The sequence below is a fragment of the Cryobacterium sp. Hh38 genome (assembly GCF_004403235.1).
Taxonomy (GTDB): domain Bacteria; phylum Actinomycetota; class Actinomycetes; order Actinomycetales; family Microbacteriaceae; genus Cryobacterium; species Cryobacterium levicorallinum.
In genome coordinates this window covers 169,738-226,803 of record NZ_SOHD01000017.1, presented here as the reverse complement: position 1 = coordinate 226,803, position 57,066 = coordinate 169,738, and the positions used below count along the sequence as shown (strand labels likewise).

The window sequence follows — 57,066 nt, the reverse complement described above, 5'->3', positions numbered from 1 at the left end:
CAACTCGGTGGCGAGCGTGGACACGCTCGTCGGCCGCAGCAGCAGCGTCGCTGGTAATTCTTTCATGGCCGAGATGGCCACAAGCAGTGCACCGATCGCGATGCCGGGCAGGGCGAGGCGCGCGGTGACCCGCCACCAGGCCTGAAACGGTGACAGGCCGAGCATGCGGGAGACGTCGCTGAGGCTCGTCGGCACCGCCGCGATACCGCTGCGCACGCTGCCAATCGCCCGCGGCATGAACAGAACGACGTAGGCAAAGACGAGCACGACGGAGGTTTGGTAGAACATCGGAACCGCGGCGAGCGCGAAGAATACGAGCGAGAGACCCACGACGATGCCTGGCAGGGCGTGGCCGAGAAACCCAACGGCCTCGATCACGGCGACCAGGCGACCGGAGTAGCGGGCCGCGAGCGCCGCGATCGGCAGCGCCACGAGCACGGCGACCACGGCGGCAGCGAGGGCGATCCCGAGGGTCGAACCGACGGCCTCGAGCAGCCGGGGAACGTCGATGGCGCGCAGGGTTTCGGCCTCGATCAGCCGGCTGAGCAGCCCGACCACGGGAACCACGACCCCGGCCAGCGGCGCGGCAACGAGCACTGCCACGTAAAAGGGCCCATTGCGGCCGGGCGCGCGGGAAGGCATGGTGCTGCGGCCGGGAACGCTGGCGACCTGACGGCGGCTGCGGCGTTCGCCGGCCACGACCACGAGGGCGAGCACCACGAGCACGAGGGCGAGCAGCGCGGCCTGGTTGCGGTCGAAGCTTGCGCCGTAGGCGGCGTTGATTCCCCAGGTCAGCGTCTGCAAACGCAGCATCGAGACGAGCCCGAAATCGCTCAGTGAGTAGAGGCAGACCAACAGCGCGCCGGCAATCGCGGCCGGGCGAATCTGCGGCCAGGTCGCCGCCGCAAAGGCCCGCAGCGGACCGCGACCCAGGGTGCGGGCCACCAATTCCAGATCAGCGGATGCCCCGCGCAGCGCCGCCGCGACCGGCAGCGTCACGTAGGGGGTGCAGACCATGGTCATGACGAACCAGCTGGCCCAGAAGCCGTTAAGGTGCGGAAACCACACCAGCCAGCCGTAGGCGGCGAGGTAGCTCGGCACCGCGAGCGGCAGCGCCGAGACCAGCAGGAGCGTGCGCTGGAACGGCAAGCGAATGCGAGTGAGGATCCAGGCGCAGATCGTGCCGAGCACGAGAGCGGACAGGGTGACGGCGGCGGCGAGCAGCGCGGTGTTGATCGTGAGCTGCAGCACTCGCGGGCGCACGAGGGTATCGAGAAGTTCGGTCAGACCGGCCTCGGTCGTGCGCACCACCAGGTAGACCAGCGGGATGGCGGCCGTTGCGGCGCAGAGCGCAGCGACGGCCAGCAGCCAGGGCGGGGCACCGAAGCGGTACCGGGCTGGCGCGCGGGTCGCGGCCGTTTCCGGCGGCGGGATCAGTAGTTCGGTCATGCGCGCGGCCCGGGTGATCGGGCGGCTCGGGGAGCGGCCACCGGTGGGGTCGGGCGCAGCTCTCCGCAGCGGCTGGCGCTCCGAGACCGGGCAGGCGCCGGGGCATCCGCTTTGGTAAAGGGTAGGGCGCGGCTGCCGACCTGAGCCCGCAACCGCGCCTTCACTGCTTTAATATTAGATCAGGCCGTGCTTGCCCAGCAGGGTCTGGGTGTCTTCGAGGGTGTCGAGGTCGGCGAGGTCGAGGTCGGGGTTGACCAGCGAGTCGAGCGCCGGCAGGCCAGCCGGGGCGTCGATGCCAGCGATCAACGGGTACTCGAATGTCTCATCCACGAAGTACTGCTGCGCCTTCGCGCCGACCAGGTAGTCGATGAATTCGAGCGCGTCGGCGTCTTCGGCTGCTCCGGCGAGCAGGCCGGCCCCGGCCACGTTCACGATGGATCCAGCGTCTCCAGCTTCGGGGTAAGAGAGCTGAGCACGCATGTTTTCTTCGCCGGTCTCGGCGGCCATGGCAAACCAGTAGTAGTGATTGAGCAGTCCGGCCTCGATCACACCGTCATTGACGGCGGCGAGAATGGCGCGGTTGTTGTCGAAGATGACCGGGCTGTTCGCGGCGATGGCGGCGACCCACTCATCGGCGGCTTCTTCGCCGTTCAGCACACGGTAGGCGGTGACGAAGGCCTGGAAGCTCGCATTGGTCGGCGCGATTCCGAATTTTCCGGCCCACGCCGGGTCGGTGAAGGCGTCAACGGATGTTGGCACCTCGGCCGCGCTCATCGCCTCGCTGTCGTAGGCGATCACGCGGGCCCGGCCGGTGACGCCGACCCAGGTGTCGTCGGTCGAGGTGAATCCGACCGGGACCGCGTCGGTCGTCTCGGCGGGAAGCGTGGCAAACAGGTCGGCGTTGGCGAGAGCACCGAGCGCTCCGGCGTCCTGCGCGAGGAAGACCTGGGCGGGCGTGGCGTCGCCCTCCTCGAGCAGCAACGCGCCGAGCTCGGCGGTGTTGCCGTAACGAACCTCGACGCTGATGCCGCTGGTCTCTTCGAACTGGTCGATGAGCGGCTGGATGAGCGCTTCGTCGCGACCGGAGTAGAGAGTGAAGGCTCCGTCGCTCGTGGCCTCTGCTGTCGTTGGCTCGGCGGCTTGGGTGCACCCGGCGAGGGCAAGAACGGTGGCGCCGGCAACGAGGGCGGCGAGGGAGAGCGGGATGCGCATGTGACTCCAAGGACAGGGGTTTGATTGGCTAAGGTAAGGCTACGCTAACCCGCTGAGCGACGCCAATCGGCGGTGTCTTCCGGCGTCATGCGCCGGTGTCAGGCAGGTCTTGAGCGAGAACCACCGCGAGCGAGGTCACCCTGAGCATTCAGTGCCATCTCCACCCTCTGTGGGAACTTCTCGTTGTAGCGTTAAGGTTCCCACCCACCCGCTGTCGAGGCCTCCCGCCCGCCACTTGAGGAGCCCGATGACCAACTCCCCCGTGATTACCACCGCCACACGCTCGGGCCTGATCGGCTGGCGCAACGCCGTATTCGCAGCGTTCTTCGTCTCCGGACTGGGCCTGGCCAGCTGGATGGCGCGGGTTCCCGCCGTCCGCGACGGCCTGGGCCTCGATACCGCGCAGGTCGGCATCCTCATCTTCGGTCTCTCGGCCGGTTCGGTCGTCGGACTGCTGATCGCAGCCGGCCTGCTCGCCCGCCTCGGCGCACGCCGCGCCATGCTGGTCAGCATCTCGCTGTCGGCGACCGGACTCGTGTTCATGGGCGTCGGCGTCAGCCTCGCGCCCTCGGCCCCGTTCGTGTTCGCTGCCCTCGCCGTGTTCGGCGTGGGCATGGGATCCCTCGACGTCATGATGAACGTCGAGGGCGCGGCCGCCGAGCGGGCCATCGGCCGCACTCTGATGCCACTCATGCACGCCTGCTTCAGCCTCGGCACGGTGGTCGGCGCGCTCGGCGGCGCCGCGGCATCCGCTTGGCAGGTTTCGGTGTTCTGGCATCTGCTGGTCATGGCCGCACTCGTTCTGGGCACCGTTCTCGTGGCCGTGCGGTTCCTGCCGGCCGCCATCGAAATCGATACTGAAGCGGATGCCCCGCGCCTCGCCTGGCGCGCGCGCCTGCAGGGCAGCCTCGCCGTCTGGCGTGATCGCAAACTGCTGCTGATCGGGCTGATCGTGCTCGGCATGACATTCGCCGAGGGCTCGGCGAACGACTGGCTGGCCCTCGCCTCGGTCGATGGACACGGCCTCAGCAACACCGACGGCGCCATCGTATTCGGGGTATTCGTGGCCGCGATGACCGTGGGCCGCGTGATCGGTGGCCCCCTGCTCGACCGGTTCGGCCGGGTGCTCGTGCTGCGGGCCTGCGCCGGAATCGGCATCGCGGGGCTCGTACTGTTCATCCTCGCGCCGAACACCCCGCTCGTTTTTGTCGGTACAATCCTCTGGGGTATCGGCGCCTCGCTCGGTTTTCCGGTGGGCATGTCGGCGGCCGCGGACGACACCAAGAACGCTGCGGCGCGGGTGAGCGCCGTCGCCATCATCGGCTACGGTGCTTTTCTGGTCGGACCGCCCGTGCTCGGACTGCTCGGCGAAGCCTGGGGAATCCTCAACGCGCTGTACCTGGTTTTGGTGCTGATGGTGCTGGCCGGGCTGGCCGCCCCGGCGGCACGGCCCCACGCCGCGTGAGTCACGTCACAGAAGGCTACGTCGGCTGGTGTGGTTCCTCGCCACATCGAAGCACCCGCCGCTAGCGCCAAGGGGGGACAGACCCATAGGGTGAAGTGCTGTCTACGGAACCAGGCTGGCTTGCACACTCAGAGACGAGAAGACGATGGGCCCGACCCCGACTCACCTGCCGACCCCTCGTAATGCCCCTCGATCGCAGACCGATGAACCCGGCGATGAAGTAGCCCTGTTCCTGGCTACGGGGCCGGCCGGTGATACGGGGCTCGGACCTCTGCTGGAACGGATCCTGCTGCGCGCCGCCCAGTTGCTGGGATGCGCCATGGGATCGATCTGCACTATTGATGAGACCGCTCAGGTCTACCGCAAAGAGGTCGACCTCGGCGACGAATGCCGGGCTGGCCAAGTCTTCTCACTGGATGAAGGCGTCACCGGAGCAGTCGTGCGAGCCGGTGGATCCGTTGTGTTCAGTGAGTACTCCAAAGTGCCGGGCGGTCATCTCGGCCGGGACGACGCCCGCTACCAGCGCCCAGTCATCGGCGTGCCGATCAGGCTTCCTTCCGGGGTCATCGGCGCCTGCGTGGTCTTTGCCAATACCTCCGAGCGCCTCTTCACCAGCCAGGACGCCCGGATACTCGAACGTTTCGCCGCTCAGGCGGCCGCCGCCATCGCCGACTTCCGTCTGCACACCGTGGCCATCGAGGTCAACATCAATCTGGCCGAGTTCCACACGTCCGAGCGTGCAGCGCTGGCCCACAGATTCGGGCTGCCGGGCGGCGACGATCCGTGCAGACCGACGCACGTATCGATCGGGCGCCTCACCGAGACACACCCCCCTCGGGTGCTCGTCATGCACGAACGACCGGTGATCCGCGCCGGCTTGGTGCACCTGCTCACGCAGGAGGGGACGGGCATCCAGGTGATCGCCGAGTGCGGCGACGCTGCCGGCGCCCTCGCTGCGGCACGGTATCTGCAGCCCGACGTCGTGGTCACTGACATCGATCTGGTCGACCTGCCAGGCACCGACCTGCCAGACACCGACCTGATCGAGGCGCTGGCTCGCACCAGTCCGGGCACGGCCGTCGTGCTCCTGGTCGGAGACCCACACGACGAACGAATCCGGCGCGCGGCCCACTCTGGCGCCCGCGGGTTCCTGAACCGATCCGCCGAGGGGCATTCGCTCGTGCGAGCGGTCGACTCGGCCGTTGCCGGCGATGCTGTTCTGTCGCGCTCCCTACTGGAAATGTGGGGCGAACCGGCCGATCCCGCCCTCCTCACGTCCCGCGAGCGGGAGGTGCGCCGGCTGGTGGAGGGAGGACTCCGGGACAAGCAGATCGGTACGGAACTTGGCATCTCGGTAAAAACCGTCGAAAAACACGTCGGCACGATCCTCAGGAAGACGGGAGCAGCCAACCGCACAATGCTGGCCGGGCTGGCCCATCCGCATCATTCCTGAACGGATGCCGACGACGACCAGGGATTTCCCCCAAAGCGAATGGGGGGACTCCCCGATAGCGCGCGATGCGCGTGCCGGTTTAACGTGGGACGAAGCCAAAGGAGGCCGTCGTGCCAGTTGTTTCCCTGAAGGAAATCGTCGACCGGGCGTTCGATGCCCGCTACGGCGTGCCTGCTGTCAACGTGTTCAACGACCTCACCATGCAGGGGGTGCTGGTTGCCGCAGTCGAAGTTCGCTCGCCGATCATCGTGCAGACGTCGGTCAAGACCGTGCGCTCGATCGGCGCGAAGGTGCTGTTCGCTATGTGGCAATCCATGACCGCCGACATCGACGTGCCCGTCGCCCTGCACCTCGACCACTGCCCCGACCGTGACGTGATCAGCGAGTGCCTGGCCATCGGCTGGAACTCGGTGCTCTTCGACGCGTCCCAGCTGCCCGTGGCCGAGAACCAGCGCCAAACCATTGAGGTGGTCAAGGAGGCCCGAGGCTACGGAGCCCATGTCGAGGGTGAGATTGAATCCATCACCGGCGTCGAAGACGGTGTCGGCTCCGATCAGACCGCGGCGCGGCAGACCCTTGACGTATCCCTCGCGTTCATTGAAGCGACCGGCGTCGATGTCTTCGCTCCGTCCATCGGCAACGCCCACGGCGTCTACAAATCGAAACCCGTTTTGGACTTCGACCGGGTCAGCGATCTGGTGGCGGCGCATCCAATACCCATCGCCCTGCACGGCGGCACCGGAATGACGGACGCCCAATTCCACGACCTGATCCAGCGCGGCTGTTCCAAGGTGAACATCTCTACCGCCCTCAAGGTGACCTATCTGCAATCCACCCTGGCCAACCTGCGGTTCGCCGAAGAGGCCGACAAATGGGACCCGCCGACGCTTTTTCGCGCTGTGAGTGGCGATGTCGTCGACCTCACAACGGGCCTGGCCCGCACGTTCGGCTCGGCCGGCCAGGCCTGGTAAGCGATGCCGGCACTGATCTTCGACTGCGACGGCGTACTCGCCGACACCGAACGCCACGGACACCTGCCCGCCTTCAACGCCAGCTTCGCGGAGTTCGGACTGCCCGTGCACTGGAGCGAGGAGGATTACGCCGAGAAGTTGCTGATCGGCGGTGGCAAGGAACGCCTTACGAGCCTGCTCACGCCGGACTTCGTTCAGGCGGCCCATCTTCCCGCCGATCCGGCCCGGCAACAAGAAACCGTCGCCACCTGGCATCGGCGCAAGACCCAGATTTACACCGACCTGATCGCTGTCGGAGCGCTGCCCGCCCGCCCGGGGATCGCCCGGATCGTCGCCGAGGCGGCTGCTGCCGGCTGGATGCTCGCGGTCGCCTCAACCTCGGCCGAACCCTCCGTGCGGGCAGTGCTGACCCACGCGGTGGGCGAGTCCCTGGCCGCGCAGTTCCAAGTATTCGCGGGAGACATCGTGGCCGCCAAGAAACCTGCGCCGGACATCTACGCCTATGCCTTGGAGCACCTCGGCGTGAGCACCGACGAGGCGATCGTCATCGAGGACAGCAACAACGGCCTGCGCGCCGCCCGCGCTGCCGGGTTGCGCACCCTCGTCACAGTGAGCAGTTACACCGTCGATGAGAACTTTGACGGTGCTGCCCTCGTCGTCACCTCGCTCGGCGACCCGGATGGCGAACTCGCAACCGTGCTGGGCTCTCCTGCCGGCGTGGTGCCGAACGGTTTCGTGACGCTGGGCGACCTTTCGATGCTGCTGCGCGCCCCCAACCAGGAGGAAGAATCATGACCAGTTCCCTGAACGCGACTGAATTCGTGGTGCGCTCCATCGCCGAGGAGGCCCTCGTCAACGAGAAATACTTCGGCGAACTTGACTCAGTTGTCGGTGACGGGGACTTCGGCTACTCTCTGGCCCGCGGTTTCGAGGTTGTGCTCTCCGGCTGGGACGGCGTTGACCGCACGGACCCCGGGGTATTCCTGAGCAAGATCGCGATTGTCATCACCAGCACCATCGGGGGAACGTCGGGGCCGCTCTGGGGAACGGCATTCCTGCGCGCCGGCACCGCGCTCAAGGGCCGAAACGAGATCAGCCCGGCGGACACCATCACCGCGCTGCGCGCGGCCATCGAAGGGATCAAGTACCGCGGTAAGTCCGATGTCGGTGACAAAACCCTGCTCGATGCTTTTGTGCCCGCCGTCGACACGCTCGAGGCCGCATTTGCGGCCGGCGACGACGCCAAGACTGCTCTGGGCAAGATGGCGGTCTCCGCTCGGGAGGCCGCACAAGCCACGAGCCTGCTCCAGGCCCGGCGCGGGCGCGCGAGCTACACCGGCGAGCGCAGCGTGGGATCGCCCGACGCTGGCGCGATCGCCATTGCTGTGCTGGTCGAGCGCCTCGCCCGAACCTGGGCCAACTAGCCCACCGATAACCATCCGATCCCGACAACGACGTGGAGACATCATGAAGAAGTTCATCAACGACCCCCAGCAGTTCGTTCCCGAGATGCTCGAGGGCATCGCGCTCGCGAACCCCGACACCCTGCGCTACGTTCCCGAGTATCACCTCATCCATCGAGCGGATGCCCCCAACCACGACAAGGTCACCATCATTCAGGGCTCCGGCTCCGGTCATGAGCCAGCCCACGTGATGACGGTCGGTAAGGGGATGCTGGACGGCGCGTGCCCTGGAGACGTCTTTGCCGCCCCGCCGATCGACTTCATTATCGAGTCCACCAAGCTCCTCGCCTCCGACAAGGGGGTGCTGCTCCTGGTCAACAACTACACCGGAGACCGGATGGCGTTCGAGATGGCCGAGGAGGCATCCAGCGCCGACGGCATCCAGGTGCGCACGCTGTTCATCGACGATGACGTGTCGGTGCAGGACTCCACCTACACCGTCGGCCGCCGCGGCGTGGCCGGCAACTTCTTCGTGATGAAGGCCGTTGGAGCCGCGGCGGAGTCCGGTGCCGACCTCGACGAGCTGGTGCGCATCGGCGAAAAGGTCAATTCCGTCACCCGCACCATGGGTGTCGCGCTGACGGCCTGCACTCCTCCCGCCCGGGGGGAACCCCTGTTTGCCCTCGGCGACGACGAGATCGAGATCGGCGTCGGCATCCACGGCGAACCGGGGCGACGCCGGGCCAAATGGATGCCCGCCGACGAGATCGTGGACGAGCTGCTCAGCGCGATCGTTCCCGACCTGCCATTCGTCAGCGGGGACCGGGTCGCCGTGATGGTGAACGGCCTCGGCGGCACGCCGATCAGTGAGCTGTACATTCTCTACGGGATCATCCACAAGCGGCTCACCGCGCTGGGCATGACCGTGGGACGTAACTATGTCGGCGAGTACTGCACCTCGCTCGACATGGCCGGTGCCTCGATCACGCTGGTGCGACTCGACGACGAGATAACGGCACTACTCGCCGCCCCGGCCGAGATCGCAATGCGAGTTTTCTGAGCCGCCCGACCCGTGAGCGCGGTCGCCGAGGCCCGTGAGCGCGGTCGCCGAGGCCCGTGCCGATGAGAGGCCGAAGGCGACCAGGATAAACTCGTTCAGTGCGCCTTGTAATTGCGAAATGCTCCGTTGACTATGCCGGGCGTCTTAGCGCGCACCTGCCGCTGGCCACCCGTCTGCTGATGATCAAGTCCGATGGCAGCGTGCTCGTGCACTCCGACGGCGGCTCCTACAAACCGCTGAACTGGATGAGCCCACCCTGCTCGATCGCCATCTCCGAGCCCGACGGCGATCAAGCGGATGCCGGAATCACCGCCCTCTGGACGGTCACCCACGGCAAGACCGCCGACCAGCTCGTGGTCAGCGTGTACGAGGTGCAGCACGACTCGGCGCACGAGCTCGGCATCGACCCCGGCCTGATCAAGGACGGCGCGGAGTCGCACCTGCAGAAGCTGTTGGCCGAGCACATTCATCTGCTCGGCGAGGGTTTCACCTTCGTGCGCCGCGAGTACATGACCGCCATCGGGCCGGTCGATATCCTCGCGCAGGATGCCGCCGGCCGATCTGTCGCGGTAGAACTCAAACGAAATGGCGATATCGACGGGGTGGAGCAGCTCACGCGCTACCTCGAACTCATGAATCGCGACCCGCATTTGGCGCCGGTCAGTGGGGTTTTTGCGGCGCAGACGATCAAACCGCAGGCCCGCAAGTTGGCGGAGGATCGCGGCATCCGCTGTCTGCTCCTCGACTACGACGCCATGCGCGGCCTCGACGACACGGCCTCGAAACTCTTTTAGGGCAGCGGGCGCCCGCGGGCCGCAAGGTACAACGCGAACCACTCGTCGCGGGTCATCGCCGCTGCCTGCGCGGCTGCATCCCCGCAGGCCCGAATGCGCGCCGGATCGCTCGATCCGAGGACGGGATCGATGTGCGCGGGGTGTCGCATCAGCCAGCCGAGAACGATGGCCTCGCGGGTCGTGTTCTTCGCCTCGGCCAGCGTCTGCACCAAAGCGGATGCCGCCTCCTCGGCCGCCGCGCCCGGCGCCCCGGAATACCGGCCCTGCGCGAGCGCGCCCCAGGCCTGCAGCCGCACCCCATTACTCGCGCAGTACTCCAGCGTGCCGTGCGGAAAGGTGTTGTCGGCGCCGTCCGGGTGGTTAACCAGCACCGTGCTGTCGACCCAGTCGCGCTTGAGCAGGCTCATCTCAAGCTGGTTCACCACGATCGGCAGGTCGATCTCGCGCTGGAGGAACGCGATCTGCGCTCCCGACATGTTCGAGACGCCGAGCGCGCGAATTTTTCCGGCGGCGTGCAGGTCGGTCACCGCCGCAGCGACAACGGCGGGTTCGAGCAACGGATCGGGCCGGTGCAGCAGCAACGTGTCGACGTAGTCAACGCCCAGGCGCGCGAGGCTGTCGTCGACGCGCGCCACGATCGCCCCGAGGTCGTAGGGAGCGTGCTCTGCATCCAAGCGGATGCCGCACTTCGTCTGAATCTCGATGCGCTCGCGCAGTCCCGGCGAGCGTTTCAGAACCTCACCGAACACCTGCTCCGCCTTGCCAAAGCGGTAAATGTCGGCGTGGTCGAACACCGTTATGCCGATGGACAGCGCGGCCTCGACCGCGGCGACGGCCTGATCGATCGCGGCCGGGGTGACCGGCCCGGGCGTCCAGTCGCCGCCGAGTCCCATGCAGCCGTAGATCAGGCGGGCGGGCGGAGACAGCGTCATACGGATTCCTTTGTGAGGGGGAACGAAAAGGCTAGCGCCTCACTAACCGTACGAATGCTGAGAAAATGGGTAAATGGGACACTTTTTCGGCTGACCGCCTAGGCTATGCCGAATGAACGCAACATTGACGCGCACCTGGAGCGCCATTCTCTTCGACCTTGACGGAACCATCACGGATTCCGCCCCGGCTATCACCAGCTCTCTGGCCCGCACGTTTACGCTGCTCGGCCGCCCGGTGCCCTCCGCTGCCCAACTGCTCGCCTACGTCGGCCCACCCATGTTCGACGCCTTTCAGGAATACGCCGGCATGACCCCCGCCGAAGCCGTCGAAGCCATCGCCGTCTACCGCGCCGAGTACCACGGCGCCGCCGCGCTCGACACGGCTGTCTTTCCCGGCGTCGCCGGCCTGCTCGAACGTATCCACGCGGCCGGAATTCCGCTCGCCCTGGCCACCAGCAAGCCCGAGCTCAGTGCGATCGCCATTCTCACGCACTTCGACCTCGCCAAGTACTTCACGGCCACCGTCGGTGCCTCCGCCGACGACACCCGCAGCAACAAGGCCGACATCGTCGCAGAGGCGCTCGCCCGCCTGGCCGCGACCGGCGTAGACACCGGCGGCGCCGTCCTGGTCGGCGACCGCAGCTACGACGCCATCGGCGCGCAGGCGAATGGCATTCCGGCGATTCTGGTGGAGTGGGGCTACGGCTCGCCGGCCGAGGCCGAGGCGGCGACCGCGGTCGTGCACTCGACCGACCAGCTCCGCAAGCTGCTGCTCGGCTGAGGCCATCGCGAACCAGGCGGAACCCCCACGCGGTTCACCTCGCATTTGCCTCGTGTTCACCGGGAGGTAAACGGCTGGTGACCGGGGAATGACAGCGTGTTGAAGAACCCGAGCGGCGAATACTCTCGGGTTCTTCTATTCTCGCCGCGTCACAACCAGTTAGGCTCCATCTTTTGCGATCCAAAGCTAGCCACAGGTCCATTCCCGCCCTTGCCCTCGTCAGCATTCTGGCCTTGAGCGGATGCGCCGCAACCAGTACCGCGAGTGACCAGCCTCTCGCCGCGACCGGCGCGGACTCGTGCCCCGACACGCTTCGATTCAGCGACACGGGCGTGGAAGGACTCGAAACTCTCGTCGTCGAATTCGAGGGATTCCGTACGGCATTTGAAGAAGCCACCGGCAAGAACGTTGAGTTTTACCCAATCTCCAGCCGCACCGCAGCGTCGACCGCGCTGGAATTCGACGAGATCGACCTGCTCCTGACTGGTCCCGCCGAATATGTCGTTCTGAAGCAGGAAGCGGACGCCATCCCGGTTGTCGGTATCACCCGCCCCGGCTACCGCTCCATGATCGTGACCCGCGCCGATTCCACCGTGACGGAGCTTGCCGACCTCGAAAATTCCACGGTCATCACCAAGGAGGTCGGTTCCACCTCCGGTCACCTGGGCCCGCTGGAAATGCTCTCCAACGCCGGCCTCGTCGCTGGCGATAACGTCGACGTCGTTCCGCTCGGCGCGACCCGCATCGCGGCATTCGGCGCCGGTGAGGGCGATGCGCTCGGCACCGGCCTGAGCGACTTCGCGGAGATCGAAGAGGAACTGGGGGCCGGATCGATCAAAATGCTGGCCGAGGGACCCGACCTGCCCAACGATCTGTTCGTGGCCCGCAGCGCTCTCGGCAGCGGATGCGCGACCTGGCTTCAAGAGACCCTGACCGAAAACCAGCAGGTGCTTCTCGACGCCATCACCGCGACCGGCGAGAGTGACAAGTACCTCGAATCCGAATTCCAGGTCGCCACGGATGCCGACTACGACCCGACGCGCGCGGCCTTCGAAGCGGCTGGATTCGCCGATTTCGCCGAGCTCCCCGAGTGAGCCGGCAGCACAGCCCATGCAGCACCTCTGTCCCCCACGCCACACCCATGATCAGCGTGCGCGATCTAAGTCATCGCTATCCCGATGGAACAGAAGCCCTCGACGGCATCAACCTGACCGTTGACCAGGGTGAGGCCATCGTGCTGCTGGGGCACAACGCATCCGGTAAGTCGACCTTGCTCAAGGCACTGACTCGTCTGATTGAGCCCACGGCCGGCGCTATTTCCCTCGATGGAACGGCGGTGACCGGAGCCACGGCGAGAGAACTGCGCGACGTGCGTCGGCGGGTCGGCACGGTCTTTCAATCGATTAACCTCGTGGACCAGGTCAGCGTGTTGTCGAACGTCGGACACGGTTCTCTCGGGCGCACCGACAACCCACGAAATTGGTTCGCCTGGACCTCGTCCAGCACTGTGCGAGACGAGGCCATGGTCTGTCTGGAACGCGTGGGCCTGGCCCCCTTCGCCTCGCGCCGCGCTGACCAGCTGTCCGGTGGGCAGCGCCAGCGCGTCGCGATCGCCAGGATGCTGATGCAACGCCCAACGATCGTGCTCGCGGATGAACCCGTGGCCGCCCTCGACCCCCGGGCCGGGCGGGAAGTGATGGACGTGCTCTGGCAGGTCGTGGCAGAAAAGAGTCTGACGCTCGTCTGTACCCTGCACCAGCTGGAACTCGCCGAGGCGTATGGCGACCGCGTGGTCGCACTGCAACGCGGCCGATTGCTGCTCGATGGGCACATGCGTGATCTGTCTCGGACCGATTTGGCCGGGCTGTATTCCGAGGACTCAGAGCAGGCTGATTCCGCCGAGAACTCGCAGCACGACGAAGCAGGAGTGAATCGATGATCATGACCACCCGGCCGACGCGCGTCACCAGCGCGCCACCCAGCCGGTTTCGGCGCCCCCACGGCGGAGCATTTCTGGCCGTGCTGGTGCTCGCGGGACTCGCCATTCACGGGGTGTCCCGCCTCGATCTGAGCCCCGAACGGCTACTCATGGCCCCAGCGCGCACGTGGGATTTTCTCTCGCGCGGATTTCCACCGGCGACTGATCGCGTGCCAAACCTCGCGGAGGCCATGCTCGAAACCATCGAGATGGCCATCATCGGTACGGCCCTCGGCGTGCTCCTCAGCCTGCCGATCGCTCTGCTCGCTGCGCGAAACACCACACCACACAGCATGATTCACGTGGCCGCGAAATCACTGCTCACGGTCATGCGCAGCGTGCCCGACTTGGTCTGGGCCATGGTTTTCGTCGTGTCGGTCGGTCTCGGACCGATCGCCGGAATCCTGACGATCATGGTCGATACGATCGGTTTCGCGGGCCGCTTCTTCGCGGAACGCATCGAAGAGCTCGACCGCGGTCCGATCGACGCGTTGCGCTCTACCGGAGCCAACCGCATCAGCGTCATGGCCTGTGCGGTCATCCCGACCGCGTTTCCGTCGTTCACGGGCACCAGCCTGTACTGCCTCGAAAAATCCATTCGTGGCGCGGCGGTACTCGGCCTGGTCGGAGCCGGTGGCATCGGCGTCGAGCTGAACGTGGCATTCCAACTGCGCCAGTTCGACACCGCGATGACGATCATCATCATGATTCTCATCGTCGTCCTCTTGGCCGAGCGACTCAGCAGCGTGGCACGCAAGCGGATGCTCGACGGCAGCTCCGCAGTCGCGCCGCACTAGCCGCGGCGCGGCATCCGCTGGTCGGTCCAGGCCCGCCGAGGTATGGCATCCTCTTGTCTGACATTTCGGGACCGGAGCCTGGATGACCCGGTCGTTGTTGTTGGACGCGGTCGCTGACCGCTATGTTCTGGACCATGACCTTCGAAGCCGAGCAGTTCTACCTATTTGGGATCATTCCCTGGGACGGAACGTTCGTCGCTGCCTGCATCGCCGGCCTCGCTTCGCTGCGCAAGCTCGCGAAAGAAGACGAAGCAAAAGAAGATGATAGGGACCTGGCACAGCTGGTGGTCGCTCGCTTGCCAGCCACCTGGAAGGGGTAAATGATGAAGGATGAAATCTCAGACGCGGAACTCTACAGTTATGCCCGTGAAGTGCGCGCCGAAATACTCACTGATCTCAGTCGGCCGGAAGAGGCCGACGCCGTGTTGGCCGAAAAGGGCCTGCCAGGTCCCATCGGCAAATAGTCGGTCCCGGCTACGAGTCGAAGCCTAGGCCCACGGCATCGAGCCCCTTAAGCAGCACGTTGCGGCGGCCCCGATTGTGGTCGGCACGATTGAGTGCCCAGCGCGTGGCCTGAATTCCAGCGGATGCGAGCGGCTCCGGTGGGAACGAAAGCGGACGGCCCCGCACCATGGCCAGTTCAGTGCGCTCCGTACTGCGGCCGGCCAGCTGGTCTAGCATGACCTGGGCGGCGAAATGCGTGGCACCAACACCGAGGCCGGTGAAGCCGGCCGCATAACTGATGCGCCCGCCGCGAGCCTGCCCGAAGAAGGCGCAGAACTGCGTGGACGTGTCGATCGCACCGGCCCATTTGTGGCTGAAGCGCACGCCGGCCAGCTGCGGAAACGTCGTGAAGAAGTGGCTGCTGAGCTTCTCGAAGGTCTCCGGTCGGTTCTCGTAGCCGCTGCGCACCTTTCGCCCGTAGTGGTACACGGCGTCGTAGCCGCCAAACAGAATGCGGTTGTCGGCGCTCAGTCGGTAGTAGTGAAACTGGTTGGCGAGGTCGCTCAGGCCCTGCCGATTCTGCCAGCCGATCGCGGCGAGCTGGCTCGCATCGAGCGGTTCGGTCATTAGCACGTAGTCGTAGACTGGAACGGTCGCGAGTTTGTTGCGTTTGAGCAGCGAGGGAAAGACATTGGTGGCGAGCGCGACCTTCTGCGCGGTCACGGTGCCGCCCGCGGTCACTACCCGGGCGCCCTGGGCCGGCAGACGTCGGGCCGTGTCCACGCTCTGCACGAGCGAGTGCTCGAAGATCTCCACTCCAAGGTCGGTCGCCACGCGCGCCAGTTCGGCGGCGAGCTTGCCCGGATGCACGAGGGCGGTGCTGCGCCGGTGCCAGACGCCGGCGAGATAGGTCGGTGACGCGACCTCGGCCCGCACTGCGGACTCGTCGAGAAACACCACGTTTTCGCCGATCGTCTCTTCGCGCAGCCACTCAATCTGATGCTCTTCGATGGCGAGGTCGATGGATCCGGTGCGTTCAAAATCGCAGTCGATGCCGAGGTCTGCCACCGCTCGTTCGATCTCGTCGAGATTCTCGTTGCCCAGTTCGGTCAGTCGGTCGATCTCTTTCGGCCAGCGGCTGCGCCCGTTGTCGTCACCGTGGGTCAGGCTCGCCTCGCAGAAGCCGCCATTGCGACCGGATGCCGCCCAGCCGACCGTGCGCGCCTCCAACAAAAGCACCCTCGCATCAGGGTTTTGCTGCTTGGCCAGCACCGCACTCCACAGTCCGAGGTAGCCGCCGCCAACGATCGCGAGATTGCAGCGCAGGTCGCCGGTGAGCGCTGGATAGCCGGTACGCGGCTCGAGCTCCTCGAGCCAAAACGAGCCCTGGCGTGTTCCCGTGAGCGAGGCTTTAACAACGGATGCCGCTGGCCGGGCCCGGTCGAAAATGGTGCTATTCATGCGTGGCTGCTGGTCATGGGTGGCGTCCTCTCGCGGCGACGATGCCGCCAACTAGTCTGGGCGCCACCAGCCTAGCCGCGCCCACCGACAGGCCGGGGCGCGGAATGTGCGCCCATGCGTGCAGGAGTGCCCCATCGACCAGGCCCGGGCCCGGTCGGATTTCTCGTCACCCGGGCAGGGACATCCGCTTAACGCGATAGTGCCGCTAACGCAAAAGTGCCGCCCCGCAGACGCGGGACGGCACCAGATTAAGCGCTTGGGCTAGATAATCGCGGCGCGAAGGGCGGCAGCAGCTGCGGCCGGGTCTTCGGCGCCGTAGATTGCTCCGCCGGCAACGGCGACCGTTGCTCCGGCGCGCTGCACCGAAGAGATGGTCGACAGGTTCACGCCGCCGGCAAGGGAGAACGGAACCTTGGCGGTCTCGCCCTGGTTGAGCAGTGTGGCGAGCGAGAAGCCGGGCTCGGCCTGCTCGTCGAGTCCAGCGTGCATCTCGACGAACTGGGCACCGAGCGCCGTGACCTCGCGGGCGCGGGTGACCTTGTCGGCAACGCCGATGAGGTCAACGACGATGCCCTTGCCGTGCTTGGTCGCGGCGGCGACGGCTCCGATAATGGTGCTGTCCCCGGCCGTGCCGAGCACGGTGACGAGGTCTGCACCGGCGGCGAAGGCGATGTCGGCTTCGAGCTCGCCGGCATCCATCGTCTTGAGGTCGGCGAAGACGATCTTGTCGGGGTGCGCGTTCTTGATCGCGGTGACGGCGCGCAGGCCCTCTGCCTTGATCAGCGGGGTGCCGAGCTCGATGATGTCGACGTGCGGTGCAACCTGAGCAGCCAGCGTGAGCGCCGCTTCGGTGGTCAGTACGTCCATAGCTACCTGAAGCTTCATGGGATTCTGCTTTCTATTAGTGTTTAAGAGTGGAAAGTTCTTGGAAAGGGTGCGCGCTCTATTCGAGGTTGGCGTGACGCGGCCAGAGCTGTTCGGCCGTGGAACCGCTCGCCTTCCAGAGCGTGTGAAACAGGGCGTCGCCGACGAACAACACCGACTGCTCGAACAGGCCGCCCGAATACTGGGCCGACACCTGCCCGGCGTGGTCCTGCTTGGCAGCCGCGGGAATGACCACGGTCACCGCGGCGAGCCGCCCGAGCGGCGACTCGGGCGCCGTGGTCAGCGCGAGAATGCTCGCCCCCACGCCGTGAGCCGTCTCGGCGGCACGCACAATGGCGCCCGTCGTTCCGGATCCGCTCGCCACCAGCAGCACGTCACCCGACACAATCGCCGGGCTGGTCACCTCGCCCACCACGTGCACGTCGAGGCCGAGGTGCATGAGTCGCATCGCGGTCATCTTCAGTGCCAGCCCGGAGCGGCCAGCACCGAGCACAAATACCCGGGGTGCCGCGGCGAGCAGGGTTGCCGCCTCATCCAGTACTGAAGCGGATGCCGATTGCAGCGCCTCGACGACGCGGCCGTTCTCGGCGAAAATGAGGCCGAGGGCATCCGCTGCCAGTGGGGTGGTTGTCGTTTCGGTCATGATTCCATGTTCCACTCCTTCGAGTGGGAATGCTGCCCGCCAAACGAGCGGTTTTCCTACCCAAACGGATGGCTCTGGGTGGGCTCCGAGGATGGCCCGGGTAGGCTGGGGGCATGACTTCCGCTCCATCTAACCCCGGCGTGCGCGCCACCGCCACTGAGGCCGCTGCGCGCAGCACGGCCGCCGCCCTCCGGTCTGATGCTGCTACCGGAGCAGCCGAACCGGCCGCGTCATCCGCCACGACCGCAAAACGCTCGACGCTCCCCGCAAACTCCCCGGTTCAAACAGCGCGCAGCGCAGCCGCCGAACGTTCCAAACTCATCGCCGACCTCACCGACGCACACGCCACCACGCTGGAATCCCTGCTTGCTGTGCTGCGCTCCGGCAGCACGAGTGACACCGCCGCCCGACAGAAGGCCACCGAACTCGCCGCCGCCGCGATGGTCGCCCTGCGCGCGGTGAGCGACCTCGATCGCAGTCTCACCGAGGAACCCGTCGCCCGCGCCTTCGAACGTCTCAGGAACGACCTGCGCCCGCTCGTGCGCTTCGGCGACCTCGACGTGCAGTTCATCGAGCCGCCGGTGAACGGTCGGGCATTGCCCGGCGAGGTCGCCCACGAAGCCCGCGCCATCGTTCGCGGCGCCGTACTCGCCCTCGTCGAACAGGCCGGGGTCGCGCGGGTGCGCGTGCAGTGGGACTGCGACGGAAGTAACCTGCTCATCCGCATTCGGGACGACGGTCCGGGCAACCTCGATGCCGAGGTTCCGAGCGTGCGTCAGCTCGCCGCCCGCGTCGTCGCGCTCAGCGGCACACTCAACGTGGAGGCCACCGCCGGCTGGGGCTCCGAGATGGCCGTGTCGCTGCCGCTCGACGCGCCCACGGCATCCGTCACCACCGCCGCGGCCTGGGGCCTCAGCCCACGCGAACGCGGCGTGCTCGAACTCGTCGCCTCTGGGGCGCGCAACAAGGCCATCGCACAGGCCCTGACCATCAGCGAGAACACAGTGAAGTTTCACGTGGCCAACCTGCTGCGCAAGGTCGGTGCCTCGACCCGCGTCGAGCTGGCCGCCCTCGCTCGCTAAGCGGATGCCCAGCGCCAGCTATGCCTGGCACCCGCAGACTCGGGCGCCAGTTCCCGGTCATAGCGCCAGCGATGCCCGGAGCGATGGCCCCCAACGGGCGCGGTGACCGCGACCCCGGTAGGACCCGAGCGCGCAACCAGCGCTAGGGTGAAGGAGTCAGAAGACACACCAACCACGGGAGCGCGCACCAGCGAGCTGAGAGGACGGCCAGGGCCGTCGACCGTTGAACCTGTCCGGGTAATGCCGGCGTAGGAAGTTCGAAACCAATGCGCACAATTGATGAAACAACCATGTCAAAAACGGTCACGACCGGCCCGATCCAGGGCAGCAGCAAACGCTACGAACCGGTAAAGGACTGGCCCGGACTCGAAGTTCCCGTTCGCCGGGTGAACCTCAGCAACGGCGAACACTTCGACCTGTACGACACGTCCGGCCCGTACACCGACGAGACGGCCACCATCGATCTCGAGACGGGGCTGCCGCAGACTCGGGCCGGGTGGGAGCATCCGCTGCCCATCGATGGCGCTGCCACCCAGCTGGTCTGGGCCCGCGCCGGCATTGTCACGCCGGAGATGGCCTACATCGCCGCGCGCGAGGGCGTCTCGGTCGAGCTTGTCCGCGACGAGGTGGCGCGCGGCCGGGCCGTCATTCCGGCCAACCACAAGCATCCGGAGAGCGAGCCGATGATCATCGGCAAGGCCTTCACCGTGAAGATCAACGCGAACATCGGCAACTCGGCGGTGACCTCGTCGATCGCCGAAGAGGTCGAGAAGATGGTCTGGGCGGCCCGCTGGGGCGCCGACACCCTGATGGATCTCTCCACCGGCAAGGACATTCACCTCACTCGGGAGTGGATCATGCGCAACTCGCCCATTCCGGTGGGCACCGTTCCGCTCTACCAGGCCGTTGAAAAGGTCAACGGCGACCCGTCGCTACTCACCTGGGAGATCTACCGCGACACCGTGATCGAGCAGTGCGAGCAGGGCGTCGACTACATGACCGTGCACGCCGGCGTGCTGCTGCGCTACGTGCCGCTGACCGCCAACCGGGTGACCGGAATCGTCTCGCGCGGCGGCTCGATCATGGCCGCCTGGTGCCTCGCGCACCACCAGGAGAGTTTTCTCTACACCCACTTCGTGGAGCTGTGCGAGATTCTGCGCCGCTACGACGTGACCTTCTCGCTCGGCGACGGCCTGCGCCCCGGCTCGATCGCCGACGCGAACGACGAGGCCCAGTTCGCGGAGCTGCGCACCCTCGGTGAGCTGACGAAGGTCGCGAAGTCCTACGGAGTGCAGGTGATGATCGAGGGCCCCGGCCACGTTCCGATGCACAAGATCGTTGAAAACGTGGCGCTCGAGGAGGAACTCTGCGAGGAGGCCCCGTTCTACACGCTCGGCCCGCTCGCCACCGACATCGCTCCGGCCTACGACCACATCACGAGCGCGATCGGCGCGGCCATCATCGCCCAGGCCGGCACCGCCATGCTCTGCTACGTCACGCCCAAGGAACACCTCGGCCTGCCCAACCGCGACGACGTGAAAACCGGCGTGATCACCTACAAGATCGCCGCGCACTCCGCCGACCTGGGCAAACAGCATCCGCGCGCCCAGGAACGCGACGACGCCCTCAGTCGGGCCCGGTTCGAATTTCGTTGGACCGACCAGTTCGCGCTCTCGCTCGACCCGGACACCGCGCAGAGCTTTCACGACGAGACGCTGCCGGCCGGCCCAGCCAAGGCCGCCCACTTCTGCAGCATGTGCGGTCCCAAGTTCTGTTCCATGCGTATTTCAGCGGATGTTCGGGTGTACGCCGAAGAGAACGGCCTCACCAGTCTCGAGGCCATCGAGGCGGGAATGGCCGAGAAGTCGGCCGAGTTCACCCGTCTGGGCAGCTCGGTCTATCTACCGCCGCGGGTGCTCTGATGACGGTCATTTTCGACAAGCGGATGCCCACCGGGCACTCCCACGGTCGCCGCTTCCGGGGTCGCCGGTGCCCGGATCGCTGGCGCCGCGAGCAGTTGTGAACGACCGGTCGCGAAGGACCTTCGCTACTCCAGCCCGTTCGCCCGCGCGACCCAGCCAGCCAGGCCAGGCTCGGCTTGGGCGTGCGAACGAACGTCTCGTGGTCGACCTCGATGAGCCCTAATGTCGGCCGGAATCCGCTCGCGCACTCGTAGTTGTCGAGGGCGCTCCAGTGCTCGTAGCCGAGCACCTCGATCCCGTCCTTGACGAACGCGCCCACGCCAGCCCATCCGCGACAAACCAGACCGGAGCAGGGTTTTCCCATGGTCCCGCGGTCAGAATTCCGCACATGACTCCCGCGAATGTAACGCTGCGTCTGGTGCGTCCCGACGACGGGGAGAAGCATCCGGGCACCACACGGCACAGGCGTCCCTCGCCTCGCACCCTGTTCCAACGCCGCCGCAAAATTCTGATCCCATTGGCCATCGCCTGGCTCGTGATGGCTGCCCTGGCTGGCGTGCTGCTGCTCACCGGTACGAAGCCGAGCACCCCGTTCGGCGATACGGCCGCCGTGCCCGGCGGACTCGCCCGCATCAGCGCGATCATCCCGCTCGAAACCGATGGCTGGGTGCCGGCGACCGCCGCCGATCTGCTCTCCAGCCCGGTGCAGCCCGGGGCCCACCGCGTGCGCATTCTGCTCGAACTGACCGAAACGGATGCCTCCGGCCTCGCCTTTCGCGCCGCCGACTACTCCCTGTCCGGACTCGGCGCGCGGTCCACCGCGCTCTGGGTCGACCCGGCGGAGCAGAGCGGAGCATCCGTTCAAGCCACCCTCGTTTTCGAAATCCCCAATCAGGTCATTGCCCTCGTCCTGGACGGGCCTCAGGGGGCCAGCCTGTCCCTCGGAACCGGGCATCATACCAACTCCTGAAATGATCCCCGAAATTGGGGGTAATTTCCTAGTCCACCCGCGGCTTACCCCGGCTTGGGCAAACAGGCATCATTGTCGCATTCCAACAGTGGAGGTCGTTATGACAATGGAATCGGAAACCCGAGTGCAGCCAGCCAGCGCGCCCGTCGCACACCTCAGCGTTCAACTCTTCGGCAACCTGACCATTCGATGCGGCCCCGTTGTTCTGCACGCCCACCAACTCGGCGGACCGAAACCACGCCAGATCCTGGAGATTCTTCTCGTACACGTTGGCCTCCCGGTGTCGAAAGACCACCTGATCGAATTGCTCTGGGGAGCAAACCCTCCAGCCGAAGCCCTGCCCACCCTGGAAAGTTATGTCAGCGTGCTGCGCCGCCACCTGCAGCCCGGTGCGGGAAAGTTCGGGCCGTTGCAGACGACGACCGGCGGCTATGTGTTGGACCGCGACCTGGTCGATGTCGACCTTGAACAGTTCGACGATCTGCTGCAACGAGCCCAGAAAACCAATCCCGAGCTGGCTTACCCCTTCTTACTTCGCGCCCTCGACCTCGCCCAAGCCCCACTGCTCTGCGATGAACTGGTCGCAGCGTGGGCATCGGAGGCGCGGGACCTGCACGAGTCCCGGCTGACCGTCGCCCGCGTTCTGGCGTCCGAAACCGCCGCTGCTCTGCACCGGATCGACGATTCCGTCGATCTCGCCAACCTCGCGATTGCCAATGACCCGCTCAATGAACGAGCCTGGACGGCCCTCATCCTCGGGCTGGAGGCTGCCGGGTGCCACGCCCAGGGCCTGCAGGCCTATGACCGGTGCCGCCATGCCATGCAGAGCGAACTGGGCTGCGCACCCGGCCAGATTCTGCGCTCAGCCCAGCTGCGTCTGCTGCACGCGACGGCCACCGAAGACGGCGACCTTGCCGACGTGCTCTCGGCTTTTCTCGTGCTGCACGAACACCTGGGAGTGCCAGCACCCGATTCTCACCCCCGCACGAGCACACTTCCGCGACCAGAGCCGGTCCCGGATTCCCTCCGAGAGGCCACTGATGTCATCACGTCATTCCTGCGCCGCGCCGTCGCTCGCGCCTGATTCCCGGGTAGTATCACATGGGGGACAAAAACAGCAGGACTCGACGGAATTTCAGGTTCTGCAGATGCTGGTTTCGTCTATCGAGCTAACACAGCTCGGGACTGGGCAGAGAGGTCTCCGCAGATGACCACGCAAATGTCCCCCCTCGAACCTTACTTCCAGGGAACGGCCGTTCAACCGCCGCCGCCCGCCCAGATTCGCATTCTCATCGTCGACGATCACACGACCTTCGCTGAACTGCTCACCGATTCCCTCAACCGCGAGCCTGACCTGTGCAGCGTCGGATCAGCCAACGACGTCGCAAGCGGTATCGCCGCGTGTCTGGAGCTGCGCCCCGACGTCGTCGTCATGGACTATCACCTACCCGACGGCAGTGGGCTCGTCGCGGCCGCGGCCATCCTGGCGCGCGCCCCGCAGACCCGCATCGTCATCCTCACCGGCGACCCGGCCCTCGAGGCCCTCGAACAGGCCGCGGCGATCGGCGTCTGCGCCTTCCTGCCCAAGGACGGTTCGCTCGCCACGGTGCTCGATACCCTCCGGCACGCTCGGATTGGCGGATTCATCGTGCATCCGTCGCTCGTGAGCCTGCTCAGCGCCCGACGCCGACAGCACAACGATGAGATTCCGTTTCCCGAGCTGACCAAGCGCGAGCTCGCCGTGCTCCGCCTCATGGGAGAGGGTTCCGACGTTCGGGCCAACTCCAAGACCCTCGGCATCTCGGAGAACACCTGCCGGGGTTACGTCAAGTCCATCCTCGGCAAGCTCGGCGCACACTCACAACTGGAGGCCGTCGTGATCGCCACTCGACTGGGCTTGGTTCCCGCCCAGCATGTCTAACTCGGCGGCGAAGCCCAGCCGCCTCGACCGAACCCGGTCGGACGAACGTTCCGAGGTGCGGTCGGCGGTGGGTCGGTTCATCACCGTCGGCGTCATCGCCATGATGATCATCGCCGTGCCGGCCGCACTCTGGGTTCGCGCTGAATCCATGAGCAACGCCATGGACAACGCCATCCAACAGGCTCAACGCCTCGCCGACTATTCCATCGGACCGCTCATTACCGACGACCTCCTCGCGGGGTTGCCCGGATCGACCCGTCGGCTGGACGACCGCCTGGCTCCCCGCATCTCCGACGGATCGATTGTGCGCATCAAGGTCTGGGATTCCGGAGGGCGAATCGTGTACTCCGACTTCCCGGCATTGGTCGGCCAGGTCTTCGACCTGCCGAGCTTTGCCCCTGAACTCCTGGCCGGAGGCAAGGGGCATGCAAACCTCGGCGTGCAGGACGGCGCCGAGAACGCGCACGAATCCCAGGCCGGCGAATTGGTCGAGGTGCACGTGCGCACCACGGCGGCCAACGGTCAGGTCGTAATTTTGGAGGCGTACTTCAATGACGACGGGGTCCGTGACGAGCAAAACGCACTCGTGGTCGGGCTGATTCCCACCTTCCTGCTGTCCCTTGGAGCCCTTCAAATGGCCCAGCTCGTGCCGGCGATCCAGCTGGCCCGGCGCATCCAGGGTCACCAGTCAACGAAACGCCGCCTCCTGCAGCACGCGATCGACGCCTCCGACCTGGAACGCCAGCGCATTGCCCGTGATCTGCACGACGAAGTCATTCAAGATCTGGCCGGCCTGTCCTACGCCCTCGAAGCCGAGGAAATGCATTCCACCCCCGAGAATCGGGCGCTCTTCGGCCAGGCCAAGGCCATCCTGCAAAAAAACGTGCGCACCCTGCGCGCTATGACGACCGAGCTCTACCCACCCGATCTGGCCGAACTCGGACTGCTGGCCGCCCTCACCCGGCTGGCCGCCCCGCTGCTCGAGCACGACATCGAGGTCAAACTGCATATTCCCCCCGACTGCGATCTCGACCGGGACCGCTCGGCGATGTTCTATCGGGTGGCCCGCGAGGTGCTCGCCAACACCGTGAAGCATGCCAAGGCCGGCACCGTCGAGCTGACGCTCATGCAAGATACCGATCGCACCATCCTGCTCATCCATGACAACGGCTGCGGCTTCGACATGGCCGCGGACGCACCCGAGAATCACATGGGTCTGCGCATCATGCGCGACACCATCGAGGTCGCCGGCGGCACCCTCGAAGTGCGCTCCTGGGTGGGCGGTGGTACCTCCGTCATGGCTACTCTGGATCGGGTCGTTCCGGTTCGAACGCGCTAGCCCGAAGTCCGCGCCGCCGCTGCACCAGACTCCAACCGGCGAGCAGCACCGTCACGCCCAGCACCACCGCGAGTCCGATCCAGTAGGCCAGCCACGGTCCCAACGGTGTCGAGTCAACCTCGGCCCCGGCCACCGGCGCATCGCTCACCACCTCATGCGAGGTTCCGCCAGCCAAGACCACCGGCTGTGGGATCGGTTCGGCGGCGATGTCAACGCCCGCCCCGCCGGGAGTGCCGGCCAGGACAGCCACCCGCCGGGGTGTGGTGCCGGCCGGGCGTGCCATCGCGCTGCGCACGGAGTCCACCATTTCGTCGCCCAACAGTGTCCCGAGGTAGCTCACGCCCAAGGTGTCGGCGCCAGCCGTGGTCTCGTAGTTTCCCAGAGCATCAGAGAGGATGCCTTCACGCGCAATAGCATCGGCCAACGCCCCCGGGTCGGTCGCGTCCACCTCGAAGACGAGATCGTGCACCAGAACGGTCAGCACGAAGTACTGCGCGGGTTGGGTGGCCGTCGATGCATCGATAAGGCCGCGCGCGTCGTCTTCGGTCGACCCCGCCGGCAGCAGCAGGGTCAGCTGGGGCACGGCCTGCTCCAGCACCCCGGCCGGCAACACATCGGGGGAAATCTCGGCGAGCCTGAGGTTGGCACCGTCGGCATGCTGGTCCACGCCGGCGCGCAACGTGGGCAGATCGGCATCCGCTTTCGTATGTATCGCGAGTACGACCCGGCGTTGCACCAGTGGTCCGTCGTAGTTGACCAGGGGTCGGCCATTGCCAATTTCGCTGCGTGAAGCGGATGCCGCGGCTGGCCTAGTCGAGGTGCTGGTCGTGCCAGGCGGGGCCGAGGCCGAGGCCGAGGCCCAAGCCGTGCAGCCACTCAGCACTCCAGCCGCCAGTAAACCAGCGTTGAGCAGAGCGAGCAGCCGCACCGCCGAGGTCGGACGGGTCGCGTGAACCATCAGGTGCCGGCTGGCAGCCCCGGCAGGTACACCGGCGGGTAGGCATTCATCGGCATCGTGTCCCAATAGGCGGGATCGGAGGAGATCGGGTCGTTCACCCGGGAGTCTCCCACCGCGAATTGCGCCATCATGTCATGGTCCTCGTGCACCAGGTTGTGGCAGTGAATCATGTAGCGGCCGCCGGCCTCCGGCCCGGTGTCGAACTGCATGAGCGCCGTGATCGACTCGTTCTCGCCGACGTAGAAGACGTCCTTCGGCCCGTTTTCCCAGACGAACGGCTTGCCGCCGTTGGTGTTTCGGCCGACGATCTTGGCATCGATCAGGTGAATGTGCACCGGGTGGAACCAACCGCCGGAGCCGTTGGTGATGGTCCACTGCTCGACATCGTAAGGCTGCGGGTTCGCGAACAACTGGGTGAAGCGGGAGGCCACGACGTCGTCCCAGGTCGTGCCATTGATCTTCCAGACGCCATTCACCTTCTCCACCTTGAGGCTGCGTTTGACTTTGGCCATGGCAGGGGTGAGGCTCATCGTGGCGATCCCGCCCTGGTGCGGGTTGACAGAGCCGCCGTCATCGAGCGTTGCCGGAATCGACGTGATGCCGCCCAGGTTCGACCCGGAATCAGCACCGACCTCGAACTGCATGATCTTGTTGGTGTTGACGAAGTTGACGTTGTTCTTGTTGCTCAGATTCAGCAGGCCGATCTTTTGCCCGACCCGATACTTGCGAAAGTCGATCAGGATCTCGTACCGCTCTGCCGTGCCGTGGCGCCAGGAGGCGACGGGCTGAACGATGGGCACCATCCCGCCATCAGTCGCGACGATGTAGACCGGGTCGCCGGTCGACAAGGTTGGGCGATAGGACCGCGAAATGGAGGCGACCAGCACGCGAAAGCGGTAGATGCGTGGCTTGACCTTCATGGTCGGCCACGGCACCCCGTTGACCAGGATGATGTCGCCGTAGAGGCCGCTGTGCAGCCGGTCGTTGTATCCAAGCGATCCGTCGGCGTTGAACATGGCGTCGGAGATCATCAGCGGTACGTCGAACTCCCCCTGGGGGAGTTGCGCACTCTCATAGCTGTCGGTCAGGGGGTAGAACGCGGCCAGTCCCGAATAGACGTTCTGGGCGGTGAGGTGCTGATTATGGTCGTGGTACCACAAAGTGCGGGCATTCTGCCAGTTCGGATATCGGTAGGTCTTGACGTTGCCGGGCGCCGTCGAGTCGTTCGCATAGCCGTCGTACTGTGGCAGCGACGCCGAGCCGTGCAGGTGGGTCACGGTGCGGAAGGCGCTGGGATGTAGCAGGCCTTTGGCCGGCAGTGCGTTGCGAATGCGCACCTCGCACCGGGTGCCCTGCCTAGCCCGAATGGTCGGCCCTGGGAAGATGCCGTTGTAGCCGGCGATCGTGGTCGACAGGCCCGGCACAAACTGCGCCTGGCCAAGTTTTTGGGTGAGTGCGTACCGGGCGAATGGGCGGTCGGGGTCACCCTCGTCGAAACCGGTTTGGTACGGGGCCAGCACCGGCGGGCGGCGAAAGACGCCGGCGTAGGGCACCGGCATATTCGCGGGGGCGAGCTGGCTTTGAGTGGGCAGCGGCACGATCGGAACGTCATTGTCATTCCCTTCCATGCTGGCCAGACCAAGCGCACCGAAGGCGCCGAGCTGGAGAACTTCCCTGCGTGATGTCATTTCTCTCCTCAAGGCTTTGTGCTGTTCAGCTGTAGTGGTGGGACCGGCCGGCGACTGGATTCAGTCGCCGGCCGGGTGAAGCGGATCAGGTCGTTCTTAGAGCACGGTGCCGGTCGTGAAGGTCCACGTACCCGTCACCAGGGGGTTTCCGATCAGATCTCGAACGCTCGTGGTACCACCGGTGATGGTCACCCGGTATTGAACATTGGAGGTCAGGGTCACCGAGGGGTTGATCGTCAACACGTTGGTGGTGGCGTTGAACGCCGCCGCCGATGTGACAACCGCGCCGGTGGAGACCCGGGTGATCTGAACCGTGGTCGCGCTGACTCCGGTGATGTCTTCGCTGAAGGTCGCGAGCACGTTGGCGTTCCGGCGCACCCCGGTGGCTCCCGAAGCGGGAGTTCTCGTGGTGATCGTCGGAGCCGGGCCGGTGATGAACGACCAGGTACTTGTCGCCATCGTGTTGCCGGCCGCGTCCCGAATGCCCGACAGAGTAGCCGTGTAGCTGCGGTCGGCGAGCAAAGTCGCACTCGGGTTCAACGTCGCGACCCGAGTCGTGGCATTGTACGAAACCAGCGCCGGAACCACCGTGGTACCGAGCCGCAGCACGAACGTCGTTCCGCTGACCCCAGCGACAGGTTCACTGAACGTTGCCGTCAGATTGCCGGTCTGGCTGACCGAGCGAGCACCGGAGGCCGGCGTGCGTGCGATCACCGTGGGGAGCACGAACTCCGTGCGCGGTGTGACCGCGACCGAACGAGCGGAAGCCGCTCCGGTGCCGACCGCGTTCATCGCGGCGACATCGAAGGTGTACCCGGTTCCGTTGGTCAGCGACCCGATCACCGTGCTGGTGACGTTGGCCACCGTCGCGGTGGCAACAGCCGTTGCTCCCGTTCCGACGAAGGTGCGCACCCGGTAGCCCGTGATCGGTGCCTGGTTGGCCACCGGTGCCGGGGCGGCCCAGTTCACTGTCGCCGATGCGTTACCGGCAACCGGGGTTCCGATCACGGGAGCTCCAGCTACCACCTGCACCACCGGGGCGGTCGGGGTGACTACCACTGACCGGGCCGAGGCCGCTCCGGTGCCGACCGCGTTGATCGCGGCGACGTCGAAGGTGTACCCGGTTCCGTTGGTCAGAGCGGTAATCGTGACGGTAGAGACGTCAGCGACCAGCGAGGTTCGGAACACCGTGGCGCTCGTTCCTTCGTAGGTGCGAACCAGGTAGCCCGTGATTGTCGCTTGGTTGGCCACCGGCGTCGGGGCCGTCCAGTTCACGGCCACCTGGGCGTTACCGGCGACCGGGGTTCCGATCGTCGGAGCATCGGCGACCACCTGCACCACCGGTGCCGACGGAGTCACCGCGTTGGACGGTGCCGAGAATGCGCTCGTCCCCTCCGCATTGGTCGCCGATACCTGGAAGGTGTAGCTGGAGCCGTTGTTCAGCCCGGTGACAACCAGGTTGAACGCGGTTCCGGCTGCGGTGCGGAGTGCACCGAATTGGCCTCCGAACGCGTCGAGCACCTTCACCGAGAAGCTGGTGGCGATGCCGGTCGGCGACGCGGTCCAGTCCACGGTTGCCTGCCCGTTGCCGGCAATGGCAGCACCGATGGTCGGGGTTCCCGGAGCCACGGTGTCGCTGAACTGCAGGCGTTCGATGTTGCGCAGGGTGTCTGTACCGTCGGTACCGCGGTTGTCGTGCACCGTTGTGGTCGATCCGGCAGACCCGAGCGTGCCGTCGCCGCCGGTGGTGGTGACTTCGTAATCGCTGGTCAGTCCTGAGAGCTGCGCCGTGTCGGTTCCGCCAGATCCGTACAGGATCTCGCGGACAGCCACGATGTTGCCCGGGTTGACCGCGCCGGCGAAGACAGCTTCCTGCAGCGTCGGCCCGGTGAGCCCACCGGCGCCGTCGGAGAGGTACTGGCTGGTCATTGCACTCTGGTTCGTGCCGTTGATGCTGGCACTGCCGATCTCCGTCGCCGGATCGTTCGGGTTGGTCCGAACGCTCAGTCGAAGGCTGAGGTACGCGTCACCGTCGATGATGTCGTCGGCTCCTCGTCCCTCGATCAGGTCGCTTCCGCCGCCGCCGAGGAGCACGTTGCCGGCGCCCCAGACGTTCGGGCCGGTCAGGATCGGGCAGTCACCCTGTGCCGACAGTGCGACAACGGATGCCAGCGTGGTCGTGAATTCCGGAATCAGCGCGTCGAAGCCCGCAATGCGGTCAACTCCGGCCTGGTCCAGAACGTCACAGCCGATGAAGCCGCCGCCACCCACAGCACCGGGAACAATGTCGTCACCACGCAGGATGTCATTCAGCTTCCAGCCGGAAAGTGCCTCGACTTCATTGAACTTGTCGCGCACACCGACCTGCAGAATGTCGAGGGGCGCGATCGGCAGGGCCAGATCGGCGTCCTGCGCCTGCGGGTCACCCTGGCCGGTCGACCAGTCGTAGCCGGACCCGCCAGCGTTCTTTTCGATTCCCGGACCGGCAACGCCAATGTCGTCGCCACCCTCCATGTCGTAGTCGTCATCGCCGCCCTGGCCGATCATGAAGTCGTGACCGGGCTTCTGTGAGTCGTCCAGGAAGAACAGATTGCTACTGTCTCCGATCATGAGGTCGGGTTGGTTGCCGCCCTCTTCCCAGTCGTCGCCACCGTCACCGAAGGCCGCGTCGAGGCTTTCACCGAGAATGATGAAGTCGTCGTCGGCGCCGCCGAAGGTTTCGTTGGCATTGGCTCCACCGTTGGTGAAGTCCTTGCCCTCGCCACCCATGATGATGTCGAGTCCGGGACCGGCGTCGATCGCGTCGTTACCGGGGCCACCCTTGGGCACGTCGTCTCCGGCAAGGTCGGTGATGATGTCGTCACCTTCACCGCCGAGAGCCACGTCGGCTCCGCCACCACCCTCGATGACGTCGTTGCCGAGGCCACCCCAAAAGGTGTCGTTGTCGTTGCCGCCGAATACCCGATCCACTTGGGCGGTGCCGTTGTAGACCGCCTGGCCGTTGATGCCGGTCGGGTCGACCGTGTTGCGGGCACGGTACTTGATCGTGCCGTCGGGCATGCGAATCAGCAGCGCTGTCTCGTCACACTCGGACTGCGGGTCGTTGGCGACGGTGTTGCCCGAAGCCGCGAAGCCTGCGACGGTTCCAGCCAGGTTCTTCAGCTCGAACTTGCAGTCGGCCGTGGCGAAGGGGTCCGCTTTGAGCGAATGCGCGTTCGTGTTGCGCATCATCAATTCAGCAAACGAGTTGCCCTCCAGCTGGGTGCGCAGGTTCATGCCGGGCGTGCGGGCCAGGTAGTACAGCCGATCACCGTTTTGCAGGTCGGTCATCTGGTTCTCGAACACGTAGTTGAACGTCGTGCCGAGCAGGCCACCGAACGGCGTGGTCATCTCCGCGAGTCCGCCGACCCAGAGGTCGACCTCGTCGAGACCGGTGATCGAGTGCGTGCCCGAGTTGGCCCACGCTCCCGTGCTGTTCATGAAGTCCATGGCCCCGTCCGGAGAAACTTCCAAGGCGAGGGCATCGGGGCTCACGATCAGTCGCGCGGCGTCGCGCTTGCCGTCGAGCGTGGTCGCGCCCGTGATGGTGGGGAACTGACCATAGGCGGCCACGAAGTTGATCAGCGATTCCGGGTGCTTGAGGTTCTCTCCGAAGTCGATCCAGTTCGTGTAGGGCTTGAGCGCCCCGTCGTTGGTCCTGTTGAACAGGTCGCGGCGGAACACGTTCAACCGCGGCACGCCCTCAGAACGCGCACGGGTCATGTTGATCGCTGCCAGGTCGAGCGGTAGTCCCAGCAGGTTGTTGCGCAGGGTATCGGTGACGAATTCGTCGAGCTCGTTACCAACCTGGTCACTCATGCCCATGATGATGCTGCCGGCGGCTTGCTCCGAGGTTAATTGTCCCTCCGGTCCGCCGTCGGTATACGCAGGCGGGTTGAGGAACCCGTCGAGCAGAGAGATGTTGTTCTGGCTGCCCAGAACGTCATCACCAGTACCGAACAGGCCGTCAACGCCGGGCTTGTCCTCGTTGAGACGCGAAATCGTCTCGGTCAGCATGGAGTGACCGAAGCGGTACACGGCGTGGGCGAACTCCGCCTTGACCGCCGGGTTGATCTCGGTCTGGGTGAACGCGAACGGTTCGAACGGGTTGATACCAGGCTGCACCTTGCGCGCGAATTCCTCGAACACGAGGTGCTGGTACTCCATCTCGTTGACGAAACGGGCCGCCTGGAACAGGCGTTCACCGTTCCAGCCGGCGGCTCCGCTGGCCAGCTTCCACTCGGCCAGGGCCGCAACGCCCTTGGCAGAAGTGTCGTTGGTCAGGGTGTTCTCGATAGCGTCCACCAGGCGGTCGTGCTCCGAGTGGAAGACCTGGTGAATGGCGGTCAGGCCGATGTTCTCGTTGACGCGACCGTCTCCGGCGATGAAGTGCGCGTTGAGCATTTCATCGTCGTAGGTTCCGGCCGGCTGGCTGGCGAAGTCAGCGGATGCAGTCGAGTTACCGTCCGGGGTCAGTCCGGCTTTCGGCTCCGCGTTGTGCGCGATGTCGGTGAGGAACGGGGTGTTGAAGTACAGCACGTTGCTCGGAACGGCCACGGGGTTCGCCGGGTCACCCTCGACCAGGCCGGTCGCGGTGGCATACTGCGGCATTCCGCGCAGCGGTCCCGGGATGAACTTGCCGTAGGCATCCACTGCCAACATCGGAATGTTGGTGACGTTCTGGTCGACGAGCAGGAGTCCGAGCACGTTCGCGGCCTGGGCCTTGGCGGTCGCCCAGGTGGCCATACCGCCAGCTGTGGGTCCGGCCGGTCCGCCGAGCAGCTTGCCGGTGGCAACCGGTCGATTTCCCTCGGTGACGTACTCGCGCAGAAATACCTGGTGCGAGGCGTGCGAGGAGTAGGTCTGGCTCTGGTCGATCCAAGGCGAGTTAGTGTTGAGGGCATCCCGAATGTCGTCGGCGCTCTCATCGGCCGGGGTGGACGGGTTATCGCCCGCGACGCCGTCGGCTCCGGGCTGGTTCTGGCCGCGGGTCAGCACCATGAAGCGCAGGTTCGGGTCGAGGTCGTCAGCGTTGCCGAACACGTGGTCCGGCCCGGCGACCAGCGGGTCATCGGCCTGCAAGGGCACGAAGACGGTGCCGCCGCCCTTGACCGTCTGGTCAATGCCATGGTCGAAGAACTGGCCGAACAGGGTGAACAGGGAGTTGTATGGCGGCGAGAGGCCGACGTCGGTCGTCACATTCGGCATGAACAGCGTCTCGTGGGAGGGGATACAGCCGGCGGGAACGCCGAACGGCACGTCCGGGCTCGGGTCGGTCGTGCAGGCCACAACGCCCTCATTGCCCTGGGTCCGCACCGGGTTTCCGGCGGCAGCGATGGCGGCCGGGTTGGTCGAGGTCTGATCGACGATCAAATTGCTGACCGTGCGCGGCTCCGAGTCGAAGACGAGGCCCTTTTTCTGGGCGTAGGAGGTCGGGTTCGGCGGTCCGAAGCCGGAGGGAGTGACATCCGCTGCGGAGAAGACCGGCGTCGCCAGGCGCGGGAAGACCTGGTCGGCGGCGCCGAACTGATCCTGGCCGGGCTGCAGGTTGTTGCAGGAACCGTCGACGGTACGCAGGCCGAGCGAGAGCAACGGGCTGGCGATTTGGTTGGGGCCCGTTCCGACCAGGGCGCCACAGGGGCCGGTGGTCGAAGTGGTGTTGGCCACGTGGGCTTCAGCAATCTTGATCTGCTTGAGAATGTAGGCGAGGTCAGAGGCCGTCACGGCGAATCCCTGGCCGACCGGGGCGACGGCGGCCTGGGCCGGGAGGGCGGCCGACAGGCCGAGTCCGGTGTAGAGCACGGCAGCCATGCCGGCGGCGAGTATGCGCATGGGCTTGCCGAGAACCCGCTTGGGTCTTGCACTGTCCTGGAAAGGTGGATTACCTCGCATTCCGCTGGAATTGCAGTTGCTGCGAACGATTCCCTTACCTTCGAACCTGCTCATGACGTACCTATCTCTTCAGGATGAGCGAACGCTGCAAGAGTGCTGTGCGGGCCTTATGGAAACCTTGTGCATACGCCGGTATGTCCATCCACCGTCTCCCGCGTTCCGGGCCCGGGCCCCGACCGTCTTCTCGCGGCGGCGCGACGGCCGCCCACCGTTCCGTGCTAATTTCGCCAGACCATGTCTGATCCGTCTGCACCAGCCGCACTCACCGCCCTCGCCCCGGTTTCCGGCTCCCGGCAAGCGGATGCCCGCAGCCGCGTCGCCGTCGCCGACATCGCCGTCGGCCTGTTCCACACCCAGGGATACGAGGCCACCAGCGCGGCCCAGATCGCCGCCGCCGCCGGGGTGTCCCGCAGCACCTTTTTTCGACAGTTCCGGTCGAAGGACGACGTGATCTTCGCCGATCATGATGAGCTGCTCGAGCAGATCGGCGAGTATTTCACCCGCGAGCACGATGACCCGTGGCTGGCCGTGTGCGACGCTGCCGCGCTTGTTTTCGAGCGATTTCGGGAGCGCCTCGAGGTCGTGCGGGTGCGCGACCGGGTGGTGCGCCAGACATCCGTTCTGCGCGACCGGGAAACGGTCATGGTGTCGCGCTATGAGAAGACCTTTTCGGCCTATCTGCGGCGACGGCTGCCGCAGGTCGATCCGGTGCTGGCCATTCAATTCGCTGCGGCAGTGACGGCCACGCACAATTATGAGCTGCGCCGCATGATTCGCGCTGCCGGAACAGAACGGATGCTGGATTCGGCAGGACTGGCCGCCCACCTGCAGGCGGTACGCACTCGCTTTGCCCCCGGAGGCGTGGCCGCGGCCACCCCGGACAGCGAGCTGCTGGTCGCGGTGTTTCCGGCCTCCGCCCTGCCCGACGACGTCGCCCGGGCGATCGCGGGCCGGTACCAATCGGGCGGCATGTGACACTAAGTGTCACTTGACCTGAAACTCAGTGTCAGGTAGAACTGTAGTCACACCCGCTGCTGCGAAAGGCAATGATGCCCGATTACGATGTGTCCGCCCCGCTTGACACCGACTATTACGGCGTCTTCGCCGATGTTCCCGAGGCGGATCGGGCCTTCTGGGGCAGGGCACGTACCTTTGCGGTGGAGACGCTCGACGAGCTGAGCGAAGCCTGGGACAAAGCGGAGTACCCGCTGCACCTGGCTCGCCGCCTCGGCGCGCTTGACCTGCTCACGGACGGCGTCGAAGGTCCGGGCCTCACTCCCATGTCTCCGCTCGCGGCTGGCCTGGTCAACATGGAAATCTCCCGCGGCGATGGTTCGATGGGCACCGTCGTGGCCGTGCAGGGCGGGCTCGCCCTGCGCAGCATCGCCATGTTCGGCAGCGACGAGCAGAAGGCCACCTGGCTGGTGCCGCTGGCCCGGGCCGAAAAGCTCGGTGCCTTCGCCCTGACCGAACCGGACCACGGCTCGGATTCGGTGGCCTTGGAGACCACCGCCCACCGAGACGGTGACGAGTGGGTGATCAACGGCGAGAAGAAGTGGATCGGCAATGGCTCGGTCGGCGACGTGACCGTGGTCTGGGCCCGCGACGACGACGGCAACGTGCGCGGATTTCTGGTCGATCAGTCCCTGCCGGGCTACCACGGTGAGACGATGCTCGGTAAGGGCTCCCTGCGGGCCGTGCACCAGGCCCGCGTCACGCTGACCGACGTGCGCATTCCGCTGGACGCCGTCCTGCCGGGCACCCACACCTTCACGGACACCGCTGTCGTACTGTTCGCGACCCGGCTCGGTGTGGCCTGGTCGGCTCTCGGACACGCCACTGCGGTGTTCGAAGCCGCCCTCAACTATGCCCAGCAGCGGGTGCAGTTCGGTAAGCCGATCGCCGGTTTTCAGATCGTGCAAGAACGCCTCACTCTCATGCTCTCCGAACTCACCTCGATGCAGTTGCACTGCATGCGCCTGGCCGAACTCGACGCGGCCGGAACGCTGCGCCCGATCCAGGCCAGCCTGGCCAAATTCCACAACACCCGGGCGGCGCGCTCGCTCGCGTCGCTAGCCCGCGACATGCTCGGTGGCAACGGCATCCTGCTCGAAAACCACGTTATTCGGCACCTCGCTGACATCGAGTCAATCCACACCTATGAGGGCACCGAGAGCATCCAGTCGCTGCTCATCGGCCGTGACCTCACCGGGGTCAGCGCCTTCCACTAGCCCCACTTCGGTGCATCTTTCCGGACACAGGAGTCCCGCGTGATTGATACCAAGACCAGCTCGCCCAACGATTCACCGCTCACACCGATGCGATTTCTCCAGCGCAGCGCCGAAGTATTCCCAAACAAGGATGCGATCGTTTACGGCGCTCGGCGCTAGAGCTACCTGGAGTTCGCGCAGGCCGCCGAGGAGCTGGCCCACGCCATCCGCTCGCGTATCACGCCGGGCGACCGGGTTATATTCCTCGCGCCGAATATACCCGAGATGCTAATCGCCCACTACGCCGTTCCGCTGGCCGGCGGGGTGCTCGTCGCGTTGAATTCCCGGCTGGCCGGGCCCGAGGTGACCGCCCCAGTACCCAGGCCCTGTCACGGCCGAAACGCGGCGAACCGGCGTTTTGTCAGCATCTGCCTATAGGTTTAGACGCACAATGGAAGACCCTCCCTCGCATAAACCCTCGCCCGCCACCACCGACATGCCTCTCGATCTGAGAGGAGCACAACATGTATGAGTGGATCATGGTGGGCGTAGGACTCCTACTCACCGTCGGAACGGGAATTTTCGTAGCCTCCGAGTTCGCCTTGGTTACGCTCGACCGCAATGAGCTCGAAGCTCGCCGCGATCGCGGCGAAAAGCGACTCGGTCCGACTATTAAGGCGCTCAAGATCACCTCGACGCACCTGTCGAGCGCCCAACTGGGCATCACCCTCACCACGCTGCTGACCGGATTCACCTTCGAACCGGCCATTCGATCCCTGCTCAGCGGGCCGCTGACAAGTGCGGGCGTACCGGCCGGCATCGTGCCGCTGCTGGGAACGATAATCGCGATCTCGCTCGCGACGCTGTTCTCCATGGTGGTCGGCGAGCTCGTTCCAAAGAACTTCGCCCTCGCCGTGCCGTTGGCAACCGCGAAAATCGTCGTGCCGGCCCAAACCGTGTTCACGGCCGTGTTCAAACCCGTCATTCTGCTGTTCAACAACACGGCCAACGCGATCATTCGCCGGTTCGGCATCGAGCCGAAAGAAGAACTCTCCGGCGCCCGTAGCGCCGAAGAGCTGAGCTTTCTGGTGCGCCGCTCAGCCCTCGAGGGGGTGCTGGACGACGACCACGCCGCCATGCTGCACCGCACCCTGCGGTTCTCCGACCATTCTGCTGCCGATGTCATGACGCCGAGGGTGCGCATGGCCTCTGTTCATGTCACCGACACGGCCGAGGCCGTTGTGCGTCTTGCGACCAGCACCGGCTACTCACGGTTCCCCGTGATCGACAGGAACGCCGATGACATCGTCGGCGTATTGCACGTGAAACAGGCCTTCGCCGTTGCACTGGATGAGCGGGCCACGGTGACGGCAGCTGACCTGAAAGTGGAGGCCCTGCGCGTTCCCGAGACCATGGGCGTAGATTCCCTGCTCGCCGCTCTGCGCCAGCAGGGGTTCCAGATTGCCGTGGTCGCCGATGAATACGGCGGAACCGCCGGCATCGTCACCCTCGAAGACCTCGTCGAAGAACTCGTCGGCGAGTTGGAAGACGAGCATGACCGGGCCAAGGCCGGCGTCATCCGCTCCGGCCGGTCGGTCGTGTTCGACGCGGCCTGGCGCCCCGACGAGCTGTTCGACCGGGCCGGCGTCACCGTCCCGACCGACGGCGACTACGACACGGTCGGCGGATTCCTCGCCGATCAGCTCGATCGCATTCCCGAACTCGGTGACGAGGTCGCCATCGAGGGCGGCGTGCTGCGCATCGACCGCGTCGACGGCGTACGCGTTCACCGCGTCCGCTACACGCCCGTCGACCCCGAGACCGATCCGAGCCTCGCCACCCCGCACGACCGCATCGTCAATAAAATTCAGAAAGACCTGATCCATGAGTAGCGCCGATTTAACCGCGTACTTGCCCGGACTGATCTGGCTCGTCGTCCTGTTGGTGGTGAACGCGTTCTTCGTCGGCGCCGAATTCGCCGTCATCTCCGCCCGGCGCTCCCAGATTGAACCGCTCGCCGCCCAGGGCAGCAAGGCTGCCAAGACCACCCTGTGGGCCATGGAACACGCCACACTCATGCTCGCCACCAGCCAGCTGGGTATCACGGTGTGCTCACTGCTCATTCTGAACGTCTCCGAGCCGGCCATTCACGGTCTGCTCGAATACCCGCTCGCGGACACCGGCCTCTCCGAGGGCATGATCAGCACGATCGCCTTCAGCTTCGCGCTGATTCTGGTGACCTTTCTGCACGTTGTCTTCGGCGAGATGATTCCGAAGAACATCTCGTTCTCCGTTCCCGAAAAGGCCGCCCTCATTCTGGCGCCGCCACTCGTGTTCGTGGCTCGGGTGTTCAACCCGATCATCTTCAGCCTGAACTGGCTAGCCAACGGCGTGCTGCGCCTGTGCAAGGTCGAGCCCAAAAACGAGGCGACGAGCGCGTTCACCCTCGACGAGGTCGCCAGCATCGTGGAGCAGTCCACCCGCGAGGGCATGCTGCAGGATGCCTCCGGCACGCTCACAGCCGCGTTCGAGTTCACGGCGAAAAAGGTGTCCGACGTGCAGGTGCCGATCGAATCGATGGTCTGCCTGCCCTCCACGGCCTCACCGGCCGACATTCAGCGGGCCGTCAGCCAGCACGGATTCTCGCGGTACATCCTCACCGACGACGACGATCAGCCGACCGGCTACCTGCACCTCAAGGACGTCATGGATCTCACCAGCGGCGACACCTTCACCCAGCCGGTACCGAGCAAACGGCTGCGTCGTCTCGCATCCGTGTCGTGTGACAGCGAGCTGGAAGACGCGCTCGCGTCGATGCGACGCCTCGGAGCGCACGTAGCGACGTCCTTCGACGCAAACGGCACCGTGACCGGTGTGCTCTTTCTGGAGGACATCATCGAAGAGCTCGTCGGTCAGGTCGAGGACGCCACCTCGATCTGAGCCGCGCGGTTCCCAATCGAGCGAACTACACTTGCTCGGATGCTTAGTGAAAATCAATCCGAGGGTTTCGTGCGGGTGCGCGGTGCCCGCGAGAACAACCTGCGCAATGTGAACGTCGATGTGCCCCGGGACGCCATCGTGGCCTTCACCGGCGTTTCGGGCTCCGGCAAATCCTCGCTCGCCTTCGGCACCATCTTTGCCGAGGCTCAGCGCCGTTTCTTTGAGTCGGTAGCGCCCTACGCCCGTCGGCTCATTCAACAAGGGCATACCCCGCACGTCGATGAGATCACCGGCCTGCCCCCGGCGGTCGCCCTGCAGCAACGACGCGGTACACCGAGTTCCCGTTCGAGCGTCGGCACGGTCACCACGCTGTCTAACTCGCTCCGCATGATGTATTCCCGTGCCGGCATATATCCAGCGGATGCTGCCGGTCGCCTCGAATCCGACTCCTTTTCACCGAACACCGCGATGGGTGCCTGCCCGCGCTGCCACGGTCTGGGTATGGCGCACACGGTCAGTGAAGCATCGATGGTGCTCGATCCCACCCTCAGCATTCGCGACGGCGCCATCGCGGCCTGGCCCGGTGCCTGGCAGGGCAAGAACCTGCGCGACATCGTCGCGGTGCTCGGCTACGACATCGACCTGCCCTGGCAGGACCTGTCCAGAGCCGACCGGGACTGGATTCTGTTTACCGAGGAACAGCCGGTGGTCGAGGTCGTGCCGCAGCGCGACCGCATCGCCAAGCCCTACCAGGGCCGGTTCTGGAGCGCCAAGAGTTTCGTACTGCACACCCTCGCCGACAGCAAGAGCCCGAACGTGCGGCAGCGGGTGTTGCGCTACGTCGATACCGGCCCGTGCCCCGACTGCGGTGGCAGTGGCCTGAAGCCGGAAGCCCTCGCCGTCACCGTGGCCGGTCACTCGATCGCCGAGCTCAACGCCCTGCCGATGAAGGCTCTGGCCGATGTTCTGCGGCCGATTGTGTCGGGCGACTCTGTGTCAGAGGTGGCCGTCACCCTGGCCGGGGACCTGCTGCGCCGCATCGATGTGCTGCTCGAACTGGGCCTCGGCTATCTGGCCCTCGGCCGCTCGACCCCCACGCTCTCGCCGGGCGAGATGCAGCGGCTGCGCATCGCCACCCAACTGCGCTCTGGCCTGTTCGGGGTGATCTACGTGCTCGACGAGCCCTCGGCCGGTCTGCACCCGGCCGACGCCGAGCCGCTGCTGCTCGTGCTCGAGCAGCTCAAGCTCTCGGGCAACTCCGTCTTCGTGGTCGAACACAATATGGACGTCGTCGGACGCGCCGACTGGGTCGTCGACGTCGGTCCTCGGGCCGGCGAGGGTGGCGGCGAGGTGCTCTATAGCGGGCCGACCGCGGGGCTGGCCGAGGTCGACGCCTCGGTCACGCGGCGGTACCTGTTTGCTGCGGACCGGGAGCCGGTGGCGCGGGCAGAGCTGCGGCATCCGCTTGGCTGGTTGGGCCTGCACGACGTGACCCGGCACAACCTGCAGCGTCTCAATGCGCAGATTCCGCTCGGGGTTTTGACGGCCGTCACCGGCGTCAGCGGCTCGGGCAAATCCACCCTGGTCAGCCAGGTGCTCGCCGAGGCCGTCGGTCGACACCTGCACCCCGACCCCGACGACGTTCCGGTGCTCGATCTGGGCGACCCCGATACCGAAGTCGAGTTCGACTCGAGCCCGGTCGCCGCGGTCACCGGCCTCGAAGCCGTGGATCGCCTGGTGCAGGTTGACCAGAAGCCGATCGGCCGCACCCCGCGCTCCAACCTCGCCACCTATACCGGCCTGTTCGATGCCGTTCGAGCCACCTTTGCCGCCACCGACGACGCCAGGGCGCGCGGCTTCACCGCGTCACGGTTCTCGTTCAACGTGGCCGGCGGCCGCTGCGAGACCTGCCTCGGTGAGGGTTTCGTGGCGGTCGGACTGCTCTTTCTGCCGGGCAGCTACGCGCCCTGCCCGGACTGCGGGGGTTCGCGCTACAACCCCGAGACCCTCGCGGTGACCTACCGCAGCAAGAACATCGCCCAGGTACTCGGCCTGACAGTGGATGCCGCACTCGACTTTCTCGAAGACGTCCCCGTCGCCGCGCGCAGCCTCGAAACCCTGCGCGAGGTGGGCCTGGGCTATCTGCGACTCGGGCAGCCAGCCACCGAGCTTTCCGGCGGCGAGGCCCAGCGCATCAAGCTCGCGACCGAGCTGCAGCGCGCCCGCCGTGGCCACACCCTCTATCTGCTCGACGAGCCGACGACCGGGCTGCATCCGGCCGACGTCGAGCTGCTCCTGCAGCAGCTCGGACGCCTGGTCGAAGCCGGCAACACCGTCGTCGTGGTTGAACACGAGATGGACGTGATCGCCGCCGCCGACTGGGTGATCGACCTCGGCCCGTCCGGTGGCGACCAGGGCGGCCAAATCATCGCGGCCGGCACCCCCGCGACCGTGGCGGCCCACCCGACCAGCCGCACCGCGCCCTATCTCAAGCTCCGCCTGGCCTAAATCGCGCGCCTCACCCGGTTCTCGGTGGCTAATTCGCGTGCCCAGGAATAATTCACACCCTGCAAAACGCTGCACCTAGAGGCGCACACAGCGAGCCGGCTCGGGGGCGGCGGCCGCTCATTTTCGCATGTCGTTTTATGCATATCCTTTTCGTACCACTGTCAGGACCAGTTATGACCACAACAGCCAGCGTGCCCACAACCACGGTGGACCGCCGCCCCGATGCCGATGCCAAGCGCAACCAGCTGGTGATTCGACTGCTGCTGGTCTCGGCGTTCGTGGTCATTCTGAACGAGACCATCATGGGTGTGGCCCTGCCGCACCTCATGGACGACCTCAGCATCACGGCGACCGCCGCGCAGTGGCTGACCACGGCGTTCATGCTCACGATGGCCGTGGTCATTCCGATCACCGGTTTTCTCATTCAGCGTTTCAACACCCGCCCGGTGTTCATCGCCGCGATGACCCTGTTCAGCACCGGCACCCTGATCGCCGCGCTCGCTCCCGGCTTTGAGTTGCTGCTGCTCGGCCGCATCGTGCAGGCCAGCGGAACGGCCATCATGATGCCCCTGCTCATGACGACCGTGATGACCCTCGTCGCACCCAGCTCCCGCGGCAAGACCATGGGAAACATTTCCATCGTCATCTCGGTCGCCCCGGCGATCGGCCCGACCATCTCGGGCATCATCCTCAGCGTGCTCGACTGGCGATGGATGTTCATCCTGGTCTTGCCGATCGCCATCGGCGCCCTCGTCCTGGGCGCCTCACGGATCCAGAACGTGACCACGCCGCGCCAGATTCCGATCGACGTGCTCTCGGTCATCCTCTCGGCCTTCGGCTTCGGCGGGTTCGTCTACGGTCTGAGCAACCTGGGCGGCGCAGCAATGGCCGGCTGGCTGCCGCTCGGCATCGGCCTGGTTGCCCTGGCCCTGTTCGTGCTGCGCCAACTGCAGTTGCAGCGCACCGATCGTGCCCTGCTCGACCTGCGCGTGTTCACCTCGCGCACGTTCACCCTGTCGATCTCCATGCTCAGCATCAGCATGCTGGCCCTGTTCGGCACCATTATTCTGCTGCCGCTGTACATGCAGAACGTGCTCGGCATGACCGCTCTCGCTACCGGGCTGCTGCTGCTGCCAGGAGGGCTGACCATGGGCCTGCTCGCGCCGTTCGTCGGCCGTATCTACGACCGTCGCGGCCCGACCATCCTGCTGGTTCCCGGGTCGATCCTCGTCAGCGCGGCGTTCTGGGCGATGACCAGGATGGGCGAGACCACCGAACCGTGGATGCTCATGGTCGCCCACATCGGCATGAGCGCCGGCCTGTCCCTGCTGTTCACACCGCTGTTCACCTCGGGTCTCGGCTCCCTGGGGCCCAGCCTGTACTCCCACGGCAGCGCGGTCGTCGGCACGGTCCAGCAGCTCGCCGGCGCCATCGGCACAGCCTTGTTCATCGCCGTCATGACCTCGCAGTCGGCCGCGCTGATCGCGCAGGGCGTCAACGAGGTGTCGGCGACGGCCGCCGGTATTCGCGGTGCGTTCCTGTGCGGCGCGATCATCTCGCTGTTCGCCATTCCGGCAGCATTCCTGGTACGGCGTCCGCCGCTCGACGCGCCGGTTCCGATCGGGCACTAGCCCGCGCACCTGCACAGCGCAGCACGCTGGTTCAGCGGATGCGCTGGTTCAGCACCGCAGGGTGGTCCGCCGGCAGTCCATGCCGGCGGCCACCCTGCAGCAGCAGCACGTTTTTCTTCTCCCAGTCGCCTAGCGCCTGCCGCAGCGCGTCGATTGCGCTGCTCTCCGCGCAGCTGCCGGCCGTGCTTCCGCAGGAGCACTTCGCCGGCTGAGCCGGGTCGTCGTGGTGCAGCCCAGCGATGCGCCAGAGGCCGCCCATCGCCCAGTCAATCTGGCGCCGGGCCAGCTCGGTATTGCGTTCGGCCCGCTTGACCAGATCATTCTGCAGCAGGGCACGCACTCCGTCGATCCCGTCCGCGAACTGACCTTCCACGACGGCACTGAGCTCGGTGACCTGGGCGCGCAGGGCGGTCAGATCAATGTCGCGGGCGACGAGGAGAGCCTCCGTTTCGGCGATATATTCTTCGTGCGCGGACTCGGAAACCGCCCAGCGAGCGGCCCACAGCTTGACGTGCTCAGCGTCGCGACGCTCACTCTTCTCGGCCCCAATGTGGTGCACGCACTGCGCGCAGACCACCTGGTCGCTCAGCGCGGTGAAGTGAAACGGCTGCGGCGCGAGGCAGCACAGGCACGGCACCTCCACGTCGACGTGCAGCGGATGCGCGTGCGTCACGGTTGTTCCCACCTCACTGTTTGTTCCTTTGAGAATACCGTTGCCGAGTTCGTTCCCTCAGACCACGTGTGCATTTCTGCACGGCGCCCCTGTGCGAATCGCCTTTGACAGTCAGCGGTGCGAAGCGCAAGCTAAGACGAGCCAGACGACGTGCACGCACGTTGTGTCAATGACGACACGAGGGGGAATCCCATGAGCACGACCAGATCCAATTCCCGACAGGACGTACAGACGTCCGGACTGAAAAAGGTCGTGGCAGCCTCCATGGCCGGCACGGTCGTGGAATGGTACGAGTTCTTTCTCTACGCCTCCGCGGCAACCCTGGTTTTCGGCACCCTGTTCTTTCCCAACGCGGGCAGTGAGCTCGAGGGCATCATCGCCGCCTTCGCCACCTACGCGGTCGGATTCCTGGCCCGCCCCATCGGCGGCATCGTGTTCGGACACTTCGGCGACAAGTTCGGCCGCAAACGACTGCTGCAGTTCAGCCTCGTGCTCGTCGGCGTCGCCACCTTCCTGATGGGCTGTCTGCCGACCTTCCAGCAGATCGGCTACCTCGCGCCCGTTCTGCTCGTGCTCCTGCGCTTCATTCAGGGCTTCGCGGTCGGCGGCGAATGGGGCGGTGCCGTGCTGCTCGTCGCCGAGCACAGCCCGGAGAAGTCGCGCGGATTCTGGGCCAGCTGGCCCCAGGCCGCTGTGCCCGGTGGAAACCTACTGGCCACCGGCGTGCTGTTCGTACTCGCCTCGACCCTCTCCGATGAGGCCTTCCTGAGCTGGGGCTGGCGCGTCGCGTTCTGGCTCTCCGCCGTGATCGTGCTGGTCGGGTATTACATTCGCACCAAGGTCAGCGATGCGCCGATCTTTCTCAAGGCGCAGAAAGAGGTCATGGGGGGCGACAAGGGCTTCGGCATCGTCGAGGTCTTCCGTCGCTACCCGCGCGGCGTCTTCACCGCAATGGGCCTGCGTTTCGCCGAGAACATCCTCTATTACCTGGTGGTGGTGTTCTCGATCACCTACTTGAAGATCATCGTCGAGATGGACACCTCGCGGGTACTGCTGCTTCTACTCCTCGCCCACGCCCTGCACTTCAGTGTCATTCCGCTCGTCGGCCACCTGTCCGACCGAGTCGGCCGCCGCCCGGTGTACTTCCTCGGTGCCGTCCTCGCCGGCACCTGGGGCTTCTTCGCCTTCCCCATGATGGATACCGCGAACGACTTCATCATCATCGTCGCGATTATGTTGGGTCTGCTGTTCCACGCCCTCATGTATGCCGGTCAGCCCGCCATCATGGCGGAGATGTTCCCCACCCGCATGCGCTACTCCGGCGTCTCGCTCGGCTACCAGGTCACCTCGGTCATCGCGGGCTCGATCGCCCCGATCATCGCCGTGAGCCTGCTCTCCGCCTTCGATTCCTCGGTGCCGGTGGCCATCTACCTCGCGGCAGCCTGCCTCCTGACGGCCCTCGTTGTGCTGACCCTCAAGGAAACGCGCGGCCTCTCGCTGCACGACATTGATGCAGCGGATGCCGCCGAATCGGCCGATCGCGCCGCCGCCGCCGATTTGGCTGGGGCCGGTCGCCGCTAGCTCGGCGGAACGAAGAGATGGCCCGATCTCGTCGATCGGGCCATCTCGCTGCGCGAGTGACGCACATCCGCTCGCCCGGTCAATCGGTGAAGGCCGCCGGTCGACCCGCGATCTCGAGCGAGATGGCCTCGATCGCGGCGCGCACCACCGGGGAGCGTAGCGATTCGGCCCGCACCACGGCCCAAATCGGCAGCTGACGCTGAAAATCGTCGCGCAGGACGGGCACGAATTCGGGCCGGTCGTGTACGAGAAAATTGGGCAGCAGGCCGATTCCGGCGCCGGCCTGCACGGCTTCCAGCTGCGCGAACAGGCTGGTCGCCTGAAAGGTCGTGGCGGGTTCGGGCAGCTCAGAGGACCGGTAGCCGAGGTCGGTGACGAGCAGTGCGCTCTCGACGTAGGACACAAAACCGTGCGACGGAATATCGTCGAGCGACGCGGGAACACCGCGGGCGAGCAGGTAGCCGCGGCTCGCGTACAGCCGCAGAAAGTAGTTGGTGAGAAAAACCGCCTGTGCATTGTTGACGTCGTTGCGCCCCGCCACGATTTCCAGGTCGACCCCCGACCGGTTCTGGCTCACTTTGCGGGTGGCGCTGAACATCTCAATGTTGATGCGCGGGTGGCTCTGTTGCAGCTTCACGAGCGCCGGCGTGACGACCTCAGCCCCGAATCCGTCGATCGTGCTGATGCGCAGCAGCCCGGAAAGCGGATCTGTCTGACTGATCGCCGTGCTGAGCGCGCCGAGCCGATCTTCGATCGCTTCGGCCGCGCTGACCGCGTGCCGCCCCAGCTCGGTGAGCTCCCAGCCGTGCGGGCTGCGTTCGAGCGTGCGACCGCCCAGTTCGCGATCGAGCGAGAGGATGCGCCGCGAAATCGTCGTGTGGGTGGTGCCGAGTGCCTCGGCGACCGCGTTGAACCGGCCCAGCCGGGCCACGGTGAGCAGTACGAGCAGGTCGTTCGGGCTCGGAAGCTGGTATGAACTCACGGAATGGTCCCTTCGAGTCTGTGCATCTGCGCACATACCCCCTGTGAAATTTTGCCTTGATTGCACTCTATCCGGCTGCGAGGGTGGAGGAACACAAGCAAAGGAGCTTCACATGTCAGTAGTCGCCTGGATCGGGCTGGGCAACATGGGTGGACCCATGTCAGCCAATATGGTGGCCGCCGGCCACGAGGTACGCGGGTTCGATCTGAATCCGGATGCCGTCGCCACCGCAGTGACGGGGGGCGTCACCGCCGTCGGCAGCATTGCCCAGGCCGTGGCCGGGGCTGATGTCGTCTTCACCATGCTGCCCAAGGGGGAGCATGCCCGCTCGGTCTATTTCGGTGCCGACGGCGTGCTGGCCAACACTGACACGAAAACTCTGCTGGTGGATTCCTCCACCATCGACATCGCGACCGCCCAGGCGCTGCACGATGCCGCAGCAGCGGCGGGCTCTCGGTTCGTCGATGCCCCGGTCTCCGGCGGCATTAGCGGTGCGAAGGCCGGAACACTGACCTTCATGATCGGCGGCGAGGCCGGCGCGGTGGCCGACGCGACCGCGTTTATCAAGCCGATGGCGGCTAACATCATCCCCACCGGGGCAGCAACGACCGGTCAGGCTGCGAAGATCTGCAACAACCTGATGCTGTTCATCAACCTGGCCGCGACCGCCGAGGGCGCCGTTTTGGCCGAGCGGCTGGGACTGGACAAGCAGGTGTTCTGGGATATCGCATCCGTTTCTTCTGGCGACAGCTGGGCGCTGCGCACCTGGTATCCGATCAAGGATGTCGTCGCGACGGCCGCGTCCAACCAGGATTTCGCCCCCACATTCACCACCGCGCTCGCGAGCAAGGACATCGGCCTCGCCATAGCGGCCGCCCGTGCGACCAACACCCCGCTCGAAATCGGCGAGCACGTTGCCGAGCTGTTTCAGCGGCTGATCGATGAGGGCGAGGGCGGCAAGGACTGCTCGATGATCGTCAAACTCGTCGACGGCACCCTGCAGCCGAGCGCCTGAACCACGTCACCCATCAGAAAGAGCACCCCCATGCAAACAATTCCCCACTACATCAACGGCCAGCGCGTCGAGTCGGCTGAACGGTTCGGCCCGGTGTTCAATCCGGCAACCGGCGTGCAGGAGAAGCAGGTGGTCCTGGCCTCCCGCGCTGTCGTCGTCGACGCGATCGAGGCGGCTAGGGCGGCACTGCCGGAGTGGCGGGCCAGCAGTCTAGCCAAGCGCACCGCCATCTTCTTCAAGGTGCGCGAGCTGCTCGCCGAGCGCACCAGTGAACTCGCGGCGATTCTCACGAGCGAGCACGGCAAAGTGCTCTCCGACGCGGCCGGCGAGATCACCCGCGGGCTCGAGAACATCGAGTTCGCGACCGGGCTCGCCCACATGCTCAAGGGCGACTTCTCCCAGCAGGTCTCGCACGGGATCGACGTGCACTCGGTGCGCCAGCCCGTCGGCGTCGTCGCCTGCGTCACCCCGTTCAACTTTCCAGCCATGGTGCCGCTTTGGATGATCGGCAGCGCCCTCGCCTGCGGCAACACCGTGCTGCTCAAGCCGAGCGAGAAAGACCCCTCATCGGCTATTTTCATCGCCGAGATCTTCACGGAAGCCGGACTGCCCGCCGGGGTGCTCAACGTCGTGCAGGGGGACAAGGAGGCCGTCGACGAGCTGCTCGACAACCCGGAAGTCCGGGCGATCAGCTTTGTCGGGTCCACTCCGATCGCGAAATCTATCTACAGCCGGGCAGCCGCGAACGGCAAGCGAGTGCAGGCACTCGGCGGGGCCAAGAACCACATGGTCGTGTTGCCCGATGCCGACCTCGACATGGCAGCGGATGCCGCCATCAACGCCGCGTACGGATCGGCCGGGGAGCGCTGTATGGCCGTGAGCGTGCTTGTGGCCGTCGGCGGCATCGCCGACGACCTCGTCGCCGCGATCGAAAAGCGCATGAAGACCCTCACCGTCGGTCCCGGAACCGACCCGGCCTCGCAAATGGGACCGCTCATCACCGGAGAACACCGCGACCGGGTCGCGTCCTACCTGGCCGGCGCTGAGGCAGCCGGCGCCACGATGGTCGTCGACGGCCGCGCCCAGAACTTCGACAGCGACGGCTTCTTTCTCGGCGTCAGCCTGATCGACCATGTCACCCCCGGAATGCAGGTCTATGACGATGAGATCTTCGGCCCGGTGCTTTCGGTCGTGCGCGTTGACACCTTCGACGAGGCCGTGACGCTCGTCAACGAGCACGAGTTCGGCAACGGCGTCGCCCTGTTCACCCGCGATGGCGGGGCTGCCCGGCAGTTCGAGTTCGAGATCGAAGCGGGAATGGTCGGCATCAACGTGCCCATTCCGGTGCCCGTTGGATCGTTCTCGTTCGGCGGGTGGAAGAACTCGCTGTTCGGTGACGCGCATATGTACGGGCCAGACAGCATCCGTTTTTATACCAGGGGCAAGGTCGTCACGACCCGCTGGCCTGACCCGGCCAGCTCCGAGATCGACCTCGGGTTTCCGCAGCTCGCCTAAGCCAGGCGGGTCCCCGCGGGGATCCGCCTGGCTTTCACGGCGGCGGGTTAGGGTGTGGGGGTGCCGCCTTCAACCACGCCCACACCTATGACCCGTCCACCCGCCAGGATCGAGTTCTTCGCCGGAGCCGCATTTCTCGGTCGCGGCCTCAGAATGTGGATTACCTCACCCCGCCTGATGCTGCTCGGCGCCCTGCCCGCCTTCATCGTCGGCCTCGTCTATCTGGCGGGGATCGTGGTGGTGCTGGTCAACCTCGAGACGATTGCCGTCGCTATCAGTCCATTCGCGAGCGGGTGGGATGATCCGTGGCGCACGGGGATGCGGGTCGTGACCGGCGTTGCGGTCGCGGCGGCCGGCATCCTCTTGCTCGCATACACCTTTGTGGCCGTGACGCTGCTGGTCGGCGACCCCTTCTACGAGCGCATCTGGCGCGCGGTCGAGACCAGCCTCGGCGACGCGCCGGTCGAAGCGAAGCGCGGCCTGCTATGGTCGATCGGTGACGCAGTGCGACTCATCGCCCTCGCGGCATTGGTCGCTCTGCTGCTGCTTATCTGCGGCCTGATTCCCGGTCTCGGTCAGCTGCTCGCGCTCGTTCTCGGGGCCGTTTTGGGCGGCTGGATCCTCGCGCTTGAACTCACCGGATTCGCCTTCGACGCCCGTGGCTTCACCCTCAGCCAGCGACGACGGATGCTGCGCGCCCGCCGATCCCGCAGCCTCGGTTTCGGCGTACTCACCTACCTGCTGTTCCTGATTCCGGGCGCGGCGGTCATCGTGATGCCCGCCGCGGTCGCGGGCGCCGCACTGCTGAGCCGGGACGTTCTTGAGGCCGAGGCCCGGACCGCCTAGCGCTTGCGGTTCAGCGCTTGCGGTGAATGATGCGCCCGCTGCGCGCGGCGATGGCGCGCACCACGACCGGGCGCGCCCCTACCCAGACTGCAACCGTCAGCAGGATCGAGCCGACGAAGATCCAGACGCCGAGCCAGCCCGTGTCGCTGCGTGCCGCATACATGTGGTTGAGGTTGGCGCGGGCACCGGTCGTGAGCACGAGCAGAACGTGCACGACAATAAATGCCACGAAGAAGATAAGAGCCGCGAAGTGCAGCTTGCGTGCGACGGGCAGGGGAAAGACCCGGTCCAGGGGCCGAAACCGGGCGGAGAGTCCGGGAGAGATGCGCAGGCCGGTAACGAGCGCGATGGGTGCTGCCACGAACACGACCGTGAAGTAACTGAGCAGTTGCAGGGCGTTGTAGTACGCCCAGCCGTTGTCGGTCGGCCAGTTCAGCGAGGCGTATTGCAGGCCGGCAGACACAGCGTTGGGAAAGACGTCCCAGCTGGTGGGCACAATTTTGAGCCATTGCCCGGTCGCGAACAACAGAACATAGAAAAGGATGCCGTTGATCACCCACAGGGTGTCGAAGACCATGTGCTGCCAGAGGTCGAGGGTGATCCGAATCGGGGGATTCCTGGTGCGCACCAGACCGGTGTTCGTGCGCGTCCAGAAAATGGACGGGCGCTTGGTCGTGCGCACCTGCCAGCCGGTGCGAATGACGAACAGGATGAAGAAGGCGTTGAGCCCGTGCTGCCAGGCCAGCCAGGCCGGCACTCCGATCGGGGTGGCCGCCGGGTGGGTGGAGACGCCGGGATAGCTGCGCAGGAAGGATTCGATGGATGGAAGGGTACGCAGTCCGTGGGCTGCGAGCGCGACGAGGGCCAGTGCCACCAGAATCGCAGGCACGATCCAGACCAGCCGCAACCACCGACTCGCCTGAAATGCACTCGCCCGGGAGGCACCCGTCGTCATCCTGATCCGTTCCCGCGCGGGCGGTTTGCCGCGGCGTCCACGCAAGGCTACTTGTCCCTCGGGCCGGGGTGTAGATCACTGACGCGGTAGGTCACAAATCCTGCCCGGTCGCGCAGTGCCGCACTCGGCATAAGCGGATGTGACACCTTTAGACTCAGAGAATGACTGACACAGCCGCACCCACAGTCCAGCGCCAGCGCCAGCACATCACTATGTTCGGTGCCGAGTGGTGCGGCGACTGCCGTCGCTCCAAGAAGCTGCTCGACACCCTGGGCGTGGACTACGACTATGTCGACCTTGAGGCCGTCGAAGGTGGTGCCGACCGGGCCAAGGCCATTAGCGGCCTCACCAAGATTCCGGTCATCGCCTTCCCCGACAACACCCACGTCGTCGAGCCCACCGACGCCGCCTTGCACGCAAAGCTCACCGCGCTCGGCGTCATCTCATAGCCTGAAGCCACCACGTGGCGCGGCGTGACCGCGGGAGCGGCGGCCGCCGCTGCCGACCGTGACGGGCGCGTCGGCTAGGGTTCGACCGTCTCGGCTTATTTCTGGCCGGTCGCGAGCCCCTTGAGGTAGCCGGCCAGGGCCAGTGGAGCCGAGCGAGGCGCCTCGGCCTCGACGAGCGCGTTGTAGTTCGTGTTGGTGTTCACGTCGTAGGTGAGCACACGGCCGTCTTCAGCTTCAATGAACTCGATGCCGCAGACTTCCAAGCCGTTGCGGCGTGCGAACTCAAGGTATTTCTCGATGATTGAGTGGTCGAAGTCTTCGCGCAGGCTGAACAGCTGCTGACCGGCTACGGGTGCGATGGTGGCGCCGGGAGGCATGATCAGCTCGCGCGTGATGGGGTCGATGGCGCAGGCATCCGCGGGGCAGAGTTGGAAGCCGCCCCGCGCGGTATCGGCCTTGACCGCGTAGATGAACTCGCCCCCCACGATCTCGACCCGGGTGATGAAGGGCTCCTTGGCCTGGATGTATTCCTGAATGAGTGTGATGCCGTCCTGCGGCTCCTCGAACTCGTCGGAGGCCACATACTCGGCGAGCTCGTCCTGGCTGTCGAACTTGCGCACCCCCAGGCCCTTGCCGCCTTGATTGTGCTTGGTCATGAACGGGGCGGCAAAGTCCTGCGCCGCGGCGAGAATTTGCTCGCGGCCCACCGCTGCCACGGTGCGCGGGGTGTCGATACCGGCGGCCTTGAGCGCGACCAGCTGCTCGACCTTGCTCATCTCCAGTTCGAGTACGCGCCGGCCATTCACCGTGCGGCGGCCGTGGGCCTCGAGCCAGGCCAGTACGGCGCGCGCGTAGTCTTTCGACATTCCGTGGTCGCGGGTGTGAGCGGATGCGCTGATGCGCGACCAGAAGATTCCCTCCGGCGGCACCGAATCCAGGTCGAGAACCCCGTCGGTGAGCAGCCATTCCTTCACCTCCATACCCTCTGCTTTAAACGCCCGGGCGAACGGTGGAAACCACTCGGGGTTCTCGTGCAGGGCATAGACCGTGGGCAGGCTGGAAGTCATGTAAATCCTTTCGGTTGCAATGAACTTAAGGAGGCTCCGGCGCGGCGTATTCCTTGGGTCTTGCGTTGTCACTGCTGCGGAATCATGATGCCGTTGCCCGGGCCCATCGGCAGGTCGAAAAAGAAGAAGACACTCAGCACGGCTACCCAGGCGAGCCAGAACGTGACAGCGAAGGGCAGCATGCGGGCAATTATGGTACCGAGCCCCGCCTGTGGCTCGTATTTGCGCAGCATCGTGAGCAGCACGAGCATGTACGGGTTGAGGGGCGTCAGCACCTGGGTGGCTGAATCTCCCACTCGGAAGGCACCTTGGATAAACGCGGGTTCGTAGCCAAGGAGCACGAACAGCGGCACGAACACGGCGGCCATCAGCGTCCACATCGCCGAGCCTGAAATGATGAAAAGGTTCAGCAGCGAGGCGAGCAGTACGAAGGCAACGACGGCCGAAAATCCGGTGAGGCCGATGGACTCAAGGCCCCCGGCTCCTGCAACGGCGAGCCAACTCCCGATTCCGGAGAAATTGAACAGGGCAATGAACTGGCCGAGGATGAACGCGAGCACGAGGAATCCGCTCATGTCCTTGATGGCTTGCCCCATCACGCGGGGCACGTCACTGCCCCTGGCGATGGAACCGGTGATCTTGCCGTATACCAGACCCGGAATCACGAACATGGCGAAGACGATGAACACGATCGAGCTCAACAAGGGCGAGCGCGGCAAGAACTCGCCGTCTTCGTTGCGCCACGGGGATTCGGGCAAGAGCACGCCGATGAGGATCACTCCGGCGACCACGACGCCGGCCACGAACGCCCAGAACAGGCCGCGATTCTCGGTGTCCGTGAGTCGCGTGTTCATCACGGTGGGAACCAACACGGCGTCATCGTCGAGGATCTCTTCGCGAGCAATCCCTTGGCGGCCCAGACGCGGTTCGAGGATTCTGTCGATGATGAAGCCGGCCAGGGCGATGAGTACGAGCGCGGAGGCCACATTGAAGAAATAGTTCGACACCGGGGTAACGGCGGAACCGGCGTTGGGCAGGTTCTGCGTCACAGACGTTGTGATTCCGGCGAACAATGCGTCGAGGCTCGTCACGAACAGCGAGGTCGAGTAGCCGGCACCCACGGCCGCGAACCCGCCGAGCAGCCCAGCCACCGGGTGCCGGCCGGCTGCCTTGAATACCATTGCGGCCAGCGGAGGGATGACTACGAAGGCCGCATCAGACATGATCGATCCAACGACCCCCACGAACGCCACGGCATAGGGCAGTGACCAGCGCGGCGCCGATCCGAAGGCCTTGCGGATCAGCGCCGCGAGCAGACCGGACTTCTCGGCTACACCTACCGCGAGCAGGATGGGCAGCACCGTCGCGAGCGGCGGGAAGCCCAGGTAGTTGACCCCGATATTCTGGGTGAACCAGGTGAGCCCCTCCGCAGTGAAGAAGCCCTTGACCATCGTGATCTCGTCGGTTCCGGGCAATTGCACCGTGACATTTGCCCACGCCATCGCGGTCGACGCCACCGCCGTGATGCCAAAGAGCAGGAGGAAGAGAATGAACGGGTCTGGCAGTTTGTTACCGACGCGTTCGATTCCGCCGAGAACACGATCGATCAGGGCGCTGCGCCGGGTTAGGGACGGTTGTGAAGACATGGGGCCCACCTTGCTTCGCGTTGATCGGTGAATGAGGAGTCAGTCGAAGAAGTGCGGCACATCGATCGCGCCGCCCTGCTCCGCGAACTCCTCGGCCACGCTCCGGCGCAGCTCGGCGTCGCAGAGAAAGTCGAGGGCGGTGAGCGCGAGGCCGCAGGCTCCGTCGAGGGCGCCGAGCTCGGCGGCATCCGTTGCTGAAGCCGCCGCGAATTCTCGGGTGTGCAGGGCAACGTCTGGTGCCGCGATCTTGATCAGTGGGTGGATACCGGGGATGCGATGGCTGACATTGCCGAAGTCGGTCGACGCTGCGATGGTTTCCGACACCACACCGAGCGGCAGCGGCTGGCGGCCGCGGCGCTGCTGGGCAGCGACCCACCGTTCGGTGAGCGCGTCGTTCGTTCGCACCGGCAGGGTGGGGGCGTGTTCATCCCAGTCGACCTCGACGCTGGTTCCGGTCATCAAGGCCGCGCCTCGGGCGATGCCGTTCAGCCGTTCGCTGAGGTCCTTGAGGGTCTCGGCGAATTTGGAGCGGGCGTAGAACTCGAGCACCGCCCGCTCAGGAATTATGCTCGGCCGAGTTCCCCCCTCGCTGATCACGGCGTGCACGCGGTCCACCGGCGGCAGCTGCTGACGCAGCAGGCCAACGGCCTGATACGCCAAGGTTGCCGCATCGAGGGCATTGCGTCCCATAAAAGGTTGAGCGGATGCGTGCGCCGCGACGCCCGTAAACGTCACGGTGAGCACCCGGCGGCCGAGCCACACCTGGTCGGCGAGGTCGTAACCGTAGGGGTGCACCATGATCGCGGCGTCGAGACCATCGAAGGCACCGTGCCTGGCCATCACCTCCTTGCCCGAGAAGCCTTCCTCAGCGGGGGTGCCGAGCAATACCACCCGGCCCGTGAATGCGTTGGGATTCTCAATGAGTGTGTTCGCCAGCGCGAGGAAGGCACCGACTCCGGCCGCTGCGATCACATTGTGGCCGCAGCCATGCCCCACGTCAGGCAAAGCATCGTACTCGCTGAGAATCGCGATGGCCGGGCCGTCGCCCGACCCGATCTCGGCGCGAATTGCGGTATCAACCCCGTGCACGCCGAGCTGTGCGGCTATCCCGTGGCGACCGAGCAGCTCCACCAAATAGGCGGCGCTGCGGTGCTCAAGAAACGCGGTCTCCGGGTCGGCGTGCAGGCTGTGAACGACGTCCCGCAGATCCTTAGCAAGCGCCTCGACGTGGGCTTCGACAACGCTTACCAGTTCCTCCGGGGCCCCGGCGAACCGCGATGGCACCGGCACCGAGGTCTGCATCCTCCGCGCAGTGTCGGCCTGAAGCTTCTGAAGATAAGTGGTGGTCGGCACTATCGAATGACTCATATATCCACACTAGACAAGGTGATTATCTCGTGGCACCATCCTGACCTACGCCGCAATCTCCGGCCGTTGCGCCGGTTTGCCGCCGGTGGACTTGGACTGAGGTCGCCAATCCGTGGAGATCCTCGCAGCGACGTTGATGAGTTTGGGGCGGACGGTCGCGGTGACAGCTTTTCCGAGGGCGGGACTGGCGAGAGTACCGGCGGCGCGGGTGAGGTTGAACGCGATGCAGGCCAGCACGAGTCAGGCGGCGTTGGCGGTGAATACGCTGGACGGGAAGTGCGCCATCGCCGACGCTTTCATATCGGCGTCCAAATTTTCGATGATTGCATGGTGGCGGTGGGTTTTGTCGGCGTCGACGGTTGTTGAGGCCGCAAACACCGGAGTAGCCGAAGGTGAACGCCCGCAGAAACGATCCCAACGTCGACGGTGCGTAAGTTCCCTTGAACAGTTTCCGGAGAGCACCGTGCCGGAGCATGGCCATATCGTCCATGGAATCCGCCCCGGTGAGTGTGAGAAAGTTGCATCTACGAGATGTCTCCCTGAGCGTAAAATAATTTGTCTTACTAACAACTATTTTCGCTGGTCAGAGTGGCATTCTCGGTTTAACGCGCCGTCAAAAATCTCAGGTCGACCAGTGGATTCAGGCTAAGCCGGTCGCTCGGGAGGCGGATGGCCGAAGAGAGGCAGGGTTCCCCAGGCCTCTCCCTCAAGTGAGGGATGCTTTCGCGCTCAATAGCCTTGTCGGTACGGTCGGAACCGACGGTGAGGAGCCACTCCGCACTGGCCCGTGGGAGAACGGACTCAACTCCACCAGAGCCTGCTCGGCCGAGGCAGACACGATTTCCCAAATTGGAACGGATTAGTCGCCATCGCGTAGAGCATAGGGACTCGGGGTGGCGCGGCTACGCCCATGGCGGCAAGCTCATCGATGTGGCGTTGAACGGCAGCCTGATCGCGTTCGGCAGAGCCTACGACGGTGCCCGTGGAATTGTGTAATTGGGCAGAGCTACGCTCAGCAGAGTTGGCGAGGTCGGAATTTCATAGATTACTTTCTTTGCTCTTCAGGGGAGCACCGGGCGACGGTCGCCGAGCACCGGGAATTCACTACGGACGGACTTCACGATGTCGTCGGATACGTCTACGCTGAAGACCCCCTCACGGTCTCGTGCTTCCAAAAGGATGTTTCCCCAGGGATCGATGACCGAGGAATGGCCGCCGAGGACCACCCCCTGCTGCTCGCCGACTGCGTTGCAGGCGATCATCAGTATTTGGCTTTCGACGGCGCGTGTCGCTGTGAAGAGGCGCCAGTGCGAGAGCCTGGTCAGAGGCCAAGCGGCGGGGGTTACCACAATTTCTGCTCCCGAGTCTATGAGCGATCGCCACAGATCCGGAAATCGGAGATCGTAGCAAGTAGTAGCCGCGATCCGACCCAACCTTGATGGGCTCGTTGTGACTGTGGTTCCGGGCGACAATAGTTCAGCTTCACGGGATTCGTAGCCGAAGACGTGGATTTTCCGGTACGAGTGAATTACGCCGCCTTCAGGGCTGAGCAGGACTGCAGTGTTGTGGTAGCCGCCGTTGGAGCCCCGTTCAATGAAGCTTCCCGCATGGACGTAGCATCCGAGTTGGAGAGCCCACGCGGCGGCGTCAGTGACTGTGCGGCCCTCGAACGGCTCGGACTCTTCAGAGTATCGATCGAAGTTGAAGTACCCCGCAGCCCATAGTTCAGGCAGAACCACCAAATCTGCGTCGGTTCCGAGCACCATTTTTGATACTCTGTCACGGCGCTCGTTGCTTGTTTCGTTGTCGGGGCTGGCTACTTGGATGAGGCTAATACGCATTGTCAGTGCCCTTCTAGGTTCTGCGAAGCAGGGTTCCTAAGCGGTCGATTTCCCCTTCCCCATCTTCCGATCTCGAGGCCTTGTACGAAATTACGCGGGAATCCCCCGTCTCACGGGCTCAAATTCCGGCGCCACAAACGAGGACGTCGCTTTGGGATCCGTGGACTTCGTGAGATGGGTCCTAGGCCTGTCCGGCGCACGAGTATACCTTCCTCGGTGTCGCCGAACGCAGCACCTCGCTGCGTGACCATCACGTCGACCGAGCCGAGGACGTACTCCAGAACGCTGGAACACTTCCCT

Annotated in this window: 49 protein-coding genes, 3 pseudogenes and 1 riboswitch (1 of these 53 only partly in view); of the genes and pseudogenes, 31 read left to right on the top strand and 21 right to left on the bottom strand. The window is 65.4% G+C overall.

The genetic code is table 11. The features are described from left to right. Together E3T41_RS07015 and E3T41_RS07010 are read right to left on the bottom strand one after the other, a co-directional pair. Positions 1 to 1,449 carry the 5' portion of an iron ABC transporter permease gene (locus E3T41_RS07015; RefSeq protein ID WP_134477861.1) on the bottom strand. Its footprint begins 123 nt before the window's first position, so the window shows 1,449 of its 1,572 coding nt (coding positions 1–1,449); its start codon is at positions 1,447 to 1,449; the stop codon falls past the left edge of the window. A 174-nt stretch (positions 1,450 to 1,623) separates the two neighbouring features. Further along, entirely contained in the window at positions 1,624 to 2,661 is a 1,038-nt protein-coding gene (locus E3T41_RS07010) for an extracellular solute-binding protein (RefSeq protein ID WP_134477859.1), read from the bottom strand. Between the two features lie 247 nt (positions 2,662 to 2,908). On the opposite strand from E3T41_RS07010, the gene E3T41_RS07005 reads away from it, so the two are divergent. The 7 genes from E3T41_RS07005 (at position 2,909) to nucS (ending at position 9,807) form a co-directional block, all read left to right on the top strand. Continuing rightward, positions 2,909 to 4,126: an MFS transporter gene (locus tag E3T41_RS07005; RefSeq protein WP_092448105.1), complete on the top strand. Its 1,218-nt coding sequence runs from the start codon at positions 2,909 to 2,911 to the stop codon at positions 4,124 to 4,126. 145 nt (positions 4,127 to 4,271) lie between these two features. Then, positions 4,272 to 5,579: a GAF domain-containing protein gene (locus tag E3T41_RS07000; RefSeq protein ID WP_092448104.1), complete on the top strand. Its 1,308-nt coding sequence runs from the start codon at positions 4,272 to 4,274 to the stop codon at positions 5,577 to 5,579. 110 nt (positions 5,580 to 5,689) lie between these two features. Further along, entirely contained in the window at positions 5,690 to 6,550 is an 861-nt protein-coding gene (locus E3T41_RS06995) for a class II fructose-bisphosphate aldolase (RefSeq protein WP_092448103.1), read from the top strand. A 3-nt stretch (positions 6,551 to 6,553) separates the two neighbouring features. Beyond that, a complete protein-coding gene (locus tag E3T41_RS06990; protein WP_092448102.1) occupies positions 6,554 to 7,345 on the top strand; it encodes an HAD-IA family hydrolase in 792 nt (263 codons plus the stop codon). Next, positions 7,342 to 7,974, top strand: coding sequence for a dihydroxyacetone kinase subunit DhaL (dhaL, locus tag E3T41_RS06985; RefSeq protein WP_092448101.1), 633 nt, complete (start codon positions 7,342 to 7,344; stop codon positions 7,972 to 7,974). The genes E3T41_RS06990 and dhaL overlap by 4 nt, the downstream gene beginning before the upstream one ends. Positions 7,975 to 8,017: 43 nt before the next feature. Beyond that, entirely contained in the window at positions 8,018 to 9,013 is a 996-nt protein-coding gene (dhaK, locus tag E3T41_RS06980) for a dihydroxyacetone kinase subunit DhaK (RefSeq protein ID WP_092448100.1), read from the top strand. 98 nt (positions 9,014 to 9,111) lie between these two features. After that, a complete protein-coding gene (gene nucS, locus E3T41_RS06975) occupies positions 9,112 to 9,807 on the top strand; it encodes an endonuclease NucS (RefSeq protein WP_092448099.1) in 696 nt (231 codons plus the stop codon). On the opposite strand, the gene E3T41_RS06970 is transcribed toward nucS, so the two are convergent. Beyond that, complete coding sequence (locus E3T41_RS06970; protein ID WP_241991055.1) at positions 9,804 to 10,739, bottom strand: aldo/keto reductase family oxidoreductase; 936 nt, start codon at positions 10,737 to 10,739, stop codon at positions 9,804 to 9,806. The two genes, nucS and E3T41_RS06970, sit on opposite strands and share 4 nt — an antisense overlap. Before the next feature lie 112 nt (positions 10,740 to 10,851). Here E3T41_RS06970 and E3T41_RS06965 point away from each other — a divergent pair, with 112 nt between their 5' ends. From E3T41_RS06965 to E3T41_RS17825, 6 genes are all read left to right on the top strand, one after another. Further along, positions 10,852 to 11,520, top strand: a complete 669-nt coding sequence (locus E3T41_RS06965) for an HAD hydrolase-like protein (protein ID WP_092448097.1) — start codon at positions 10,852 to 10,854, stop codon at positions 11,518 to 11,520. 173 nt (positions 11,521 to 11,693) lie between these two features. Beyond that, on the top strand, positions 11,694 to 12,614 hold the full coding sequence (locus E3T41_RS06960) for a PhnD/SsuA/transferrin family substrate-binding protein (protein WP_158251664.1): 921 nt from the start codon (positions 11,694 to 11,696) through the stop codon (positions 12,612 to 12,614). 47 nt (positions 12,615 to 12,661) lie between these two features. Next, positions 12,662 to 13,459: a phosphonate ABC transporter ATP-binding protein gene (locus E3T41_RS06955; protein ID WP_092448095.1), complete on the top strand. Its 798-nt coding sequence runs from the start codon at positions 12,662 to 12,664 to the stop codon at positions 13,457 to 13,459. Next, positions 13,456 to 14,295, top strand: a complete 840-nt coding sequence (gene phnE / locus E3T41_RS06950) for a phosphonate ABC transporter, permease protein PhnE (RefSeq protein ID WP_198415577.1) — start codon at positions 13,456 to 13,458, stop codon at positions 14,293 to 14,295. The genes E3T41_RS06955 and phnE overlap by 4 nt, the downstream gene beginning before the upstream one ends. A 134-nt stretch (positions 14,296 to 14,429) precedes the next feature. Next, positions 14,430 to 14,615 carry a hypothetical protein gene (locus E3T41_RS06945; protein WP_134477857.1) on the top strand — a complete coding sequence of 62 codons (186 nt, stop codon included), beginning with the start codon at positions 14,430 to 14,432 and terminating at the stop codon, positions 14,613 to 14,615. After that, positions 14,616 to 14,759, top strand: coding sequence for a hypothetical protein (locus E3T41_RS17825; protein ID WP_166791509.1), 144 nt, complete (start codon positions 14,616 to 14,618; stop codon positions 14,757 to 14,759). Positions 14,760 to 14,769: 10 nt separating this feature from the next. Here E3T41_RS17825 and E3T41_RS06940 read toward each other — a convergent pair whose 3' ends face one another. The 3 genes from E3T41_RS06940 to hxlB all read right to left on the bottom strand — a co-directional run bounded on the left by E3T41_RS06940 (position 14,770) and on the right by hxlB (position 17,728). Beyond that, on the bottom strand, positions 14,770 to 16,200 hold the full coding sequence (locus E3T41_RS06940) for an FAD-binding oxidoreductase (RefSeq protein WP_134477855.1): 1,431 nt from the start codon (positions 16,198 to 16,200) through the stop codon (positions 14,770 to 14,772). A 261-nt stretch (positions 16,201 to 16,461) separates the two neighbouring features. Next, positions 16,462 to 17,085, bottom strand: a complete 624-nt coding sequence (gene hxlA / locus E3T41_RS06935; RefSeq protein ID WP_092448092.1) for a 3-hexulose-6-phosphate synthase — start codon at positions 17,083 to 17,085, stop codon at positions 16,462 to 16,464. A 58-nt stretch (positions 17,086 to 17,143) separates the two neighbouring features. Further along, positions 17,144 to 17,728 carry a 6-phospho-3-hexuloisomerase gene (gene hxlB / locus E3T41_RS06930; protein WP_092448091.1) on the bottom strand — a complete coding sequence of 195 codons (585 nt, stop codon included), beginning with the start codon at positions 17,726 to 17,728 and terminating at the stop codon, positions 17,144 to 17,146. A gap of 113 nt (positions 17,729 to 17,841) precedes the next feature. On the opposite strand from hxlB, the gene E3T41_RS06925 reads away from it, so the two are divergent. Next, positions 17,842 to 18,810, top strand: coding sequence for a response regulator transcription factor family protein (locus tag E3T41_RS06925; protein ID WP_092448090.1), 969 nt, complete (start codon positions 17,842 to 17,844; stop codon positions 18,808 to 18,810). A gap of 164 nt (positions 18,811 to 18,974) precedes the next feature. Next, positions 18,975 to 19,082, top strand: a riboswitch (TPP riboswitch). Beyond that, complete coding sequence (gene thiC, locus E3T41_RS06920; protein ID WP_092448089.1) at positions 19,077 to 20,732, top strand: phosphomethylpyrimidine synthase ThiC; 1,656 nt, start codon at positions 19,077 to 19,079, stop codon at positions 20,730 to 20,732. Its footprint overlaps the riboswitch before it by 6 nt. Here the strand turns inward: thiC and E3T41_RS18960 are convergent. After that, entirely contained in the window at positions 20,686 to 21,096 is a 411-nt protein-coding gene (locus tag E3T41_RS18960) for a family 1 glycosylhydrolase (RefSeq protein WP_370257222.1), read from the bottom strand. The genes thiC and E3T41_RS18960 overlap by 47 nt on opposite strands. Before the next feature lie 24 nt (positions 21,097 to 21,120). Here E3T41_RS18960 and E3T41_RS18425 point away from each other — a divergent pair, with 24 nt between their 5' ends. The 4 genes from E3T41_RS18425 (at position 21,121) to E3T41_RS06900 (ending at position 24,962) form a co-directional block, all read left to right on the top strand. Beyond that, a complete protein-coding gene (locus E3T41_RS18425; RefSeq protein ID WP_233195401.1) occupies positions 21,121 to 21,702 on the top strand; it encodes a hypothetical protein in 582 nt (193 codons plus the stop codon). A gap of 100 nt (positions 21,703 to 21,802) precedes the next feature. Continuing rightward, a complete protein-coding gene (locus E3T41_RS06910; protein WP_166791508.1) occupies positions 21,803 to 22,786 on the top strand; it encodes a BTAD domain-containing putative transcriptional regulator in 984 nt (327 codons plus the stop codon). Positions 22,787 to 22,909: 123 nt separating this feature from the next. Then, positions 22,910 to 23,623: a response regulator transcription factor gene (locus E3T41_RS06905; RefSeq protein ID WP_092448086.1), complete on the top strand. Its 714-nt coding sequence runs from the start codon at positions 22,910 to 22,912 to the stop codon at positions 23,621 to 23,623. Then, complete coding sequence (locus E3T41_RS06900; RefSeq protein ID WP_134477849.1) at positions 23,616 to 24,962, top strand: sensor histidine kinase; 1,347 nt, start codon at positions 23,616 to 23,618, stop codon at positions 24,960 to 24,962. The genes E3T41_RS06905 and E3T41_RS06900 overlap by 8 nt, the downstream gene beginning before the upstream one ends. Here the strand turns inward: E3T41_RS06900 and E3T41_RS06895 are convergent. From E3T41_RS06895 to E3T41_RS18950, 4 genes and pseudogenes are all read right to left on the bottom strand, one after another. After that, positions 24,925 to 25,920 (bottom strand): hypothetical protein, encoded by a 996-nt coding sequence (locus tag E3T41_RS06895; RefSeq protein WP_134477847.1) that lies wholly within the window; start codon positions 25,918 to 25,920, stop codon positions 24,925 to 24,927. The two genes, E3T41_RS06900 and E3T41_RS06895, sit on opposite strands and share 38 nt — an antisense overlap. Continuing rightward, positions 25,920 to 27,608, bottom strand: a complete 1,689-nt coding sequence (locus E3T41_RS06890; protein WP_134477845.1) for a multicopper oxidase family protein — start codon at positions 27,606 to 27,608, stop codon at positions 25,920 to 25,922. Before E3T41_RS06890 ends, E3T41_RS06895 begins: the two co-directional genes overlap by 1 nt. Before the next feature lie 96 nt (positions 27,609 to 27,704). Further along, positions 27,705 to 29,966 carry a fibronectin type III domain-containing protein gene (locus E3T41_RS18955; protein WP_370257236.1) on the bottom strand — a complete coding sequence of 754 codons (2,262 nt, stop codon included), beginning with the start codon at positions 29,964 to 29,966 and terminating at the stop codon, positions 27,705 to 27,707. 378 nt (positions 29,967 to 30,344) lie between these two features. Beyond that, positions 30,345 to 32,051, bottom strand: a pseudogene (locus E3T41_RS18950) (peroxidase family protein); the annotation flags it as partial. 1,722 nt (positions 32,052 to 33,773) lie between these two features. On the opposite strand from E3T41_RS18950, the gene E3T41_RS06880 reads away from it, so the two are divergent. From E3T41_RS06880 to E3T41_RS06850, 7 genes are all read left to right on the top strand, one after another. Further along, the gene (locus tag E3T41_RS06880) at positions 33,774 to 34,514 is read left to right on the top strand and encodes a TetR/AcrR family transcriptional regulator (protein ID WP_104132934.1); all 741 of its coding nucleotides are present in this window, start codon (positions 33,774 to 33,776) and stop codon (positions 34,512 to 34,514) included. Between the two features lie 74 nt (positions 34,515 to 34,588). Further along, entirely contained in the window at positions 34,589 to 35,770 is a 1,182-nt protein-coding gene (locus tag E3T41_RS06875) for an acyl-CoA dehydrogenase family protein (protein WP_241991054.1), read from the top strand. A gap of 165 nt (positions 35,771 to 35,935) precedes the next feature. Next, on the top strand, positions 35,936 to 36,187 hold the full coding sequence (locus tag E3T41_RS18420; RefSeq protein WP_255455268.1) for an AMP-binding protein: 252 nt from the start codon (positions 35,936 to 35,938) through the stop codon (positions 36,185 to 36,187). A gap of 86 nt (positions 36,188 to 36,273) precedes the next feature. Further along, positions 36,274 to 37,641, top strand: a complete 1,368-nt coding sequence (locus E3T41_RS06865; RefSeq protein WP_092448080.1) for a hemolysin family protein — start codon at positions 36,274 to 36,276, stop codon at positions 37,639 to 37,641. Beyond that, positions 37,634 to 38,689 (top strand): hemolysin family protein, encoded by a 1,056-nt coding sequence (locus E3T41_RS06860; protein WP_134477839.1) that lies wholly within the window; start codon positions 37,634 to 37,636, stop codon positions 38,687 to 38,689. The genes E3T41_RS06865 and E3T41_RS06860 overlap by 8 nt, the downstream gene beginning before the upstream one ends. 39 nt (positions 38,690 to 38,728) lie before the next feature. Further along, positions 38,729 to 41,197, top strand: a complete 2,469-nt coding sequence (locus E3T41_RS06855; RefSeq protein WP_134477837.1) for an excinuclease ABC subunit UvrA — start codon at positions 38,729 to 38,731, stop codon at positions 41,195 to 41,197. Between the two features lie 173 nt (positions 41,198 to 41,370). After that, positions 41,371 to 42,828, top strand: coding sequence for an MDR family MFS transporter (locus tag E3T41_RS06850; protein ID WP_134477835.1), 1,458 nt, complete (start codon positions 41,371 to 41,373; stop codon positions 42,826 to 42,828). Between the two features lie 31 nt (positions 42,829 to 42,859). Here E3T41_RS06850 and E3T41_RS06845 read toward each other — a convergent pair whose 3' ends face one another. Further along, on the bottom strand, positions 42,860 to 43,513 hold the full coding sequence (locus E3T41_RS06845) for a hypothetical protein (protein ID WP_134477833.1): 654 nt from the start codon (positions 43,511 to 43,513) through the stop codon (positions 42,860 to 42,862). 180 nt (positions 43,514 to 43,693) lie between these two features. Here E3T41_RS06845 and E3T41_RS06840 point away from each other — a divergent pair, with 180 nt between their 5' ends. Further along, entirely contained in the window at positions 43,694 to 45,082 is a 1,389-nt protein-coding gene (locus E3T41_RS06840; protein ID WP_092448076.1) for an MFS transporter, read from the top strand. 79 nt (positions 45,083 to 45,161) lie between these two features. Here E3T41_RS06840 and E3T41_RS06835 read toward each other — a convergent pair whose 3' ends face one another. Next, on the bottom strand, positions 45,162 to 46,064 hold the full coding sequence (locus E3T41_RS06835) for a LysR family transcriptional regulator (RefSeq protein WP_241991053.1): 903 nt from the start codon (positions 46,062 to 46,064) through the stop codon (positions 45,162 to 45,164). 112 nt (positions 46,065 to 46,176) lie between these two features. Between E3T41_RS06835 and mmsB the strand changes: the two genes are divergently transcribed. The 3 genes from mmsB (at position 46,177) to E3T41_RS06820 (ending at position 49,440) form a co-directional block, all read left to right on the top strand. Continuing rightward, entirely contained in the window at positions 46,177 to 47,079 is a 903-nt protein-coding gene (gene mmsB, locus E3T41_RS06830) for a 3-hydroxyisobutyrate dehydrogenase (protein WP_092448074.1), read from the top strand. A gap of 30 nt (positions 47,080 to 47,109) precedes the next feature. Then, entirely contained in the window at positions 47,110 to 48,594 is a 1,485-nt protein-coding gene (locus E3T41_RS06825; protein WP_134477829.1) for a CoA-acylating methylmalonate-semialdehyde dehydrogenase, read from the top strand. 87 nt (positions 48,595 to 48,681) lie between these two features. Beyond that, on the top strand, positions 48,682 to 49,440 hold the full coding sequence (locus tag E3T41_RS06820) for an EI24 domain-containing protein (RefSeq protein WP_092448072.1): 759 nt from the start codon (positions 48,682 to 48,684) through the stop codon (positions 49,438 to 49,440). Positions 49,441 to 49,450: 10 nt separating this feature from the next. Here E3T41_RS06820 and E3T41_RS06815 read toward each other — a convergent pair whose 3' ends face one another. Beyond that, positions 49,451 to 50,395, bottom strand: a complete 945-nt coding sequence (locus E3T41_RS06815; RefSeq protein WP_104132942.1) for a cytochrome b/b6 domain-containing protein — start codon at positions 50,393 to 50,395, stop codon at positions 49,451 to 49,453. Between the two features lie 161 nt (positions 50,396 to 50,556). Between E3T41_RS06815 and E3T41_RS06810 the strand changes: the two genes are divergently transcribed. Next, positions 50,557 to 50,844, top strand: coding sequence for a glutaredoxin domain-containing protein (locus tag E3T41_RS06810; protein WP_134477827.1), 288 nt, complete (start codon positions 50,557 to 50,559; stop codon positions 50,842 to 50,844). Positions 50,845 to 50,939: 95 nt separating this feature from the next. Here the strand turns inward: E3T41_RS06810 and E3T41_RS06805 are convergent, their stop codons facing one another. From E3T41_RS06805 to E3T41_RS06780, 7 genes and pseudogenes are all read right to left on the bottom strand, one after another. Next, on the bottom strand, positions 50,940 to 51,911 hold the full coding sequence (locus E3T41_RS06805; RefSeq protein ID WP_134477825.1) for a RimK family alpha-L-glutamate ligase: 972 nt from the start codon (positions 51,909 to 51,911) through the stop codon (positions 50,940 to 50,942). A gap of 68 nt (positions 51,912 to 51,979) precedes the next feature. Further along, complete coding sequence (locus E3T41_RS06800; RefSeq protein WP_092448068.1) at positions 51,980 to 53,557, bottom strand: AbgT family transporter; 1,578 nt, start codon at positions 53,555 to 53,557, stop codon at positions 51,980 to 51,982. 39 nt (positions 53,558 to 53,596) lie between these two features. Then, complete coding sequence (locus E3T41_RS06795) at positions 53,597 to 54,925, bottom strand: M20 family metallopeptidase (RefSeq protein WP_092448067.1); 1,329 nt, start codon at positions 54,923 to 54,925, stop codon at positions 53,597 to 53,599. A gap of 45 nt (positions 54,926 to 54,970) precedes the next feature. Continuing rightward, a pseudogene (locus E3T41_RS18415) lies at positions 54,971 to 55,285 on the bottom strand (hypothetical protein); the annotation flags it as partial. A gap of 242 nt (positions 55,286 to 55,527) precedes the next feature. Continuing rightward, positions 55,528 to 55,773, bottom strand: coding sequence for a DUF2848 family protein (locus tag E3T41_RS18945; protein WP_166791506.1), 246 nt, complete (start codon positions 55,771 to 55,773; stop codon positions 55,528 to 55,530). Continuing rightward, positions 55,727 to 55,879: pseudogene (locus tag E3T41_RS18940) on the bottom strand (DUF2848 family protein); the annotation flags it as partial. The pseudogene E3T41_RS18940 and the gene E3T41_RS18945, both read right to left, overlap by 47 nt. Before the next feature lie 107 nt (positions 55,880 to 55,986). Continuing rightward, positions 55,987 to 56,766: a carbon-nitrogen family hydrolase gene (locus tag E3T41_RS06780; RefSeq protein WP_134477823.1), complete on the bottom strand. Its 780-nt coding sequence runs from the start codon at positions 56,764 to 56,766 to the stop codon at positions 55,987 to 55,989. Between the last annotated feature and the right edge of the window lie 300 nt (positions 56,767 to 57,066).

What these genes read in the sequence shown, in the direction of transcription:
- E3T41_RS07010 (WP_134477859.1), bottom strand. Translation starts at nt 2,661, where the DNA reads ATGCGCATCCCGCTCTCCCTCGCCGCCCTCGTTGCCGGCGCCACCGTT.
- E3T41_RS07005 (WP_092448105.1), top strand. Translation starts at nt 2,909, where the DNA reads ATGACCAACTCCCCCGTGATTACCACCGCCACACGCTCGGGCCTGATC.
- E3T41_RS07000 (WP_092448104.1), top strand. Translation starts at nt 4,272, where the DNA reads ATGGGCCCGACCCCGACTCACCTGCCGACCCCTCGTAATGCCCCTCGA.
- E3T41_RS06990 (WP_092448102.1), top strand. Translation starts at nt 6,554, where the DNA reads ATGCCGGCACTGATCTTCGACTGCGACGGCGTACTCGCCGACACCGAA.
- dhaL (WP_092448101.1), top strand. Translation starts at nt 7,342, where the DNA reads ATGACCAGTTCCCTGAACGCGACTGAATTCGTGGTGCGCTCCATCGCC.
- dhaK (WP_092448100.1), top strand. Translation starts at nt 8,018, where the DNA reads ATGAAGAAGTTCATCAACGACCCCCAGCAGTTCGTTCCCGAGATGCTC.
- E3T41_RS06970 (WP_241991055.1), bottom strand. Translation starts at nt 10,739, where the DNA reads ATGACGCTGTCTCCGCCCGCCCGCCTGATCTACGGCTGCATGGGACTC.
- E3T41_RS06965 (WP_092448097.1), top strand. Translation starts at nt 10,852, where the DNA reads ATGAACGCAACATTGACGCGCACCTGGAGCGCCATTCTCTTCGACCTT.
- E3T41_RS06955 (WP_092448095.1), top strand. Translation starts at nt 12,662, where the DNA reads ATGATCAGCGTGCGCGATCTAAGTCATCGCTATCCCGATGGAACAGAA.
- phnE (WP_198415577.1), top strand. Translation starts at nt 13,456, where the DNA reads ATGATCATGACCACCCGGCCGACGCGCGTCACCAGCGCGCCACCCAGC.
- E3T41_RS06945 (WP_134477857.1), top strand. Translation starts at nt 14,430, where the DNA reads ATGACCTTCGAAGCCGAGCAGTTCTACCTATTTGGGATCATTCCCTGG.
- E3T41_RS17825 (WP_166791509.1), top strand. Translation starts at nt 14,616, where the DNA reads ATGATGAAGGATGAAATCTCAGACGCGGAACTCTACAGTTATGCCCGT.
- E3T41_RS06940 (WP_134477855.1), bottom strand. Translation starts at nt 16,200, where the DNA reads ATGAATAGCACCATTTTCGACCGGGCCCGGCCAGCGGCATCCGTTGTT.
- hxlA (WP_092448092.1), bottom strand. Translation starts at nt 17,085, where the DNA reads ATGAAGCTTCAGGTAGCTATGGACGTACTGACCACCGAAGCGGCGCTC.
- hxlB (WP_092448091.1), bottom strand. Translation starts at nt 17,728, where the DNA reads ATGACCGAAACGACAACCACCCCACTGGCAGCGGATGCCCTCGGCCTC.
- E3T41_RS06925 (WP_092448090.1), top strand. Translation starts at nt 17,842, where the DNA reads ATGACTTCCGCTCCATCTAACCCCGGCGTGCGCGCCACCGCCACTGAG.
- thiC (WP_092448089.1), top strand. Translation starts at nt 19,077, where the DNA reads ATGCGCACAATTGATGAAACAACCATGTCAAAAACGGTCACGACCGGC.
- E3T41_RS18960 (WP_370257222.1), bottom strand. Translation starts at nt 21,096, where the DNA reads ATGGGAAAACCCTGCTCCGGTCTGGTTTGTCGCGGATGGGCTGGCGTG.
- E3T41_RS18425 (WP_233195401.1), top strand. Translation starts at nt 21,121, where the DNA reads ATGACTCCCGCGAATGTAACGCTGCGTCTGGTGCGTCCCGACGACGGG.
- E3T41_RS06910 (WP_166791508.1), top strand. Translation starts at nt 21,803, where the DNA reads ATGACAATGGAATCGGAAACCCGAGTGCAGCCAGCCAGCGCGCCCGTC.
- E3T41_RS06905 (WP_092448086.1), top strand. Translation starts at nt 22,910, where the DNA reads ATGACCACGCAAATGTCCCCCCTCGAACCTTACTTCCAGGGAACGGCC.
- E3T41_RS06900 (WP_134477849.1), top strand. Translation starts at nt 23,616, where the DNA reads ATGTCTAACTCGGCGGCGAAGCCCAGCCGCCTCGACCGAACCCGGTCG.
- E3T41_RS06895 (WP_134477847.1), bottom strand. Translation starts at nt 25,920, where the DNA reads ATGGTTCACGCGACCCGTCCGACCTCGGCGGTGCGGCTGCTCGCTCTG.
- E3T41_RS06890 (WP_134477845.1), bottom strand. Translation starts at nt 27,608, where the DNA reads ATGACATCACGCAGGGAAGTTCTCCAGCTCGGCGCCTTCGGTGCGCTT.
- E3T41_RS06880 (WP_104132934.1), top strand. Translation starts at nt 33,774, where the DNA reads ATGTCTGATCCGTCTGCACCAGCCGCACTCACCGCCCTCGCCCCGGTT.
- E3T41_RS06875 (WP_241991054.1), top strand. Translation starts at nt 34,589, where the DNA reads ATGCCCGATTACGATGTGTCCGCCCCGCTTGACACCGACTATTACGGC.
- E3T41_RS06865 (WP_092448080.1), top strand. Translation starts at nt 36,274, where the DNA reads ATGTATGAGTGGATCATGGTGGGCGTAGGACTCCTACTCACCGTCGGA.
- E3T41_RS06860 (WP_134477839.1), top strand. Translation starts at nt 37,634, where the DNA reads ATGAGTAGCGCCGATTTAACCGCGTACTTGCCCGGACTGATCTGGCTC.
- E3T41_RS06855 (WP_134477837.1), top strand. Translation starts at nt 38,729, where the DNA reads ATGCTTAGTGAAAATCAATCCGAGGGTTTCGTGCGGGTGCGCGGTGCC.
- E3T41_RS06850 (WP_134477835.1), top strand. Translation starts at nt 41,371, where the DNA reads ATGACCACAACAGCCAGCGTGCCCACAACCACGGTGGACCGCCGCCCC.
- E3T41_RS06840 (WP_092448076.1), top strand. Translation starts at nt 43,694, where the DNA reads ATGAGCACGACCAGATCCAATTCCCGACAGGACGTACAGACGTCCGGA.
- mmsB (WP_092448074.1), top strand. Translation starts at nt 46,177, where the DNA reads ATGTCAGTAGTCGCCTGGATCGGGCTGGGCAACATGGGTGGACCCATG.
- E3T41_RS06825 (WP_134477829.1), top strand. Translation starts at nt 47,110, where the DNA reads ATGCAAACAATTCCCCACTACATCAACGGCCAGCGCGTCGAGTCGGCT.
- E3T41_RS06820 (WP_092448072.1), top strand. Translation starts at nt 48,682, where the DNA reads ATGACCCGTCCACCCGCCAGGATCGAGTTCTTCGCCGGAGCCGCATTT.
- E3T41_RS06815 (WP_104132942.1), bottom strand. Translation starts at nt 50,395, where the DNA reads ATGACGACGGGTGCCTCCCGGGCGAGTGCATTTCAGGCGAGTCGGTGG.
- E3T41_RS06810 (WP_134477827.1), top strand. Translation starts at nt 50,557, where the DNA reads ATGACTGACACAGCCGCACCCACAGTCCAGCGCCAGCGCCAGCACATC.
- E3T41_RS06805 (WP_134477825.1), bottom strand. Translation starts at nt 51,911, where the DNA reads ATGACTTCCAGCCTGCCCACGGTCTATGCCCTGCACGAGAACCCCGAG.
- E3T41_RS06800 (WP_092448068.1), bottom strand. Translation starts at nt 53,557, where the DNA reads ATGTCTTCACAACCGTCCCTAACCCGGCGCAGCGCCCTGATCGATCGT.
- E3T41_RS06795 (WP_092448067.1), bottom strand. Translation starts at nt 54,925, where the DNA reads ATGAGTCATTCGATAGTGCCGACCACCACTTATCTTCAGAAGCTTCAG.
- E3T41_RS06780 (WP_134477823.1), bottom strand. Translation starts at nt 56,766, where the DNA reads ATGCGTATTAGCCTCATCCAAGTAGCCAGCCCCGACAACGAAACAAGC.